Source organism: Streptomyces sp. NPDC111744 (genome assembly GCF_055634995.1).
This window is the reverse complement of the sequence record NZ_JBVKCG010000002.1, coordinates 235,446-293,116: the sequence shown is the minus strand read 5'-3', so window position 1 is coordinate 293,116 and position 57,671 is coordinate 235,446. Positions and strand designations below refer to the sequence as shown.

45 protein-coding genes and 2 pseudogenes (1 of these 47 only partly in view) are annotated in these 57,671 nt (G+C 71.9%); 20 read left to right on the top strand and 27 right to left on the bottom strand.

Going from position 1 to position 57,671, the window contains the following annotated elements; translation table 11 throughout:
* Positions 1-187 carry the 3' portion of an SDR family NAD(P)-dependent oxidoreductase gene (locus ACZ7OO_RS05345; RefSeq protein ID WP_471501703.1) on the top strand. The gene continues 632 nt to the left of window position 1, outside the view, so only the last 187 of its 819 coding nucleotides appear in the window; its start codon lies beyond the left edge, outside the window; it ends in the stop codon at positions 185-187.
* Here the strand turns inward: ACZ7OO_RS05345 and ACZ7OO_RS05340 are convergent.
* Positions 173-793: pseudogene (locus ACZ7OO_RS05340) on the bottom strand (aspartate aminotransferase family protein); the annotation flags it as partial. The gene ACZ7OO_RS05345 and the pseudogene ACZ7OO_RS05340 overlap by 15 nt on opposite strands.
* Before the next feature lie 150 nt (positions 794-943).
* Between ACZ7OO_RS05340 and ACZ7OO_RS05335 the strand changes: the two are divergent.
* Positions 944-1,639, top strand: coding sequence for a L,D-transpeptidase family protein (locus tag ACZ7OO_RS05335; RefSeq protein ID WP_471501701.1), 696 nt, complete (start codon positions 944-946; stop codon positions 1,637-1,639).
* Between the two features lie 27 nt (positions 1,640-1,666).
* Here ACZ7OO_RS05335 and ACZ7OO_RS05330 read toward each other — a convergent pair whose 3' ends face one another.
* Complete coding sequence (locus tag ACZ7OO_RS05330; RefSeq protein ID WP_471501699.1) at positions 1,667-2,869, bottom strand: Gfo/Idh/MocA family protein; 1,203 nt, start codon at positions 2,867-2,869, stop codon at positions 1,667-1,669.
* Between the two features lie 141 nt (positions 2,870-3,010).
* Between ACZ7OO_RS05330 and ACZ7OO_RS05325 the strand changes: the two genes are divergently transcribed.
* Positions 3,011-4,159, top strand: coding sequence for an ROK family protein (locus ACZ7OO_RS05325; protein WP_471501697.1), 1,149 nt, complete (start codon positions 3,011-3,013; stop codon positions 4,157-4,159).
* Positions 4,160-4,300: 141 nt separating this feature from the next.
* Positions 4,301-4,489 (top strand): hypothetical protein, encoded by a 189-nt coding sequence (locus ACZ7OO_RS05320; RefSeq protein WP_352219089.1) that lies wholly within the window; start codon positions 4,301-4,303, stop codon positions 4,487-4,489.
* An 80-nt stretch (positions 4,490-4,569) separates the two neighbouring features.
* Here ACZ7OO_RS05320 and ACZ7OO_RS05315 read toward each other — a convergent pair whose 3' ends face one another.
* Positions 4,570-5,943, bottom strand: a complete 1,374-nt coding sequence (locus tag ACZ7OO_RS05315) for a S1 family peptidase (protein ID WP_471501695.1) — start codon at positions 5,941-5,943, stop codon at positions 4,570-4,572.
* Positions 5,944-6,133: 190 nt separating this feature from the next.
* On the opposite strand from ACZ7OO_RS05315, the gene ACZ7OO_RS05310 reads away from it, so the two are divergent.
* Both ACZ7OO_RS05310 and ACZ7OO_RS05305 read left to right on the top strand, forming a co-directional pair.
* Positions 6,134-7,306, top strand: a complete 1,173-nt coding sequence (locus ACZ7OO_RS05310; RefSeq protein WP_471501693.1) for a MalY/PatB family protein — start codon at positions 6,134-6,136, stop codon at positions 7,304-7,306.
* A gap of 36 nt (positions 7,307-7,342) precedes the next feature.
* Positions 7,343-7,738: a PPOX class F420-dependent oxidoreductase gene (locus ACZ7OO_RS05305; RefSeq protein ID WP_471501691.1), complete on the top strand. Its 396-nt coding sequence runs from the start codon at positions 7,343-7,345 to the stop codon at positions 7,736-7,738.
* A 60-nt stretch (positions 7,739-7,798) separates the two neighbouring features.
* Here ACZ7OO_RS05305 and ACZ7OO_RS05300 read toward each other — a convergent pair whose 3' ends face one another.
* The 4 genes from ACZ7OO_RS05300 to ACZ7OO_RS05285 all read right to left on the bottom strand — a co-directional run bounded on the left by ACZ7OO_RS05300 (position 7,799) and on the right by ACZ7OO_RS05285 (position 12,573).
* Complete coding sequence (locus ACZ7OO_RS05300; protein WP_471501689.1) at positions 7,799-10,561, bottom strand: alpha/beta hydrolase; 2,763 nt, start codon at positions 10,559-10,561, stop codon at positions 7,799-7,801.
* Between the two features lie 212 nt (positions 10,562-10,773).
* Positions 10,774-11,160, bottom strand: coding sequence for a nuclear transport factor 2 family protein (locus ACZ7OO_RS05295; protein ID WP_471501687.1), 387 nt, complete (start codon positions 11,158-11,160; stop codon positions 10,774-10,776).
* Positions 11,161-11,211: 51 nt separating this feature from the next.
* On the bottom strand, positions 11,212-11,646 hold the full coding sequence (locus ACZ7OO_RS05290) for a Zn-ribbon domain-containing OB-fold protein (RefSeq protein ID WP_352219218.1): 435 nt from the start codon (positions 11,644-11,646) through the stop codon (positions 11,212-11,214).
* 183 nt (positions 11,647-11,829) lie between these two features.
* Positions 11,830-12,573, bottom strand: coding sequence for a TetR family transcriptional regulator (locus ACZ7OO_RS05285; protein WP_471501685.1), 744 nt, complete (start codon positions 12,571-12,573; stop codon positions 11,830-11,832).
* 175 nt (positions 12,574-12,748) lie between these two features.
* On the opposite strand from ACZ7OO_RS05285, the gene ACZ7OO_RS05280 reads away from it, so the two are divergent.
* Positions 12,749-13,495, top strand: coding sequence for a peptidoglycan-binding protein (locus ACZ7OO_RS05280; RefSeq protein ID WP_471501683.1), 747 nt, complete (start codon positions 12,749-12,751; stop codon positions 13,493-13,495).
* A gap of 135 nt (positions 13,496-13,630) precedes the next feature.
* Positions 13,631-13,774 (top strand): hypothetical protein, encoded by a 144-nt coding sequence (locus ACZ7OO_RS05275; protein ID WP_471501681.1) that lies wholly within the window; start codon positions 13,631-13,633, stop codon positions 13,772-13,774.
* A 9-nt stretch (positions 13,775-13,783) separates the two neighbouring features.
* On the opposite strand, the gene ACZ7OO_RS05270 is transcribed toward ACZ7OO_RS05275, so the two are convergent.
* The 6 genes from ACZ7OO_RS05270 to ACZ7OO_RS05245 all read right to left on the bottom strand — a co-directional run bounded on the left by ACZ7OO_RS05270 (position 13,784) and on the right by ACZ7OO_RS05245 (position 22,998).
* Entirely contained in the window at positions 13,784-16,150 is a 2,367-nt protein-coding gene (locus ACZ7OO_RS05270; protein ID WP_471501679.1) for a SpoIIE family protein phosphatase, read from the bottom strand.
* 83 nt (positions 16,151-16,233) lie between these two features.
* Positions 16,234-16,617 (bottom strand): hypothetical protein, encoded by a 384-nt coding sequence (locus ACZ7OO_RS05265; protein WP_471501677.1) that lies wholly within the window; start codon positions 16,615-16,617, stop codon positions 16,234-16,236.
* Between the two features lie 429 nt (positions 16,618-17,046).
* Positions 17,047-17,970, bottom strand: coding sequence for a MurR/RpiR family transcriptional regulator (locus ACZ7OO_RS05260; RefSeq protein ID WP_352219080.1), 924 nt, complete (start codon positions 17,968-17,970; stop codon positions 17,047-17,049).
* 133 nt (positions 17,971-18,103) lie between these two features.
* Positions 18,104-19,780 (bottom strand): ArnT family glycosyltransferase, encoded by a 1,677-nt coding sequence (locus tag ACZ7OO_RS05255; protein ID WP_471501675.1) that lies wholly within the window; start codon positions 19,778-19,780, stop codon positions 18,104-18,106.
* Between the two features lie 92 nt (positions 19,781-19,872).
* Complete coding sequence (locus ACZ7OO_RS05250; protein ID WP_471501673.1) at positions 19,873-21,801, bottom strand: phosphatase PAP2 family protein; 1,929 nt, start codon at positions 21,799-21,801, stop codon at positions 19,873-19,875.
* Between the two features lie 291 nt (positions 21,802-22,092).
* Entirely contained in the window at positions 22,093-22,998 is a 906-nt protein-coding gene (locus tag ACZ7OO_RS05245) for a BadF/BadG/BcrA/BcrD ATPase family protein (protein ID WP_471501671.1), read from the bottom strand.
* Positions 22,999-23,319: 321 nt separating this feature from the next.
* Here ACZ7OO_RS05245 and ACZ7OO_RS05240 point away from each other — a divergent pair, with 321 nt between their 5' ends.
* The 6 genes from ACZ7OO_RS05240 to ACZ7OO_RS05215 all read left to right on the top strand — a co-directional run bounded on the left by ACZ7OO_RS05240 (position 23,320) and on the right by ACZ7OO_RS05215 (position 31,585).
* Complete coding sequence (locus ACZ7OO_RS05240) at positions 23,320-24,453, top strand: ROK family transcriptional regulator (RefSeq protein WP_471501669.1); 1,134 nt, start codon at positions 23,320-23,322, stop codon at positions 24,451-24,453.
* A gap of 276 nt (positions 24,454-24,729) precedes the next feature.
* Entirely contained in the window at positions 24,730-26,058 is a 1,329-nt protein-coding gene (locus ACZ7OO_RS05235) for an ABC transporter substrate-binding protein (RefSeq protein WP_471501667.1), read from the top strand.
* A gap of 117 nt (positions 26,059-26,175) precedes the next feature.
* The gene (locus ACZ7OO_RS05230) at positions 26,176-27,087 is read left to right on the top strand and encodes a carbohydrate ABC transporter permease (RefSeq protein WP_471501665.1); all 912 of its coding nucleotides are present in this window, start codon (positions 26,176-26,178) and stop codon (positions 27,085-27,087) included.
* The gene (locus ACZ7OO_RS05225; RefSeq protein WP_471501663.1) at positions 27,084-27,986 is read left to right on the top strand and encodes a carbohydrate ABC transporter permease; all 903 of its coding nucleotides are present in this window, start codon (positions 27,084-27,086) and stop codon (positions 27,984-27,986) included. The genes ACZ7OO_RS05230 and ACZ7OO_RS05225 overlap by 4 nt, the downstream gene beginning before the upstream one ends.
* Before the next feature lie 2 nt (positions 27,987-27,988).
* Positions 27,989-29,707: a hypothetical protein gene (locus tag ACZ7OO_RS05220; protein WP_471501661.1), complete on the top strand. Its 1,719-nt coding sequence runs from the start codon at positions 27,989-27,991 to the stop codon at positions 29,705-29,707.
* Between the two features lie 51 nt (positions 29,708-29,758).
* Positions 29,759-31,585, top strand: coding sequence for a hypothetical protein (locus ACZ7OO_RS05215; protein WP_471501659.1), 1,827 nt, complete (start codon positions 29,759-29,761; stop codon positions 31,583-31,585).
* Between the two features lie 157 nt (positions 31,586-31,742).
* On the opposite strand, the pseudogene ACZ7OO_RS05210 reads toward ACZ7OO_RS05215, so the two are convergent.
* Positions 31,743-32,381: pseudogene (locus tag ACZ7OO_RS05210) on the bottom strand (nucleoside/nucleotide kinase family protein); the annotation flags it as partial.
* A 77-nt stretch (positions 32,382-32,458) separates the two neighbouring features.
* Between ACZ7OO_RS05210 and ACZ7OO_RS05205 the strand changes: the two are divergent.
* Entirely contained in the window at positions 32,459-33,193 is a 735-nt protein-coding gene (locus ACZ7OO_RS05205; RefSeq protein ID WP_471501657.1) for an HAD family hydrolase, read from the top strand.
* On the top strand, positions 33,190-35,535 hold the full coding sequence (locus ACZ7OO_RS05200) for a glycoside hydrolase family 65 protein (RefSeq protein WP_471501655.1): 2,346 nt from the start codon (positions 33,190-33,192) through the stop codon (positions 35,533-35,535). Before ACZ7OO_RS05205 ends, ACZ7OO_RS05200 begins: the two co-directional genes overlap by 4 nt.
* 172 nt (positions 35,536-35,707) lie before the next feature.
* On the opposite strand, the gene ACZ7OO_RS05195 is transcribed toward ACZ7OO_RS05200, so the two are convergent.
* Together ACZ7OO_RS05195 and ACZ7OO_RS05190 are read right to left on the bottom strand one after the other, a co-directional pair.
* The gene (locus ACZ7OO_RS05195) at positions 35,708-36,601 is read right to left on the bottom strand and encodes a M56 family metallopeptidase (protein WP_471501653.1); all 894 of its coding nucleotides are present in this window, start codon (positions 36,599-36,601) and stop codon (positions 35,708-35,710) included.
* Positions 36,598-36,981, bottom strand: a complete 384-nt coding sequence (locus ACZ7OO_RS05190; RefSeq protein WP_471501651.1) for a BlaI/MecI/CopY family transcriptional regulator — start codon at positions 36,979-36,981, stop codon at positions 36,598-36,600. The genes ACZ7OO_RS05195 and ACZ7OO_RS05190 overlap by 4 nt, the downstream gene beginning before the upstream one ends.
* 146 nt (positions 36,982-37,127) lie before the next feature.
* Between ACZ7OO_RS05190 and ACZ7OO_RS05185 the strand changes: the two genes are divergently transcribed.
* Both ACZ7OO_RS05185 and nicT read left to right on the top strand, forming a co-directional pair.
* Positions 37,128-38,075 carry a lysylphosphatidylglycerol synthase domain-containing protein gene (locus ACZ7OO_RS05185; protein WP_471501649.1) on the top strand — a complete coding sequence of 316 codons (948 nt, stop codon included), beginning with the start codon at positions 37,128-37,130 and terminating at the stop codon, positions 38,073-38,075.
* Between the two features lie 170 nt (positions 38,076-38,245).
* Entirely contained in the window at positions 38,246-39,406 is a 1,161-nt protein-coding gene (nicT, locus tag ACZ7OO_RS05180; RefSeq protein ID WP_471501647.1) for a Nickel transporter NicT, read from the top strand.
* Between the two features lie 10 nt (positions 39,407-39,416).
* Here the strand turns inward: nicT and ACZ7OO_RS05175 are convergent, their stop codons facing one another.
* From ACZ7OO_RS05175 to ACZ7OO_RS05155, 5 genes are all read right to left on the bottom strand, one after another.
* The gene (locus ACZ7OO_RS05175) at positions 39,417-40,376 is read right to left on the bottom strand and encodes a hypothetical protein (RefSeq protein ID WP_471501645.1); all 960 of its coding nucleotides are present in this window, start codon (positions 40,374-40,376) and stop codon (positions 39,417-39,419) included.
* Between the two features lie 12 nt (positions 40,377-40,388).
* Complete coding sequence (locus ACZ7OO_RS05170; protein ID WP_471501643.1) at positions 40,389-41,861, bottom strand: APC family permease; 1,473 nt, start codon at positions 41,859-41,861, stop codon at positions 40,389-40,391.
* A 295-nt stretch (positions 41,862-42,156) separates the two neighbouring features.
* A complete protein-coding gene (gene sthA / locus ACZ7OO_RS05165) occupies positions 42,157-43,560 on the bottom strand; it encodes a Si-specific NAD(P)(+) transhydrogenase (protein ID WP_471501641.1) in 1,404 nt (467 codons plus the stop codon).
* A 110-nt stretch (positions 43,561-43,670) separates the two neighbouring features.
* A complete protein-coding gene (locus ACZ7OO_RS05160; RefSeq protein WP_471501639.1) occupies positions 43,671-44,258 on the bottom strand; it encodes a nucleoside deaminase in 588 nt (195 codons plus the stop codon).
* A gap of 10 nt (positions 44,259-44,268) precedes the next feature.
* Positions 44,269-44,475, bottom strand: a complete 207-nt coding sequence (locus ACZ7OO_RS05155; RefSeq protein ID WP_365793916.1) for a hypothetical protein — start codon at positions 44,473-44,475, stop codon at positions 44,269-44,271.
* A gap of 170 nt (positions 44,476-44,645) precedes the next feature.
* Between ACZ7OO_RS05155 and ACZ7OO_RS05150 the strand changes: the two genes are divergently transcribed.
* On the top strand, positions 44,646-46,481 hold the full coding sequence (locus ACZ7OO_RS05150; protein ID WP_471501637.1) for a glycoside hydrolase family 15 protein: 1,836 nt from the start codon (positions 44,646-44,648) through the stop codon (positions 46,479-46,481).
* A 264-nt stretch (positions 46,482-46,745) separates the two neighbouring features.
* On the opposite strand, the gene ACZ7OO_RS05145 is transcribed toward ACZ7OO_RS05150, so the two are convergent.
* The 5 genes from ACZ7OO_RS05145 to ACZ7OO_RS05125 all read right to left on the bottom strand — a co-directional run bounded on the left by ACZ7OO_RS05145 (position 46,746) and on the right by ACZ7OO_RS05125 (position 55,299).
* Complete coding sequence (locus ACZ7OO_RS05145; RefSeq protein ID WP_471501635.1) at positions 46,746-49,484, bottom strand: SpoIIE family protein phosphatase; 2,739 nt, start codon at positions 49,482-49,484, stop codon at positions 46,746-46,748.
* 87 nt (positions 49,485-49,571) lie between these two features.
* Positions 49,572-52,067: a SpoIIE family protein phosphatase gene (locus tag ACZ7OO_RS05140; RefSeq protein ID WP_471501633.1), complete on the bottom strand. Its 2,496-nt coding sequence runs from the start codon at positions 52,065-52,067 to the stop codon at positions 49,572-49,574.
* Between the two features lie 98 nt (positions 52,068-52,165).
* Complete coding sequence (locus ACZ7OO_RS05135; protein WP_352219057.1) at positions 52,166-52,453, bottom strand: YkvA family protein; 288 nt, start codon at positions 52,451-52,453, stop codon at positions 52,166-52,168.
* 40 nt (positions 52,454-52,493) lie between these two features.
* Entirely contained in the window at positions 52,494-53,633 is a 1,140-nt protein-coding gene (locus tag ACZ7OO_RS05130; RefSeq protein ID WP_471501631.1) for a hypothetical protein, read from the bottom strand.
* Positions 53,634-53,934: 301 nt separating this feature from the next.
* A complete protein-coding gene (locus tag ACZ7OO_RS05125) occupies positions 53,935-55,299 on the bottom strand; it encodes an FAD-dependent oxidoreductase (protein ID WP_471501629.1) in 1,365 nt (454 codons plus the stop codon).
* A 247-nt stretch (positions 55,300-55,546) separates the two neighbouring features.
* On the opposite strand from ACZ7OO_RS05125, the gene ACZ7OO_RS05120 reads away from it, so the two are divergent.
* On the top strand, positions 55,547-56,605 hold the full coding sequence (locus ACZ7OO_RS05120) for an NAD-dependent epimerase/dehydratase family protein (RefSeq protein ID WP_471501627.1): 1,059 nt from the start codon (positions 55,547-55,549) through the stop codon (positions 56,603-56,605).
* 33 nt (positions 56,606-56,638) lie between these two features.
* On the opposite strand, the gene ACZ7OO_RS05115 is transcribed toward ACZ7OO_RS05120, so the two are convergent.
* Entirely contained in the window at positions 56,639-57,541 is a 903-nt protein-coding gene (locus tag ACZ7OO_RS05115; RefSeq protein ID WP_471502334.1) for a C40 family peptidase, read from the bottom strand.
* Between the last annotated feature and the right edge of the window lie 130 nt (positions 57,542-57,671).

The following is a 57,671-nucleotide window of genomic DNA, read 5'->3' as shown; positions in this document are numbered from 1 at the left end:
CCCCCTCTGCCGGGTCGGCGAGCCGGAAGACGTCGCCGCGGCCGTCGCCTTCCTCGCCTCCCGCGACGCCGCCTGGATCACCGGCACCACCCTCCGCGTCGACGGCGGTCTCACCGCCGTCCACAGCGGCTTCCACGCGGCGCTGCGGCCGCACCGCGAGGCCCGGCAGACGTCACAGGGCGGCTGACGCCGCCGTGACCGCCGCCAGCACCCGCCGGGTGTCGTCCTCGGTGGTCCGCCAGTTGCTGAACGCCGCCCGCAGCGCCGGCACCCCGCCGTACACCGTCGGGGTGAGGAACGTCTCCCCGGACGCGGCGAGGGCCCGGGCCAGGGCATTCACCTGCGCCTGGGTGGGGTTCTCGGCGAGGGTGAAGCAGACCACGTTGGGCCGGACCGGGGCCAGCAGCCGCAGGCCCGGGAGAGCATCGATGCCCGAGCCGAGGCACCGGGCCAGGGCGACGTTGCGCTCGACGATCGCCGGCCGCCCCTCCAGCGCGGCCAGGGCCACGTCGAGCGCGGTCACGTCCACAGCTTCCCGGTTACCGGGCAGCAGCGGCACCGGCCGCAGCCGGTCCCGCCCGGTGCCGAGTACCGACAGGGCCTTGCCGACGCTGGAGTGCGGGCTGCCGGAGACCACGTCGACCGGGCCGAGCGCGGCCGCTCCCGCCCGGGAGACGTCCACCCCGAGCCGCTCCGCGAGCCAATCCCGGGCGATCGCCGGACCGACCGTGTTGGACATCGTCGCCCCCGTCACGAACGCCCCGCTGTGCGCCTCTCCGAGCCCGGCGAGATCGTCGGCAAGGGTGCGGTGCATGGACGGCAGCCCGACCCCTTGCCGAAGTTAACCGTTTCGTCACAGCCTGGCCGGGGCTACAACCAATGCCCTCGATCGGCCGGTCTAGGACAACGAGACAGCAGTACATAGGAAGGAGACAGACTCCGCATGGGGGACATACGCAGACGAGGTGCCGTCGTACTCGGCGTCACCGGACTCGTGGCGCCGCTCACGCTCGCCCTCACCGCCGCCCCGGCGCAGGCCGCGAGTTGCACCACACAGGCGGGGCCGTACCAGAAGCAGGTGGAGAAGTTCCTCGGCCGGCCGGTGGACGGCAAGCAGTCCGCCGCCGACTGCAAGGCGATCAAGGCTTTTCAGGACAGACACGGCATCACGCCCGACATCGGCTACGCCGGGCCCGTCACCTGGGGCGTGATGGACCTGATGAACAAACAGAAGGCCGTCGGCGACAAGCCGAACAAGGACGGCAAGTGCCCCACCAACAAGGGGCGCATCGCCTGCGTCAACCTCACGCTCCAGCTGAGCTGGATCCAGGACGGCAGCAAGCTGGTCTACGGCCCGGTGCCGGTCCGTACCGGCCGTAACGGGTACGAGACCCGGACCGGTCTGAAGAAGATCTACTGGCGTGACATCGACCACGTCTCGTCCGTCTACAACGTGCCGATGCCCTACAGCCAGTTCTTCGACGGCGGCCAGGCCTTCCACTCGGTGGGTCTCAGCATGTGGAACCCGCCGGGCTCGCACGGCTGCGTCAACATGACCACGACGGAAGCCAAGAAGTACTGGTCCCTGCTGAAGAACGGCGACGACGTCTACGTGTACGGCCGCAAGCCGGGAACCTGACGGCACCCGGCCCGGCCGCGCCCCGGCTCAGCTCTCCGGGGCGTCCCCGAAGTCCGGGATCTCCAGCCTGGCCCCGCCCTGCCGCGCGGACTCGTGCGCGATGATGCCCGGCAGGGTGTAGCGGGCGGCGACCCATGCGTTGACCGAGGGCAGGGCACGCGTGTTGACGGCTGTCACGAAGTCGTCGACCAGGAAGTGGTGGCTGCCCTCGTGCCCGTTGTGCAGCGCGTCGAACTCCCGCGGCAGCCGCGCCCGGTCGTGCACCGGCGCCGACCCGGAGGTGAACGCCGCCCGCAGCTCCGGCGCGATGTGCTGGAGTGAGGGATCGTCGGGCGACATGGTGGGCTTGGGCTCGAGGAGCTCGCTGATGTCCTTCACGCCCTTTTTGTCCTGCCACAGCGCGACCGTCGCCAGCTGCTCCATGCTGGCCTCGGTCCCGAAGAACCGGAAGCGCGATTCACGGATGTGGGACGGATAGCCCACCCGCCGGAACTCGTTCGTACGGAACGACCCGCCGCCCGCGACCTCGAACAGCGCGGTGGCGTTGGACACGTCGTTGCCGAACTGGCTGACGTGCTTGTCGAAGACGCCGTCGCCTCGGTCGTCCACCACCCCGATCGCCGACACGCTCACCGCGTGCGTCTGCCAGGCGCCGAGCACCCCGCCCACCGCGTGCGTCGGGTAGAGCAGCGGGGGATAGCTGGCGGTCGCCTTCCAGTTCTCACCGCCGCTGTAGCGGTACGCGTCGTAGAAGCCCAGGTCCATGTCGTGGACGTAGTCGCCCTCGGCGTAGAACAGCCGCCCGAAGGCACCCTCGGCTATCTGGTTGCGGGCGTGCACCGTCGCCGGGTTGTACTGGCTGGTCTCGCCCATCATGTACGTCAGGCCGGTCGCCTTGACCGCGTCGATGATCGCCGCGATCTCCTCGGTGGTGATCGCCATGGGGACCGCCGAGTACACGTGCTTGCCGGCGTTCAGTCCCGCGAGGACCAGCGGGCCGTGCGTCCAGCGCTGGGTGAAGATCGCGACCGCGTCGACGTCCGCCGACTCCAGCATCGCCTCGTACGACGGGAAGGTCCCCGCCAGTTTCTGGGCGGCGGCGAGCTGCTCCGCCCGCTCGGGCAGCAGATCGGTGACGTACACGTCACCGACGCCGGGATGGGCCTGGAACAGTGTGGCGAACTGGCCGGAGAACTGGCCGGCGCCGACGATGCCGATGGAGAAAGTCATGGTGGTTACTTTTGCTTCGGAAGAATCTAGTCGTCAAGGGGTGGAAGGAAGCAGGAAAGACATCAGGAGGGCGCTTCTGCGGCGCGCCGGGCGCACAGTAGGGTGGACGCGTTACTTCAGCTACGGAAGAAAAGGGATGCCGTGTCCGACTGGCTGCCGCTGAGCCCCGCGGAGCGTTCCGTGGCGATCGAGGTGCTCGTCCACGGACCGCTGTCGCGCACCGAGCTGGCCCACCGGCTGAACCTCTCCCAGGGCAGCCTCACCCGCCTCACCAAGCCGCTCATCGAGTCCGGACTGCTCGTCGAGGCTCCCTGGGCGGGCGCCCTCGCGGAGGCGCGCCAGGGCCGCCCCTCGCAGCCGCTGGACGTGGTCGCCGAGTCCCGCTCCTTTCTCGGCTTCAAGGTCACCGACGAGGCGGTGTACGGCGTTGTCACCACCCTCCGCAGCGACATCGTCGCCCGCCTCGACCGGCCCCTCACCAGCCACGAACCCGAGCAGGTCGCCGACCTGCTGGCCATGATGACCGCGGAGCTCGCCGCCGGGCATCCCGCCGTCGCGGGCATCGGCATCGGTGTCGGCGGGTTCGTGCGCGAGCACGCGGTGGTCGGCGAGTCGCCGTACCTGCGATGGCGTGATGTCCCGCTGGCCGCGTTGGTACGGCGGCGCACCGGCCTGCCGGTCGTGGTGGAGAACGACGTGGCCGCCCTGGTCGAGGCCGAGACCTGGTTCGGTGCCGGCCGGGGACTCGACCGCTTCGTCGTCCTGACCATCGGCGCCGGGATCGGCTACGGGCTGGTGCTCGGCGGTAGGCGGGTGCCGTACGCCGAGGAGGACCGGGGCTTCGGCCGTCACTGGATCATCGACCCGCAGGGCCCGCTCACCCCGCAGGGCGAACGCGGCAGCGCCGTGTCGCTGCTCACCATCCCCAGCATCCGCTACCAGATCCGGGCCGCCACCGGCCGTGACGCGTCGTACGAGGAGATCCTCGCCCGCGCCGCGGAGGGGGAGCCGATGACCGCACGGGTGATCGGCGAGGCCGGCCGGGCGCTGGGCACCCTGCTCGCGCAGATCTCCAACTTCGTCACGCCGCAGAAGATCCTGCTCGCCGGGGAAGGGGTCGGCCTGATGGAGGTGGCCGGGGACACGGTGCGGGACACCGTCCGCGCCCACCGCCATCCGCTCGCGGCGCCGATCCGGCTGGAGACCAAGGTCTCCGACTTCCACGACTGGGCGCGCGGCGCGGCCGTGCTGGCGATCCAGGTGCTGGTGCTCGGTGGGGACGGGGCCTGAACTGCTGTTTCCGCCCGGCTGTCCGCCGTCGCCCGGCATCGAACTCCCGTTTCCCCTTGACTCATTGACGTGATGAGTAACACGGTCCGATATGTCCGTATTGATGGTCCTTACTCACGGCGCCTTCACGTCGACCGGCATATGCTTCACACCATGTCCACCACTGTTGAAGCCGTCACCGAGCGATCGGCCGACGAGGTCAACGAGGAGATCCGGGCCCTGTGGCTCCGGTCGGGCGGGACACTGAGCACCGAGCAGCGCGAGGAATACCGGCGGCTCGTCCTCGAATGGGCGGCCGCGTCCCCGCACCAGCCGGACCAGGCGGCCTGACCGCCCGTCCCGGGCACCCGTCGGGACGGGTGCCCCTTCTCGTAGGCCCGTGGGTCCTTCGGTAGCCCCGGTCCCCGCCGTCAGCCCCAAGTAGCCGAGTAATAGCGCTGGTAAGCCTTACGGTCCTGCTCCGCGCGGAAGTAGCGGGTCGCGACCAGGGCGACCAGGCTGCCCCCGATCACCAGCAGGCCCGGGCCGACATTGCGGGTGTCCGTGAGCCGGGCGACCAGACCGGTGTCGCCCGCGGTGCCGACCGGCGCCGACGAACCCGGCGACGCCGCACTCGGCGCGATCGCACTGTGCGTGGCAGGCGTCGAGGGCGCCGGCGAGGCGCTCTGCCCCCCGGTCGCGTTCTGCGTCGACGCGATCAACTGCACGTTCAGCGCCGCCATCGCCCGCGTCACCGGCTGGAAGAACGTCACCCCGCCCGTGGTGCAGTCACCGCTGCCGCCCGAGGTCACGCCCAGTGCGATGCCCTCCGAGAACAACGGACCGCCGCTGTCGCCCGGTTCGGCGCACACGTTCGTCTGGACGAGCCCGGTGACCGTGCCCTCCGGATAGTTGACGGTCGCGTTCAGCGCGGTCACCGTGCCGTCGTGCAGCCCACTGGTGCTGCCGCTGCGGAACACCCGCTGCCCCACCGTCGGATCGGCCGCCCCCGTGATCCGCACGCCCTGGCCGTTGCCGATGGCGACCACGTCGGCGTTGTCACCGGCCTTCCCGTTCGCGTACTGGATCAGTGAGAAGTCGCTGCCCGGGAACTGTGTGTTGATCGTGGTGCCCAGCTGCTGGTCGCCCTGGTTGTCGTCGAACCAGACGGTGTTGGCTGGACCGCAGTGACCGGCGGTGAGGATGAAGTCGGTCTGCCCGTTGGTGACGTTGAACCCCGCCGAACAGCGGCCGCCCGTCGACAGGATCGGCTGCGCACCGTTGAGCCGGGTGGTGAACTTGCCCTCCGAGCGCTGCATCTGCACAAAACTGCCGATGCCCGCGGCGACCCGGCTCAGATCCGACCAGTCGGAGGCGGAGACCGTGCTGTCGGCCTCCACCATCACCCGGTTGGTCCGGTAGTCCACCGCCCACGCGGTGCCGGCCACACGAGGCGCCGCACGCAGCGTGGAGGTGGCCGCCTTCAGCTCGTTCATGCTGTGCGACACCATCTTGGCCTCGGCGCCCGCCTGCTTCACCATCGCCTCGGCCTGCTCGTCGGTGACCGCGACCACCGGCTTGCCGTCGGCGCCGATCCAACTGCCCGCCGTACGGGCCGTACCGAGCTTGGCCACCAGCGCGGCGCCGGTGTCACCGGCCTTGGCGGCGGAGCTGAACGGGACGGCGGACGCGCCGGGAGTCTCGCTCGCCATGGCCGTCGTGACCATCGCGCCTCCCAGAAGGAGTCCGCCGACCGCCGCCAGCTGTGTCCCCCGCCGGACGACCCGTCGTCGTGCGTGCCTCATCCATGGCTCCCGAAACCCCGAACGCGCGGTGTCGACACCGCGGGGCCCTCCGGTCGTCGAGCGCCCTGCTCTCCATACGGGGCCGGGCGCGGAGGCGTTCAGCACCACGGTGATCTTTGCGAACCCATGGCGGTACGACGTGGCCGTCCGGCGCGTTCCCGGGCACCCCGAGGCCGCCTATCTTGACCCCATGACCAGCATCCCGCAGGAGTACCCGGACGAACCGAACCCGCTGCGCGCCCTCACCCTCGACCGGCTGCGACGCCGCACCAGCATGAAATGGCGCACCTACCCGCAGGACGTGCTCCCGGTGTGGGTGGCGGAAATGGACGTGCCGCTCGCCGTGCCGGTCGTGCGCGCGGTCACGGACGCGCTGGAACTCGGGGACACCGGCTATCCCGCGGGCACCGGCTACGCCGAGGCACTCGCCGCGTTCGCCGCCAAACGCTGGGGCTGGCACGGGCTGGACGTGGCTCGTACCGCGATCGTCCCCGACGTCATGCTCGGCGTGGTCGAGATGCTGAGACTGGTCACCGGGCCCGGTGACCCGGTGATCGTCAACTCGCCCGTGTATCCGCCGTTCTACCAGTTCATCGAGCACATGGACCGGCGGGTGGTGGAGGCCCCGCTCGGCGCCGACGGGCGCATCGACCTTGGCATCCTTGAGGAGGCCTTCCGCGGGCACGGCGGCGGGCGGGCCGCCCATCTGCTGTGCAGCCCCCACAACCCGACCGGCACCGTCCACACCGCCGGGGAACTCACTGTTGTCACGGAACTCGCCGAGCGGTACGGCGTCCGGGTCGTCGCCGACGAGATCCACGCCCCGCTCACCGCCCCGGGCGTCGACTTCGTGCCGTATCTGAGCGTGCCGGGCGCCGAGCGCGGGCTGTCCCTGATGTCGGCGTCCAAGGCCTGGAACCTGGCGGGCCTCAAGGCCGCGCTCGCCGTCGCCGGACCCGGGGCCGCCGCCGACCTCGCCCGGATGCCGGAGGAGGTGAGCCACGGCCCGAGTCATGTCGGCGTCATCGCCCACACCGCGGCCCTGACCGACGGCACCGCCTGGCTGGACGCCCTGCTGGCCGGCCTCGACGAGAACCGGCGCCTGCTCGCCGAACTCCTCGACCGCCACCTGCCCGCGATCCGGTACCGGCCCGCCGAGGCCACGTACCTCGCCTGGCTGGACTGCCGCGCCCTCGGACTCGGCGACGACCCGGCCGAGGTCTTCCTGACGCGCGGCCGGGTCGCCGTCAACTCCGGTATCCCCTTCGGGACGGGCGGCGCCGGGCACGTACGGCTCAACCTGGCCACCTCGCCCGAGGTGATCACGGAGGCGGTACGGCGGATGGCGGTGGCACTGGCCTGAGGCGCCGCCCGGCGGCGCGCCTCCTACACTTCCGGCATGGACGACACCACCGGGACCGACCTCGACCGGCTCGGCGCCGGCAAGTACCTGCTCGTCACCAGCTACCGCAAGGACGGCACCCCCGTCCCCACCCCGGTCTGGGTGGTGCGGGACGGAGACACCCTCGGCGTCTGGACGGCCGCCGACGCCTGGAAGGTCAAGCGGATCCGCCGCCGCGCCGATGTCCGGGTCGCCCCCTGCGACCTGCGCGGACGCCCGACCGGCGACCCGGTCCCGGCCACCGCCGAGATCGCCGACGAGGCCACCACCGCCCGCTATCGCGACCTCATCGCCCGCAAGTACGGCATCACCGGCCGCCTCACCCTGCTCGGCAGCAGGCTGCGGCGCGGCCGCGAGGGCACCGTCGGCATCCGGGTGACCCTCGCGCCCTGAGGAGGCCGTGTCTCCCAGGGCGCGAGGAGCGCTGCGAGGCGGCCGGCAGCGTGAGGAGCGCTAAGAGGCGTCCAGCACGGTGCCGTTCAGCACCAGACCGTCCGGCAGCGGCTCACCGTCGTCGCCGGTCTGCCGGAAACTGACCGACTCGGCCGGCTCACCGACCCGGTCCTCGACGGTGGGCACGGTCACGTCGAGGCTCGTCTGCCCGGCCGGGATGTCCAGCCACAGGTAGAAGCCGTCCACCTTGGACAGCGGCCGCTCCGGGTCGGGTTCCGCGCCGGAGGACTCGGCCAGCCAGCGCGGGTCGACGTCCTTGGTGGACAGCTCCGGACCGCCGCCGGGCGGAACCGGGACGAACGACGCACCGATGTCCGTGTCCGCGGCCTCGGACAGCGAGATCCGCCATTTCAGCGCCGAGCCCTCCGTCACCTTGTCCGCGAGCGGGGTCACGGTGACCGTGGGCGCAGGGTCGTCGTTGCGCACGGTCAGCCCGCCCCGGTAGGAGCCGACGACCGCCCCGTGCACGGCCTTGACCAGTACGTCGTACGGCAGGTCGGCCCCGAAGCGGGTGTTGCCCCGCACCTCGACCGGTACGTCGACGGCGTGGCCGCCGGGCCACGCGGTGACCAGGCGGTCCTTCGCGGTGCCGGTCGCCGGGTCGATGACGTACACCCGTACCTGGCCGCTGCCCCGGCCTGACACCCGCACGGGGACGTGGTAGGTGCGTACGCCCGAGTCGCCCTCGTCGACCGTGAGACGGCCGACGTCGACGCGCGGGAGCGCGGCCGCCCGTACCGCCGGGGTGCCCGGCCGCCAGCCCCAGGCGTCCATCAGCCAGGCCTGTCCCGAAGCCGAACGCGCGGTCAGTTCGAGGGACTTGACCGAACGCAGATCGACGCCGGCCCGACGGGCGGCGGTCAGTGGCACGCGCAGTTCACGCGCCCAGTAGGACGCGGTGCGCTCGCTGCCGGGCAGCCCGTCGACCCGGATCCGGCCCAGCGTCGCCCTACGGCCGTGTGCGTCGGTGACGGCCACGTCGAGTTCGGTGCCCTTGGAGTTCGGGGGCACGAAGACCCGGAGCGCGAGCGCGTCGGCGTCCCGGAGGGAGAGCGGCCGCGCCACTTGTACGCGGGTCGCCGCTCCCGCGGCCGTCCAGCGCAGCGCGACCGCGTTTCGCCCTGCCTCCCGGGCCGTCTCCCACTGTGCGAAGTGCGGCGAGGCACCCTTGGCGCCCTCGCCCAGGCAGGCCGCCGCCGGGTCGGGATCGGCCGCGGCGCACAGCCGGCCACCGGTCACGGTCACCTTGCCGTCCGGCAGGAACCCGGCGCCACGGTTCGCGCCGACCGCGTGGCTCAGCACGCGTGCCGGATCTGCCGACGGCGCCCGCCGCCCCGAACCGTCCAGCAGTGGACGCACCTTGTCGTCACCCGCGACGAACAGCCGGGCCGCCGCCGCGATGTACGTCGAGCCCGCCCGGTGCTGCTGGTCGGCGGTCAACCGCGTCGCGGTCCCCTTGGAGCACACCGGGTCCCGCTGGTCCGGGTCGTCGTAGAAGTCGTCCTCCGCCGGGGCCTGCGCCTGCCCCGGCGTCCACTCGGTGTTGAAGAAGTTGTGGTTGGCGCCGATCACATAGACCGCGCTGTGCAGGGCCTTGCCGGCGCTGACCGCGCGGGTGCCGTCGACGTACACCTCGCCCTGGAGGTCGGAGACATCGCCGTCACAGCCCGGCAGGACGGTGAGCGAGGGCACGTCCGGCACCGGGTTCTGGCCGAAGACGGTCGGGCCGATCAGCACGGTGCCGCTGATGTGCCAGCGCACCTTGCCGTGGTAGCCGTCCTGGTCGGCCGGCGGTGGGTAGAGACTGTCCAGCGCGGCCCGGTTGACGCCCTCGCCGCCCCGCGAGTGGCCCATCAGCAGCACCCGCGACAGGTCGGCGCGGGGCGCCTGGCGCACGATCCTCGGCGCGCGCGCCGGGTGCTGTGCCCAGTCGGCCCAGTGCGCCAGGTGCAGCCGGATCAGCGACGAACGGGCCTGTGCGCCGCCGTCCTCGGCCTGCCAGTCCTGGCCGTTGATCCCGTTCGCCGAGATCGACACGGTCACATAGCCGTGAGAGGCCAGCAGCCGCTGGTCGCGCAGGTAGCCCCGGTGGCTGGGTATCGGGAGGGTCCCGGCCGGACAGGGCCAGGCGCCGGAGGCCTCCCCGTTGTCGCCGTGCGGGGCGTAACAGGTGGCGTGGCGGCCGTGCAGGAACAGCGCGAGCGGGCGCGGGCCGGAGACCCCGGTGGGCGCGACCACCACGGCGCGCATCTCGACGGGGACGGAGAACCCGGGCAGACGCACCGACTTGAGCTGGTACTCGCCGGTGGTCGTGCGGTAGCGGCCGGGCTTGCCCGGATCCACCGGCCCGGCGGGCAGCGGGGCCGGCGGCCGGGCGGCCGGGCTCGGCGCCGTGGCGGCGCCGGCCCGGGTGTCCAACCGCCGTCCGCCCGACCAGACCTGAAGGCCCTTCAGCTCACCGGCCCGGGCTCCTTCGAGGCCGAGCCGGAAGGTGTGGCCGTCCCGCTCCGGCTTCGGCACTCCCAACAGCCGCCCGTCCGAACGGAATTCAACCCGCGCGTCACCCATCGGCACCCGTCTGCCGGACCGCCACACCAGTTGGGGCGCCGAGCGCCCGTCGTCGATGCGCCAGCCCGGGGGCAGCTTCCCGCCGGACTCGGTGGCCGCTGGGGCCGGTCGGGCGTGTGCGGTGGTGCCGGACACCCCGCCCGCAAGCGCGAGCACCGCGGCCGCGGTGACCCATATGCGCCGGGTACGGACCAATGTTCCCTCCTCAGAAGGCGAGTGCGGGCACCCGGCTGTCCCGAGGAGCCCCTCGCGCCCCGGAGGACGAGGAGGAATGTCTGTGGGTTGCCTGTGAAGGAAGAGGGATCGGTTGCCTACGGGAGGGGCGGCACCTGTCGGGCTCGGGGGCGGCCCGTTCCGCGGAGGCCTCCGCCGGGACCGGAGGGCCGTGGTCCTGGACGGCGCCGCTGCTACTCGATGCCGGGCGGTACGACCGTGGCGTGGTGGTAGTACATCCGCCAGCCGCTCTCCTCGTCGCGCCTGCGCCAGAGGGAACTGTGCCGGGAGCGGCGGTCGCCGAGCCTCGCCTCGAAGGTCACATGCACCAGGCCCGGAGCCAGTACGACACCGCTCATACCGGAGGGTTCGTACACGGGGCCGTCCTTCGACGCGCCCGCCCTGTCCGGGAGTTCGGCGAGTAGCTGCTCGTACGTGTACCGCCGGCCGGACGCGCCGACCTCCACGAACTCCGGGTCGAGCAGCTCGCCCGCCCGTTCCCGTGAGGCGCGCACCTCGGGGTCCATGAGCCGCAGCTCGCCCGCGATCGCCGTCTCCACCTGGGCCGATTCATCGTCCATGGACGCATCCTCGCCCAGGTCACCGGCCTTTGCGCAACTGGTTTCGGACCGTCAGGTCCAGGCCCGGTAGGGTTCGTCGAGCAGTTGGAAGACCGGCTCGCCCCGCACCGGGTCCTTCGCCGTGGAGAGCCTGACCCGGTCGCCGCTGTGGATGCCGATCAGCGGGCCCATGACCCGACCCCGCACGACGAACCCCTCGGCCATCTCGATCAGGGACACATTGCGCGCGGCAGGCGTGTTGCGGTGCACCACCGTGGCGTGGCGGACCGTGCCGGTGCCCTCGCTGCGCTCCGTGCGCAACTCGCTGCCCTGGCAGACCGGACACAGCAGCCGGTGGTACATGGCGGTGCCGCACCAGGTGCAGCGCTGGAAGACGATGGCGTCCTTGTGGTGGTCCGCGGGTCGGTGGTCCGCGGGCGCGGGGTCGAGAACGCTCGTCGCGAATCCGACCGCCGACTGCGCGGCGCTCGCTGAGTGGTGGTACACGCTGGTCAACTCCCTGCGCTCGCCCGAAATCCGGAATCCCGCGTGCCCGGACCCGGCCGCGCACGCCTGTGCCCGGTTCGCCGTGCCACCGTGCACGTCGACAGGGTATGGCACTCAGTGTCAGGCGTAAAGGCACTGCGTACCCTAAAATTGCGTCGATCTGGGCCCCGCGTACCGGCGCGGTCAGGCCCGGCCGAACGCGGTCTCGATCTCCTGCACCACCCGCCACAGCGGGGCGTCCCGCCGGGAGACGAGCACCACCACGTCGTCCGGGTGCTCCACCGGGCCGCCGAACAGGGCGGCCGACGCCCCACCCGGAGCGGGCCCGGCGGCCTCGGTGCCGAACGCGGCCTGCACATACCCGAGGGCGTGGTCGACCGGCGCCGCCGCGTCGCCCTCGCCGTCCGAACGCAGCCAGGAACGCAGGGCGTTGTTGTGCGCCGCGACGACGGCCGCCGCGATCACGTCCGCCCGCAGCGTCCCGTCCGGGCGGCCGGCGTACCGGCCCCGCAGATACTCGGCCAGCGCACGCTCGTAGCGCCACACCACCGACAGTTCGTACGCGCGCAGCCCCGGAACCTTCTTGGTCAGCCGGTAGCGCTGCACCGAGAACGTGGGGTTCTCCGCGTACATCCGCAGCACCAGCCGCGCCGCGTCGCACACCCGCCGCACCGGCTCGCACTCCGGGTCGCTCGCCGCCAGGAAGGCGGTCATGTCGGCCAGGCAGCCCTCGTGGTCGGGGAAGACCACGTCCTCCTTGGACGGGAAGTAACGGAAGAACGAGCGCCGCCCGACCCCGGCCAGGGCGACGATGTCGTCGACGGTCGTCTGCTCGTAGCCGCGCTCCAGGAAGAGCCGGAAGGCCGCCGCCACCAGGGCGTCCCGCATGGGCGGCTTCGCGGGCGGCGCCGTGCTGCTGGAGCTCATGGACGCGAACGTAGCATTCCGTCGGCCTCATGGCACTCAGTGCACGTCGCACGGGGAACTGAGTGCAGTGCTCTTCTGTCTCTTCCGCTCGGGCTGAACCGGTGGACCGGTCCTGCCGTATGTGTTCTCGGGGATCGCGGACACCCGTGCGTACGGGACGTAGAAGGAGAGCAGTGTGTCGACACCGCCCGACCCTGAGCAGCCGCACCGCGGGCCGATCCTGGAACCGATCCGGGTCCTGCGCCCCCGCCGACTCGACGCTCTCGCGGAGCTGATGCGCGAGATCCGGGAGGAGGCGGAGGCCGGCGAGCAGGGGAGGGAGACCGGGAAGCAGCCGGGCCCGGCGGCCTTCGAGGCCTTCGACCAGGACCGGTGGTCCGATGCCGGCACCGAGGACGAGACCCAGGAACTGCCGCCCGTCACCGACGGCCCGCGCACCGCGCAGGGCGGCCACGGGGCACGCCCGTCCCGCGCGTTGGGCTTCGGCCCGGGACTGCGCCCGGCCGCCGCCGTGGTGGCCGTCGGCGCGGCCGCCCTGGTCGGCTTCGGCTGCGCCCTCTTGCTGCCCGGCCGTGAGGGCACCGCCGCGGCCGCCCAGCCCGCCCCGTCCGCCACCACCGCACCGGCCACCACCGCACCGGCCACCACCCCACCGGCCTCGGACACCTCCACCGACCCCGACGGGGCCGGCACCCTCCGCCAGGGCGACACCGGCCCCGAGGTCGTCGACCTGGAGCAGCGCCTCCTGCGCATCCCGGACGTCTACCGTGACGGCTCCACCGGCGGAACGTACGACGCCGCCCTCACCGCGGCCGTGGAACGCTTCCAGATCTGGTACGGCATCAGCGGCGACGAGCGCGGCGTCTACGGCGACGACACCCGCCGCGCCCTGGAGTCGCGCACCAGCCCGACGGACGGCTGAGCGGCGACGAACGGCCCGATGAGCGGTACCGCCGGCCGCTCAGACGAGCACTTTCGAACGCCGGGCAATGGATCAGGAAAACGCCGGGAACATGTGAGGAGCGGGCGTCACCATGGGCAGCCACCCGGCGGCCCCGTGCTGCCGCGCTCCCTCCGTACGACCCGGAAGGCCATGCCGATGAACGGCTCCCGCATCCCGGGCCTGCTGGTGCCCGCCGTGTTCCTGCTGGCCCTGGTGGCGGGCCTGTTCTGGTACTGGCGGCACCGCGACGACGACTGACCGCTCCGGCTACTCCTCCTCCGCCACCGGCACCCGGATGTCCAGCACGCACACGTCGTCTCGGCGTTCGCCCTCCAGCATCGCGGCGAGCAGCGCCTCCAGTGACCCGGGCTCGGCGGTGCGGACGGCTTCCGCCAGGCGGGTCAGGCCCATGTCGATGTCCTCGCCGGGCCGCTCCACCAGTCCGTCGGTGTACAGCAGCAGCCGGTCGCCGGGCTCCAGCCGGAACTCGGCGGACTCGTAGACCGGGTCCGCCGAAGCCCCGAGCAGCATGCCGTCGGGGCGGTCGAGCCGGTGGACCTCGCCCGCGCGCACCAGCAGGGGCGGCAGGTGACCCGCCTGGGCCCAGACGAGACGGTGCTCGGCGGGCTGATAGCGGGCGAGGATCAGGGTCGCGGTGGACTGGCTGTCGCGCGAGTGCAGGAGCAGGAAGTTCAGCCGGGCGAGCGCACCGGTCAGCGAGGAGCCGGTGCTCACCATGCCCTTGGCGGTGAACCGGAGCTGGGCCATCGTCGCGACGGCGTCGACGCCGTGGCCGGCCACGTCGCCGACGACGAACAGCGCGGAGTCGTCGGGAAGTTGGATGGCGCTGAACCAGTCGCCGCCGACATGCACGTCCGCCTGCGCGGGCAGATAGGCGACCTCGACGCGCAGCCCGCACAGCCGCACCGGTCCGCTGGGCAGCGGGAGCAGCGCGTGCTGGAGCCGGGCGGCCAGCGCGCGCTCGGCCTCCAGGACGCCGCGCTGCATCAGGATCGCGCGCTCGCTGTCCACCAGGGCGAGTTCGGCGCTGCGCTGCGCGGTGAGGTCCTGGACGAAGCCGTGCACCTCGACGACCATGCCGTCCGCGGCGGTCACCCCCTCCGCGACGGCCCGCAGATGCCGTACGCCGTTCCCGGTCCTGATCCGGAACGGGACGTCGAACGATCCGCCGGTGCGGGCGAGTTCGGAGACGGCGCGGGCCAGCGCGTGGGCATCCTCGGGGAGGACCAGGTCCGGCAGCAGGTCCAGGGCGACCGCTCCGCGTCCCGGGTCCCGGCCCAGGATGGTGTACACCTGGGACGACCAGGTGATCTGATGGGTTATCAGGTTCCAGTTCGCCCAGCCGAGGTTGCCCAGCCGCTGCATGTCCGCCAGACGCTGTTCCTGCCGCGCCTCCATGTCGTGCTGGTGCCAGGTCACCAGCAGCCCGTCGCCGAGCCGCGTGGCCCGCACCGAGTAGACCGCCGTCACGGTCGTCCCCGCGACGACCTCCTCGTGCACGAACGGCTCACCCTCGTACGGCTCCCCGTCGAGCGCCTTCAGATACCCCTGCCACAGCGGCTCGCCGGCGACCGAGGGGTAGCTCTCCAGGATGTGCGAGCCCACCAGCGCGCGGCCGGTACGGCCGAGGATGTCGACGGCTTTCGGGGTGGCCGCGTCGATGCGGTAGTCCTCCACCTCCCCGATGGCGGTGCGCAGCGGGGTCAGCAGGACCGCCGCTCCCGGCAGCGCGTCCAGCACCCTCTGCACCGTCCGGGAGAAGCCCGAGGCCAGCGGTTCGGCCGGCGATCCGAGGGCGGTGAGCCGGCCTGCGCACAGCCGGGCGACGGCCCGCAGCAGCTCGCGGTCCGCGGGCCCGAAGACCGCGTCCGGCCGGCGCAGCACACCCAGGGTCACGCCGGTGGTGTCCCCGGTCGTCACCGGCAGCCAGGCCCGGGACAGCCAGCGCCCGTGCCGCTCGTCGATCAGCTGGTACTCCTGCCGGTCCTGGGCGAAGTGCTCCAGCCAGAGGGGCTCACCGGACCTGAGCGTCTCCAGCGGGGCGATCCCGCGCAGCGGCGGCAGCCGGTGCCACTGGGCGGCAAGCGTCGCGTCGACGCCGGCGTACCCCATGAGTTCGAGTCCCTGGCCGGGCAGCCGCCGGTACAGCAGCACCGCGTCGGCGCCGACCCCGGGGGCCAGGTGGTCGAGCAGCGAGTCGGCCAGCTCCTGTGGGGAGTCGACGTACACCAGGGCCTTGCCGAGGCGGCTGAGCGTCTCTGCGGTGCCGAGCCCGGCGAGCGACTTCCGTGGGGCTTCCGGGGCGGGGAGTTCGGTGAGGGTGTCGGCGGCCGGGGGCACGGTCGGCGTCAGGGCGCCGAGGGTGAGCCAGCACTCCTCGAGCAGCGTGCGGCTACCGGCAACGGCCCGCTGCTGAAGCGCCTCGTGCGCGGCGTCGGGGGAGCAGCCCGTGGTGGCCATCAGCGCGCCCTTGGCCCGCTCCACCACGGTGGAGGTCGCCACCTGGTCCCGCAGCCGGTCCAGCTCGGCGCGCTGCCGGGACACGACCTTGGCCAGAGCCGCCAGCTCGGTGGCGGTACCGGTTCCGACCGGCGGCGCTTGCTCGCTCGTCACGGATCGAGCATGTCACAGGAAGAAGCTTACGATCGCACCGTGCCGGATCGGTGAAGGATCGGGGTATCCGGGAACCGGGCCGGTCAACGGCCGGTACTGTGCCCGACGAGCGCCTCGGTGACCACGCGGACACTGCGGGCGATGTGCTGGAGCTGGAGGACCTCCGCCGCGTACAGCTTGATCGTGTGCTCGATGACCGACTCCGGCAGTCCCAGCAGAGGCAGTTCGGCCCGCGCGGTCTGCAGCGCGGTGCGCGCCACCCGGATCTCGTGCTGGACCTGGATCTGCGCGTGCCGGGCGAGCAGCACGGGGTGACGGATCAGCGCCGGGTAGCTGGCGTAGCGGGCCGGCACCAGCTCACGCAGCCACTTGGTGGCGGAGCGCTCCCAGTCGTAACTGCCCGGCGCCTTGACCTGGCAGGGCCAGTCGGGACTGATACGGGTGGTCGTCGTCAGGGTCATGATCATCGCTTCCGGTGCGGCGTCGGGAAGGGTGGTCGACGGATGTCTGGGCGGCTCCGGCCTAGGGGATGGCCGGAGCCGCCGCGGGCGAATCGCGCAGGCGATGCCCGTTCGAACACCCCCGGCGCCGACGCGGGTAGGAGACGGCGGCAGGGGGCGTCCGTGCAGGGACCCCGGGCGTCGGCCGCCGGCGCTGCGGGTGGTGCTGCGTGCGCATGGGCGGTCCGTCGGCTTTCTCGGGGCGGGTGCGAGCGGTGCGTCCTCGGTGCGGAACGTGCCCGGAGTGGGCCGGGGTGATCCGTGAGCAGTATTTATATATGCCGTCCTGTTTGCAAGACGTATGAAAACATTCATGCGCGAATTGCGGTGAATGGTCCGCCTACGGGTTCCTGCGACGGGGAAGGGGGAGGGACGGCCGGACCTCGGGCCCCGGGCTCAGTCCTTGAGGAAGAACTGGTGCTGCTCGGCGACGTGCTCGTACTCCTCCAGGCGCGCCTGGGTGCGCTCGGGGTCGGCGTCGGTCATGGCCTGGAGCAGCGCGGCGGCCATCAGGCCGGGCGCCGCGTAGGTGTCGAAGACCAGGCGGGACCCGATGCCGGTGCTGAAGGTGACGTCAGCCTCGTCGGCGAGCGCGCCGAGCGCGAGGTCGGTCACCAGGGCGACCCGCAGACCGGCGGTGCGCGCCACCCGGATCGCGGTCAGTGTCTCCTGCGCGTGCCGCGGCATACCGAACGCCAGCACCCAGGTGCCGCCGGCCTCGCGCGACTGCAGCAGCGCGTCGTAGGCCACGCTGCCGCCCCGGGTCACCAGCCGTACGTCGGGATGGATACGGCGAGCGGCGTAGGCGAAGTACTCCGCCAGCGAGACGGAGATACGCAGGCCGAGTACGGTCAGCGGGGCCGACTGGGACAGCTCACGGCCGATCCAGATCACCCGGTCCGGATCGGCGAAGTCCCGGCGCAGGTTCTCCAGGTTCTCGATCTCGGCGTCGACGGCCGCCTGGAGCTCGTTGCTGCGGTGCTCGGTGGCGGCACCCGTGCCGCCCGCCAGGGTGCGCAGCGCGATCGACTGGAGCCGCTCGCGAAGCGCGGGGTAGCCGCTGAAGCCGACCGCCCCCGCGAACCGGGTCACCGACGGCTGGCTGACCCCGACCCGCTCGGCGAGGTCGGTGATCGACAGAAAGGCCGCCTCGGTGATGTGGTCGATCAGGTACTGGGCGATGCGCCGCTGGCCGGGGGAGAGCCGGGGACCGTCGAAGAGCTCGCGGAGCTGGGAGGTGGGTGCGGCCTCCGCCTCCGGCACGGTCTTGCCCGAGGTGATCGCGGATGCCTGAGCGCGAGCCTGCTGCGGCGATGGCACCGAAGCGCCTCCTTTGTCTCCCACGAGGACTCAACATAGCTCACGGCCTGTGGTGACCAGGGGTTGTGCGCAGCGCCGGACCGCCCCGGGAGCCGAGGACAGAGCTTGCGCATCCGTCCCGGGGTCCCGGTGCTCAGCGCCGGTAGATGGTGATCGAATGACCGACGTCATCGATCGGACGGCTGCTGTGGATCAGTTCGGCCAGTCCGCCGCGGGCCTTGGCGACCCACGAGTCCGAGACGACCAGCAGCCCGTGCACCGTGCCGAGCGGCACCTTGCGGGGGTCGGCGGCATGGATGCCGTAGTACGACGGAACGCCACTTCCCTTGTAGACCAGCCAGATCCGCTCGCCCGGGTAGCGTTCCCTCAGCCGGTCGGCGAGCCGGCCCAGGTCCTGGCCCCAGTCCACGTTGGAGTCGTGCAACCGCAGATGCGTCTTCGCCGGGCCGCCGAACGCCTCGTTGGAGTACGGCAGATAGAACGGGAACGTCCGCAGCGAACTCACCGCGACGAACAGCACCAGCGCCCCGCTCACCGGCCGCGACCACCGCCACCGCAGCGCGAGCACCGAAGCCCCGCCCACCGCCAGGAACATCGGCACGAACACCGCGTACCGCGTCCCGAAGTCCCGCGACCCGGTCATCGCCGAGGCCAGCAGCACGGCCGGCGGCAGCAGTACATACGGCGCGGCCGGCCGCAGTCGGCGTACCGACGTCATCGCCACGGCGCCGGCCGCCCACAGCGCGAGCATGCCGAGCGGGGTCTTCACCAGCAGGGCGGCCGGCAGGTAGTACCAGCGGGAGCCGGTGTACAGATGCCCGAACAGAAAGCCCTGCCAGGGCAGGTCCTCGAAGGCGAACTGCACCCGCATGCCGTCCCGGTAGGCGCGCGGGAAGGGCATCAGGCCGGCCATCAGCCCGCGCAGCCCGTGGACGGCGGGCACGGGTTCGGCGGGCACGAAGCGCAGCCGCGGATCGACCGCGAGATACGAGAGCCAGACGACGGCGACGGCCGTCACCGCCATCACGGCTGCCGCGGCGAGCACGCGCCGCAGTCTCTGCGGGCGGTCGTGCCACACCGTGACCACCGCCAGTGCCATCAGCACCGGGATCGCGGGCAGCGCGCTCATCTTCGTCGCGACCGAGGCGCCCAGGGCGACCCCCGCGAGCGGGAGGTACAGCCGGGGGCGGCGGCGGGCCCGCCACACCAGCCAGGCCGATGTCAGGACGAACCCGGCCGCCGGGACGTCCAGCGTGGCCAGCGAGCCGTGCGCGATCACGTCGGGGGAGAAGGAGTACAGGGCGAGCGCCAGGAGCCCTGCGGCCGCACCGAGGATCTCGCGGGCGAAGGCGAGGACGACCAGACCGAACAGCAGTGTCAGGGCGATCATCGGCAGCCGGGCCCATAGCATCAGCCGCCAGGGGTCGTTGCCCGACGCGTACAGCAGATGCCGGCCCACCTGGCCCTGGCTGCCCTGGTACGACGGGTCGTAGTGCGGATCGGCGACCGCGATGCCGGCCATGACGACCAGCTTGCCGAGCGGCGGGTGCTCGGGGTTGTAGCGCAGCCGGTGTTCGTGCAGATAGTCGGTGGCCGTGGCGACGTACACCGGCTCGTCGACGGTGGGAGTCTGCTGGACGGCGGTGGTCACCATCGCCACCGCCATCTGGGCCAGCAGCAGCGTCGCCAGGAGCGGCACCAGCCACCGGCGGCGGGCGCGCAGGGCGGCCCGCAGCCGGGCCGTGGGGGCGGGTCCGGGGTCGTCGAGGTCGCCGGGATCGAGGACCGACTGCTGTTCGCTTGCCATCATCCGCCCCGCGGGGACACCGGGGCCGCGGTGACGGGAGCGATCAAGGGCCGCATCATGGCCCTACTGTCGCATCGCTCCCGCCACCGGGCGCGTCACCGCTTCACGAGTCGTACCGACAGACCGTCTGCCGTGTACACGGGTACGGCCCGCAGCTTGTCGGAGTTCAGCTCGGCGTGGTCGAACTGTCCGCGCAGCCGTGGTGCGTCGAGCACCGGGAGGGTGCAGCCCGCGGCCGGCGGGTGCTCGGTGTCGAGGTTCAGGGACAGCGTGCTGCCCTTGCCGAGCACCGCCAGGTGCTTCACCTGGAGCGGCGCCTTGCGGCCCTTTCCGAGCGTCACCTCCAGGGTGCCCGCGTCCTGCGTGTACGTCCCGCGCACGAACAGTTCCCCGGTCACCCGCAGGGTGCCGGCCGTGATCCGGACGTCGCCGCGGCCCAGCGCCTCGTTCGAGGCGGCGACCAGGGTGCCCCCGGCAACCACGGTGCCGCCGCGGTAGCCGTTGCTGCCGGTGAGCGTCAGCGTGCCGGTGCCCTTCTTGGTCAGCCCGCCGTGGCCGTCGATGTCGTGGCGCCAGCTGTCGGCCGCCGAGAAGCCGCCGGCCGCCGCGTCCAGGGTGACCGTGACGTCCGTGTCGAAGGCGCCGTAACCGTCGGCCGCGGCGAACAGGTTGAGGCGGCCCCACTGCTCAACGCCGTCAAGGAGCACATAGCCGGAGGGCAGCCCGGTGGTGCGCAGCACCTCGCGGCGCTGGTCGGCGGTGAGGTAGGGCTGGCGGGTCTCCAGGAGCACCTCGGCGCCCTTGGGCACGGTGAACGGCAGGTCGCCGCCCTGCCGCCGCAGGATGTACGTCAGCCGGGGGGTGGCCGCGCGCTCGTTGGCCTCGCGGTCGGCGTACGGGTCGGCGGCGGGGGCCGAGTGGGCGTAGGCGTACAGGGTGTCGGCGGTGCTGCCGGTCTGCGCCTCGAAGTAGGCGAGGGCCTGGGCGCGGGCGGCAGCCTTGAGGGTGGCGTTGGCCGGGTCGGCGAGGGTGGCGGCGGCCAGGGCGGTGGCCATGATGCGGCCGCCGATCACGTCGACCGTGTTGTGCATACCGGCGACGATGCGGGTGTCGCTGAGCTCCAGGGCGCGGGTGACCAGCTCCTGGAAGCGCTCCGGCACCGCGTAGGCGTAGGCCAGGGCCGCCAGGTGGAAGGCGTTGGTGTGGCCGGACGGGAAGCCGCCGTCGTCGGCCGGGGAGGTGCTGCGCTGGCGCAGCAGCTGCGGGGCGACGACCACGTCGGAGTCGTAGACGGGGAAGCCGTAGGCGTCGGTCCTGCCGGTGTCGACGACCTCGCTGTCCTCGTTCATGCGCCACGGACGCGGGTACTGGTAGGCGTACTTGGACGGGTTGCCGGACGCGTAGTTGCCCCGCACGGTGTCGACCAGTTCGGCCACCTTCCCGAGCGCGGAGCTGTGTGAGCCCGCGCCGAGCGCAGAGCCCGCCGGGGCGTCGGCCGGGACGGCGTCGTTGATGGTGGTCGCGGGCGTCCCGTCGGGGGCGCTGGTGATCGAGGTGACCGCGAGCGCACCTGCCTTGTACAGGTCGGCCAGCGGGCCGAGGCCGGCGATCATCGCGTAGCTCTGGTGCTGGCGGTCGTAGAGGAACGCCTTCTTCGCCTCGGCGACGGAGCGCCTGGCGGTGATCTTGGCGCAGTAGCGCATGTTGTCGCGCAGGATGTCGGCCCGCAGCACGGTGCCGGTGTTCCAGGCGGTACCGGTCTTCCATATCTGTGCGAAGCCGCCGAGGATGCGGACCACCGCGTTGGTGTCGGCGGTGAGGTTGGTGCTGATGTTCGTCTTGTAGTCGTCGACGAACGCGAGAGCGGTCGCGGCCTTGGCGTCCGCGGCGCCGAGCCAGCCGACGAACGTCGGGGCCGCCAGCACACCCGCCGACGCGCCGAGCGAGGTCTTCAGGAATCCCCGTCGGCCGACGGGGAGTCCATGGGCCGGTGAGGAGGTGGGATGCCCGGCAGGTGACGGCATGGGTGTGCCTCTCTTGAGGTCTACGGCGCGGCGGCCGGAGGGGAGTTCGCACGCACACCCGGTGCGCCCAATGTGCGTGAGCGTGTGGGTTCGCGTGGGAAAAGTGTTGAACGAGCGAAGTTCTAAGGCGGGCCCGTGTCCCGGCGGTCATGGTCCGACGACCGCCACATGACCCGGAGTTGAACGACAGCCCGGTGGTTCACCGGAAGAAGGGCCCGGACCTGCGCGTTCGCAGCGTCGAACAGCCCGTGGTCCACACGCGGGCGACCGAACGGGCCGAAAACAGGTTTCTCACATGATCGAACGCGCCAGCGCCACCGCCCCCTCGACCGGCGGGAGGCGCAGGCGCCTTGGCCGGGCGCCCGGCAGGGCCTGGGCGAGCGCGGCGGCGAAGGCGTCGTACAGGCGCGGCTGGGAGAGGATCGTGCCGCCCGCTACCACCACGTCGTCCACGGCGACACCGCGGGCGGCCAGTCGCAGCACGAGGCCGGCGAGGGCGCGACCGCCCTGGGCTATCACGTCCTCGGCGAGGACGGAGCCCGCCACGGCGGCGGCGAAGAGCACCGGAGCGTGCCGACCCCACTCCGCGGAGACGTCGGTGGCACCCTCCAACGCGGCGTTGAGCGAGGGTACTTCGGTCACGCCGAAGGCGGCGGTCAGCCCTGTCGCGAGCGCGTCGGGTGCCTCGCCGCGGTCGTGCGCGGCCCAGACGGCGCGGGCGGCCTCGCGCACGAGTCCGGCGGCGCCGCCTTCGTCACCGAGGACCGCACCCCAGCCGCCGACCTGCACGGGGCTCCCGTCGGGGTGCCCTCCTACGGCCACCGAACCGGTACCGGCGACCAGGCCGACGCCCTTGTCCAGGCCCGCGGCGGGGACAAGGAGTTCGGCGTCGCCGACGACGAGGACGGGTGTCTCGTGGAAGTCCCGCAGCGCGGCGGTGATCGCGGCGCACTGGCGGCGGGTCTCACAGGCGTGCCCGCCGACGGCGAGGGCGGCGGGGCGGGCGCCGGCCGGCAGGGCCTCGTGGACCAGCGCGGTCAGCCAGCGGGCGGCGGCGGCCGGGTCGTGCGGCCGCCAGCCACTGCTCGAACGGACGTGATCGGCGACCATGTCCGCGCCGGCGAGCGCACGGAGATGGGTCTTGGTGCCGCCCACGTCGACACCGACCACGAGCGGGGAAGAAGGAGCGTCCTGCACGGATCCTCTTTCGTCGTCCGGCGAAGAGCGCCGAACAGCCTGGCACTGTGCTGCGACGGCGGGCGAACCGGGCCTGGCCGAACAGGAGTTGAGCGAATCGGGAAGCCCCGGGACGGGCTTCTTTCGGGGCACGGCAGGCGAGTACCGTGTACTTCGTTAGGAAGTTAACTAACGAAGTACAGTGCGTCAAGAGTTGTCGCGCAGTCGATCAACGGGACGCCGCCGCAGGGCGGGGCCGCGCGGCACGAGGGCATCGCATCGCCGCATCCCGCCACACGGGGAGCGCGGCCCCTGACCCATGGGGGAACTGTGGAACACGTCGTGACTGAAGCCCCCCGCCTCACCGAGAGCGCCGGCGCGGTGTTCGCCGTGCTGGCCCGGGCCGGCAGCGCCACCCGGCCGCAGCTCGCAAGCCTCGCGGGCCTGTCCAAGCCGACGGTCTCCGCTGCCGTCGCGGAACTGGAGGGCGCACGGCTGGCGGCCTGCTCCGGTACCGCGTCCAGCGGCACCGGCCGCTCCGCCGTCGTCTACGGGCTCGGGCCCGCCTCCGGATCCGTCCTCGCCGTCGACCTCGGCCCGGCCCGCACCCGGGTGCACGGCTGCGCCCTGGACGGCACCCTGCTCGCCGAGGCGGCCACCCCGCGGGCCCGGGCCGCCGACGCGGTCCGCGAGGCGCTGGCCGCGCTGCCCGTCGGCGCCCCACTGCGGGCCATCGTGGTCGCCGTCGGTGATGTCACCGCCCCCGACCGCACCGGCGGCGGGATGCGCCCGGCGACCGCCAAGGCCGGACCGGTCTTCGACGCGGTGTCCGTCGCGCTGCCGCCGGGCGTCCCCGTCCACCTGGAGAACAACGTCAACTGCGCCGCCCTCGCCGAACTCCACGAGGGCGCCGCCCGGGGCCGCCGTAGCTTCGGCTATCTGCGGATCGGGGTCGGTATCGGTCTTGGCATCGTCATCGGCGGCCAGGTGCTGCGCGGGGCCAACGGGGCGGCCGGTGAGCTCGCCAGGCTGCCCTACCCCTGGGACGACGACCGGGAGCCGCGCCAGGAGGCACTGGAGGCCTACGTCGGCTCACAGGCCCTGCTGCGCCGGGCCGCCCAGGCCTGGCGGGCCGCCGACGGCCCGCGCCCCCGCACCGCCGACCGGCTCTTCGCGCTGGCCGCCGAGGGACTGGAGCCCGCCCGTGCCCTGGTCGCCCGGCACGCCGCCGACGTGGGCCGGCTGGCCGCCGCCGTGGCCGCCGTACTGGACCCGGGGCTGATCGTGCTCGGCGGCAGCACCGGCGCGGATCCCCAGCTCCTGCCCGGGGTGCGGGCCGAACTGGGGCGGCTGAGCTGGCCCACCGAGGTGGTCAGCAGCCAGATCGGCGATCTCGGTACCGTCGTGGGCGCGGCCCGGCTCGCGGTGGCCAAGGGAGTCCAAAACGTGACCGAAGGCGCGCAGGCGAAGGATTGACGGCCTCCAAGTCGGTCTGCCAATGTCCGGACAAGCGCTTTCTAAGTCGGCCGGGACGCCGGCTTGGGGTGAGCCTCCCAGCCCGTACACGACGTACGGCAACCGCACGAGGGCGTGCCCGTGCGGTGACGGCCAGGACGGCCGGGGATCTCGCCCCGCGTGGACGATGCGGCCGGGCGAGGCCGCGCCCCCGGAAAGCGACTTTTCCTTCAAAATGCACCCGTGCCGCCTCGGTCGGCGCCGTGCTCCGTCCCTACGAACGAAATGGGATCGAAGATGACCACTGTGGGTGTGCGGCGCTCCCGCCGACTCGGCCGCGGCGGTATGCGCCGCCTGGTTCCCCTCGCTGCCGTGGCCACGGCAGGTGCCCTGCTGCTCTCCGCCTGCGGGTCGGGGTCCGGCTCGGGCGGGACCTCCAAGTCGCTGACGTTCTGGATCTCCACGGTTCCGGGGCAGGACGCTGGCTGGAAGAAGCTCGTGGCGCAGTACAAGAAGGAAACGGGCGTCGACGTCAAACTCGTCAACATCCCCTACGACGGCTACCCGACGAAGCTGCACAACGCCGCGCAGGCGAACTCGCTGCCCGACGTCGCCGACGTGCCGGCCCTTGACCCGATCTGGTCGAACAAGCTGATCGACCTCAGCTCCATCGCCAACGACAAGAGCTACAACATCAACGCCAACTTCCTCGCCAAGGACTCGTCCGGGAAGGTGCTGTCCATCCCCTCGGACGTCACCGCGTCCGGCCTGTTCATCAACGAGACGCTGTTCAAGAAGGCCGGAGTCTCCGTCCCGACCTCGCCCTCGAAGACCTGGACCTGGACCGAGTTCATCGCGGCGGCGAACAAGGTGCGGGAGAAGACCGGCGCCAAGTACTCCCTGACGTTCGACCAGTCGCCGTCCCGGCTCCGCGCCATGGTGTACGAGATGGGCGGGAAGTACGTCCACGCGGACTCCTCCGGCAAGTTCTCGGTGGACGCCGCGACCAAGAAGGCCGTGAACTACTTCGTCGGACTGAACGACGACAAGACCATGCCGAAGTCGGTGTGGACCAGCGGCGCCGACCCGTCGGCCATGTTCCAGAGCGGTGACGTGGTCGCCTACTGGTCCGGTGTCTGGCAGGTCGCCGCCTTCGCGGACAGCATCAAGAAGTTCGACTGGGCGAGCGTCCCGACTCCCGCCCAGCCGGTGCAGGCCAGTGACGTCAACAGCGGCGGCATGATGGTGGGCTTCAACAACAACGGCGCCGCGGCCACCGCCGCGAAGAAGTTCATGTCCTGGGTGTACGACCCGAAGCAGTACACGGAGCTGGTCGAGACCTCCGGGTTCCTCCCGGTCGAGAGCGGTCTGACCCCGAAGTACCCCTTCACCTCCGACGCGGCGCAGGCGGCGTTCAAGCTGTACAACCAGGAGATCCCGCTCTACGCCCCGATCTCGGGTTACTTCAACGGCGCGCAGACGAACTGGGTGCTGAAGGGCAAGAGCCTCACCACCGACCCGACCAAGACGGAGCTCGGCAAGGCGATCAACGGCCAGCAGTCGGCCGACAAGGCTCTGCAGAACATCGTGGACGGCTACAACCAGCAGGTCGGCGGCGGATCGTAGGCCACAGGGCCGGGCGGCGGTGTCGAGACACCGCCGCCCGGCCCTGGACGCCCACCTGATGCCGGGCTCATGGCGTGAGCCCACAGCAATCCATTCCACCAGCACGGAGTCAGGAAGATGACAAAAAGCGCCTCGGACGTGTCCGGGAGCCCGCCCAGGCGACGCAGCACCTACACCATCGCGCCGCTCGTCCTCATTGCGGCCAATGTGGTGCTCTTCGCGCTGTTCTTCGCCTGGCCTGCGGTGATCGGGCTCGTCTACTCCTTCACGAACTACACGGGCGTGGGGGCGTTCCAGTTCACCGGGCTGGACAACTACCGCAACCTGTTCGGGGACTCCACCTTCTACGACGCGCTGGCCCGGACGCTGCTGTACACCGTCCTCTTCGTTCCGCTGAACTTCGCGCTCTCGCTGCTCATCGCCAACGTGGTGGTGAGCAAGCACGCCAAGGGCGCGCCGGTCGCCCGCGTCGTGTTCTTCATCCCGTGGCTCCTGTCGCCCATTGTCGTGGGTGTCCTGTGGCGTTGGCTGTTCGGTGAGAACTTCGGACTGGTCAACTACGTCATCGAGAAGCTCGGCGGGCACGCGGTTCCGTGGCAGTCGAACGCGGACCTGTCGCTGCTGGTGGTGGTGATGGCGGCATCCTGGGCCTGGACGGGCTTCTCGATGCTGTTGTTCATCGCGGCGATCAAGAACGTGCCGGTGTCGTACTACGAGGCGGCCTCGCTCGACGGCGCCGGCCCCTGGCGCCAGTTCATCAGCATCACGCTGCCGAGCATCGCGCCCACCTCGTTCATCGTCATCCTGCTCAACACGATCAACGCGATGAAGGAATATCCGCTGTTCGTCTCCCTCAACAACGGCGGACCCGGAACGTCGAACAACCTGCTTGTCCAGTACATCTATCAGACCGGCTTCCAACGGGGCCAGATCGGCTACGCGAGCGCCGCGTCGTTCGTGCTCATGCTCATCCTGATGGCCGTCGCGATCATCCAGCTGATCGTCAACCGACGGGTGGAGAACCGATGACAACCACAGACATGCCCCGTCCGGTCGACTCCGGTCCGGGACGAGCCGTCTCCAAGAAGCGGCCGCGCAGCGCGGGCAGCGGTGGGCTCCGGCGGGCGGTGTCCGCGACGACACTGCTGTGGATCCTGGCGTGCCTCTACGGGTTGCCCGTGCTGTGGTTCATCGTCAGCTCCCTCAAACCGGCCGGGGATCTGTTCTCCTATCCGCTGACCCTGGTTCCGCACAACCCGACCCTGTCGGGTTACCTGACGGCGTGGCGCAGTGCCAACTTCTCCCAGTACTTCATCAACACGACCATCGTGTGCGTGATCACGACGATCCTCACGGTGGGAGCCAGCTGCTGCACCGGGTACGCGCTGGCCAAGTACGACAACAGGTGGCTCAAGGCGTTCTTCATCTGCATCCTGGCCACCACGATGCTGCCGTCCGAGGTCATGCTCGCCCCGGAGTTCCTGGTGGTCCGCAACCTCGGCCTCTACAACTCGTTCGCCGGCATCATCCTCCCGGCCGTGCTCACCGCGACCGGATGCTTCATGTTCCGCCAGTTCTTCCTGACGGTTCCCGACGAGCTCGTGGAAGCGGCACGCATCGACGGCGCCCGCGAACTGTCGATCTTCCTGCGGATCATGGTGCCGCTCTCCCGGCCCATCATGCTGACCCTCGCCATCCTGTCCTTCCAGTGGCGGTGGAACGACTACATCTGGCCGCTGCTGATGCTGAACGACCCCAACAAGTTCACCGTGCAGATCGGCATCCAGAGCATCGTCGGCGCGCAGAACATCAACTGGTCGGTCCTGCTCGGCGCATCGGTCATCTCCATGATCCCGCTGATCGTCGTCTTCCTGGTCTTCCAGCGCTACGTCATGAGCGCCGACATCAACGCCGGACTGAAGGACTGACGGTGCCCATCCCGCTCGACCACGAGTTCGTCCGCGCGGTGGCCCGTGCCGCCGACCGGCTGGCCGCCCCGCTGGCGGCCGGCCCCGACGAGGAACCCGCCGGCGTGCCGCACCGTGGTCTGGCGCGGCGGGTGAAGACTCTGGTCGCGGCATACCGTTCCCCCGACTCGGAACTGCACGGCAGCAGGCAGGCCATCGCCGCCACGATGACCCACCTCCGCGCCCTGCGGGCCGCGCAGACCAGCACCGGCTTCTTCACCGGCGGCGACAACGTGCAGTCACCGCCGGACTCCGCCTTCACCGTCAACGACGTGTGCGACGCGCACGTCCTCGCCGCCGGCGCGGGGCCCGAACTGCGCGACGTCACGTCCGCGCTCGCCGAGATCGCCGGCGCCGCCTCCGGCAGTCTCCTGACCGGTGGGGTGCACACCCCGAACCACCGCTGGGAGCTGTGCGCGGCGCTGGCCCGGCTGCACCGGTCGTTCCCCGACGACCGGCTGCTCGACCGTGTCGAGGAGTGGCTCGCCGAGGGCGTCGACATCGACGCGGAGGGCCTGTACTCGGAACGGAGCGCCAACTACGCGGCCCACGTGTCCAACCCGTCGCTGCTGCTGCTGGCCGACGTGCTCGGCCGCACCGACCTGCTGCACGCCGTCGAACACAATCTCGCCACCACCCTGGACCTCATCAGGCCGGACGGCACGGTGGAGACCGTCCACTCGCGACGGCAGGACCAGAACCACCCGTTCCCACTGGCGCCCTATCTGCCGCACTACCGGCTGCTCGCGATCCGCACCGGCCGGGGCGACTTCAGCCGGGCGGCGCGGCTGGCGGCGGCCGGCGGCATCGACGACCCCGACCTGCTCGCCGAGACCCTCCTCACCCCGGACCTGTGCCGCGCCCTGCCGGCCCCGGCCGCGGAGCCACTTCCGCGCGACCGGTACATCACCACCGCGTGCCTCGCCGCACGCGCCTCGGCCATCGCGCACACGGTGGTGTACGGCGGCTCCGACGTGCCCGAGCACCGGCGCATCCGCTCGGGCCTCGCCTGCAATCCCACCTTCATGCGCCTGTTCGCCGGCGACGCCGTCCTCGACGCGGTCCGTCTCTCGCGGGGTTTCTTCGACCTGGGCCCGTTCCGCGCCGCCGGCATGCAACAGCTCGCCGGCAACCGCTACCGGCTCACCGAAACCCTCACGGCCGCCTACTACCAGCCGCTCCCGCCGGACCGGAGGCGGGACGACGGCGCCTACCGGATGGCGGACGAGGGGCGCTTCTCGGCCGCGATGGCCTTCCCGGACCGGCCTGTGGACGAGGTCTCACACACGACCCGCGTCGAGGTGGACCTGCGGGAGGACGGCGCCGACCTGCGGATCGACATCAGCGGACCGAGGGTGCCCTGGGCCCTCGAACTGACCTTCCGGCCGGGTGGCGTGCCAGAGGGCGCAGTACCGATCGGCGACGGACGCTGGTGCCTGACGAGGGGGTCGACGACCTACCGGGCCGGTGACGACGAGATCCGGGTCGAGGTCGGCGTCGAGGCAGGCGAACCGCTTGCCGGGCCGGACCGGAGCGACGTACTGCGGTACGACCCGGGGCAGGACCACACCGTGGTGGGCGGCACAGACGCGACGACCGGGAACCGCGTCTACATCGGTGGGCACGGCCCTCACACACTGAGCGTCACACTGCGCGCCCGCCACCCCGCACCTGTCCTCTGACCCCGACGACCCACGCCATGGCCACCTCCGGCATGAAGGGCTGATCCACCCGTGCACCTCCTCCGCCAGCTCGGCCCGCTGCACGACCTGCCGTCCACCCCCGAGGCGTACGACGCGGTCCTCGCCGACGTCGTGGAGCAGGCCCTGGCCCGCCTCACGCCCGAGGGCAGCCTCGAACATCCCGACACCGACGACGACATCGGCGACACCTCCCTCGGCGTCACCTCCCTGCTGGCCCTCGCCTGGCAGCGCGCCAAGGACCCGCGGCTGCCGGAGGCCGTGCACCGCAGCCTCGCCTTCCATCTGCGCGAGCGCGTCTACACCGAGGACAACCCCGGCTACCCGAACCTGACGGTCCGTGACTCCGGTCTCCCGTACGCCCGTTACGTCCTGGCGCCGGGCGCGCACCCGATCGGGGACTGGCCCAGCACGGTGTGGGCGCTGCTCCAGGCCGTCGACATCCTCGACCTCGCGGACGGCCTGGTCGACGGCGAACAGCGCATGGCGTTGGTGGAGTTGGGACGCGGGTACTGGCGCTGGCTGACCGAGGCCACCTTCTTCAACCCGCAGGAAGCCGGCAACCAGGCGATCGGGTGCGTGGTCGGCGGGCTGATGCTGGCCCGCCATCTTCCCGCCGGGGAAGGCGAGCAGGTCCGCGGGCGGGCGCTGGCCCTGTACGCCGACGAGATCCGCGCCCACCGCGTCCTGGACCGGGGTGCCCTGCTGCCCCCCGAGCACGGCGGCGCCTACGACAACAACTACGGCCCGATCTCGCTGTCCTTCCTCGCCCAGGCCCACCGGATCAGCGACGAGGCCATGTTCGCGGAGGACGGCGACGCGCTCGCCCGCTACCTCGACGCCCGCCTGCCGAACGGCGGCTTCGACAACGGCGGCCCCCGCTACAGCGAACAGCACTCCGGCTTCGAAGCCGTCCTTGGGCTGCGCTACTTCGGCGCCCGGATCGGCGCCGACCTGGGCCGCTACCGGGGCGACACCAACTGGGGCCGGCACGCGGTCAAGGCGAACGGCGGTGTCGACGGGCACTTCGCCTGGATGCTGGTCTGGCAGATCCAGGACACCACCCCCTGGCACCGCACCCCCTCGGCGGTCCCGGCCCGCCACCAGCTCCGCGCGGGCACGGTCTCGGTGGCCTTCGACCACCGGATGACCCCGTCACTGATCGAGGCGGCCGGCACCTACCACCTCCCGGCGGCGGTGAACCGGCAGCACGGCTTCGGCCCGGTCCTGGACGGCTTCCTGTACTGCCGGCCGATGGGCGTGGTCCGGGTCCGGGACGTCCGCGCCGACGGCCTGGCCGCCAAGCTGGTCAGCAAGCCGGTCGTGGGCCGCGACCACGTGCTGCGCCAGGTGCGCTCCCTGTATGTCACGGACGGCACCCGCCTGTGGGTGACGGTGGCCGTCGAGCGCCTCGACGGGAGGCCGTACCTGCTGGCCGGGCTGCCGTACGCGGCGGACGACGGCGACCGGGTGCGCCGCGTCGCCGAGGCCGAGATCGCCGCCGCGGGCGCGCTGCGCCTCACCCACCCCGCACAGCAGGGCGCCGACCACTTCGACGCCCGCGCCGAACTCACCCAGGAGCAGGCCGCCTTCGCCCTCGCCGCCGACCCGCGCGGCTACGGCAACCCCGACGAGGGCTGGCGCCACCTGGTCACCTCCACCGCGTACGAGGCCGAACCGGCGCCGGGCGCACCGCAGCACCTGCATGTGTTCGCCGTACGGTACGGACCCGGCGGAGACTTCACGCCGTCGTTCGAAGGCGACCTGACCGTGCACACCGAGGCTTTCACCGCCGTCATCGAAACCGAGGACCCCCACGGCGATCCCGGCCTCGCCCTCACCAGTTGCCAGGTGTATTGACTCGCAGCGTTGTTCACACGGCTGAGTTGTCGTCGGTCGCCGACGCTCCCCCTTCGGCCGGGTTCTCGGCTCGGCCAAGAAGCGCAGTCCCTCCCGGCCGACCCGATCCGCCGGACACCCCCCAGCCGGGGCCACGGCTGTCCGCGTCATACGGCCCGGGCAGCGCCGTCTCCGGCACCACCAGGTCCGCCCGGTCCCGGGTCGCCGCGACCAGGTCGGCGTTGCGCTGGTCGGTGCCCGCCACCCAGGCCACCGCCTGCTCGTGCCCCTTGCCGAACTCCTCGTGCCGGGCGACCAGCCGCCGTATCCGCTCGGCCTCGTCGATCTCGCAGAACCACACCTCGTCCAGGGCCGGCCGCACCCGCGCCCACGGGCCGTCCGTCAGCAGCAGGTAGTTGCCCTCCGTCACCACCAGCCGGGCCGTCGGCGGCACCGGGATCGCGCCCGCCAGCGGCTGCTCAAGGACCCGCTCGAAGCCCGGCGCGTACACCACCTCGTCGGTGTCCTCGCGCAGCCGCCGCAGCAGCGCCGCGTACCCGGCGGCGTCGAAGGTCGCGGGCGCACCCTTGCGGTCCCGCAGGCCCAGCCGGTCCAGTTCGACGTCGGCCAGATGGAAGCCGTCCATGGGTACCTGCGCCACCCACGGCTCGCCGGAGCCGTTCAACTCGCGCACCAGACGCTCGGCGAGCGCGGTCTTGCCGGCACCGGGGCCGCCCGCGATGCCCAGGATCGCGCGCGGACCGCGTCCGGTGAGTGAACGGGCCCGGTCGAGGAGGTCGTCGAAAGTCAGCGGCACGCAAAAAGTGTGACATCGCACCCGGGATGTGGTGTGTGCCACCCCCTTGAAGCCTCCGGATGGGGAAGATGCCGGACATGACAGCACTCGGTCTGCCCGACACCATCCAGGCCTGCCTCTTCGATCTCGACGGGGTCGTCACCAAGACGGCCGTCGTGCACGCGGCGGCCTGGAAGGAGACCTTCGACGCCTTCCTGCGCGGCTACGACGGGCAGCGGCCCTTCGACGCGGTCGCCGACTACGACGAATACGTCGACGGGCGCCCCCGCGCCGACGGGGTCCGCGCCTTCCTCGACTCCCGCGGCATCCACCTGCCCGAGGGCACCCCGGACGACCCGCCGGACGCCGCCACCGTGCACGGCCTCGGCAACCGCAAGAACGAACTGCTCCTGGAGAAGATCCACACCGACGGCGTCGAGGCCTACGACGGCACCCTGCGCTACCTGGAGGCGGTCCGCGCGCGGGGACTGCGCACCGCGATCGTCTCCTCCAGCGCCAACTGCCGTGACGTGCTGCGCTCGATCGGCGCCGAGCACTTCTTCGACGTCCGCATCGACGGGGTGGTGGCCACCGAGCGCCATCTGCCCGGCAAACCGCACCCCGACACCTTCCTTGCCGCCGCCCACGACCTCGGCGTCGAGCCCGCCCACGCCGCCGTCTTCGAGGACGCCCTCGCCGGCATGGACGCGGGTCGAGCCGGCCGTTTCGGGTACGTCGTCGGCGTGGACCGCGTCGGGCAGACGGACGCCCTGTACGCCCACGGCGCGGACACCGTCGTGAAGGACCTCGCCGAACTGGGAGGCAAGGAGTGATCACCCACCGGTCGTACGCCGTGGAGTCATGGGCGGTCCGCGAGACCGAGCTCAACCTCGATGTGCTCGCGCAGAGCGAGTCGGTGTTCGCGCTGTCCAACGGGCATGTCGGCTGGCGCGGCAACCTCGACGAGGGCGAGCCGCACGGTCTGCCGGGCAGTTACCTCAACGGCGTGCACGAGGTGCATCCGCTGCCGTATGCCGAGGCCGGCTACGGCTATCCGGAGTCCGGGCAGACCGTCATCAACATCACCAACGGCAAGATCCTGCGGCTGCTGGTCGACGACGAGCCCTTCGACCTGCGCTACGGCCGCCTCGTCACCCATGAGCGGGTGCTGGACCTGCGCCGGGGCGTTCTGGAGCGGACCTGTGAGTGGACCTCGCCGGCCGGGTCCACCGTGCGGGTGCGCTCGACCCGGCTGGTGTCGCTGACCCAGCGCGCGGTGGCCGCCGTCGCCTACGAGGTGGAGGCCGTCGACCGGCGCTGCCGGATCGTCATCCAGTCCGAGCTGGTCGCCAACGAGCAGCTGCCCGGGGCGAACGGCGACCCGCGTGCCGCCGCGGCCCTGGAGTCACCGCTGGAGCAGGAGGACGGCTTCGCCGCCGGGCGCCGGCTGCGCCTGGTGCACCGCACCCGGCGCAGCGGCCTGCGGGTCGCGGTCGCCGCCGACCACACGGTCGCGGGTCCCGGGCGGACCACCACGCACGCCGAGAGCGACATCGATGTGGCCCGGCTGACCGTCACCTCCGTGCTGGAGCCGGGGGAGCGGCTGCGGGTGGAGAAGTTCGTCGCCCACGGCTGGTCCGGGGTGCGTTCGCTGCCCGCCATGGCCGACCAGGTGGATGCGGCGCTCGCGGCCGCCGCGCACGAGGGCTGGCCGGGCCTCGCCGACGAACAGCGCGGCTACCTGGACGACTACTGGTCCCGCGCCGACGTGGAGGTGGACGGTGACGAGGAGGTCCAGCAGGCCGTCCGGTTCGCCCTCTTCCATGTGCTGCAGGCCGGGGCCCGCGCCGAACAGCGCGCGATACCCGCCAAGGGGCTGACCGGCTCCGGATACGACGGGCACGCCTTCTGGGACACGGAGATGTTCGTGCTGCCCGTGCTCACCCACACCGCCCCCGACGCCGTCGCCGAGGCGCTGCGCTGGCGCTACAACACCCTGCCCGCCGCGCGTGAGCGGGCCACCCAGCTGGGACTGGACGGCGCCGCGTTCCCCTGGCGGACCATCGCGGGCTCGGAGGGCTCGGCGTACTGGCCGGCCGGCACCGCGGCCTTCCACGTCAACGCCGACGTCGCTGACGCGGTGGTCCGCTATGTCGCCGCCACCGGCGATGTGGACTTCGAACGGGACACCGGTGTCGAACTGCTCGTGGAGACCGCCCGCCTGTGGCGTTCGCTGGGGCACCACGACAGCCGCGGCGCCTTCCACATCGACGGCGTCACCGGCCCCGACGAGTACAGCGCGGTCGCCGACGACAACACGTACACCAACCTGATGGCGAGGGCGAACCTGCTGGCCGCCGCCGACGCCGTCGAACGCCACCCGCGCCAGGCGGCGGCGCTCGGCGTCGACGCGGAGGAGAGCGCCGCCTGGCGGGACGCCGCCGACTCCGTGCACGTCCCCTACAACCACGAACTGGGCGTCCACGAACAGCACGCCGGGTTCACCCGCTACCAGCGGTGGGACTTCGCGAACACCAGTCCCGAGCAGTACCCGCTGCTGCTGAACTTCCCCTACTTCGACCTCTACCGCAAACAGGTCGTCAAACAGGCCGACCTGGTGCTGGCGATGTACACCTGCGGGGCGTTCTTCGACGAGGAGCACATCGCCCGCAACTTCGCCTACTACGAGCCGCTGACCGTACGCGACTCCTCCCTGTCCGCCTGCTGCCAGGCCGTCGTCGCCGCCCAGGCCGGGCACCTCACCCTTGCCCACGCCTACACGGCCGAGGCCGCGCTGATGGACCTCGACGACCTGGAGCACAACACCCGCGACGGACTGCACATCGCCTCCCTCGCCGGTACCTGGATGGCACTGGTCGCGGGCTTCGGCGGGTTGCGCCACTACGACGACGGCGCCCGCTTCGCGCCCCGGCTGCCCGAGCGGCTGCGCCGCCTCGCCTTCACCCTGCAACTGCGCGGCAGCAGACTGCGTGTGGAGATCGGCGCCGACAAGGCGACGTACTCGCTCCTCGACGGCCCGCCGCTCACCCTCCACCACCACGGGGAGCCGCTGACGGTCAGCACGGACGGTCCTGCGGTGCGCGCGGTACCCCCGGTGCGCCCGGGACCGACACCGCAACAACCGCCACATCGGGCGCCGACCCGACCGGCGTGAGCTGCAGCGCCCCGCAAGGGGCGCGGGGAACTGCGCGACCGGCCACAACCCACCGGCACTCTGCAACGCATCCGCAGCCCTGCGGCGCAGTCCGAGAAGATGCGAGATCGTTCGTCCGCGGTGCCGTCGTGGCTGGTCGCGCAGATCCCCGGTCCCGTAGAAACGTGGCACTTCACGTGAGCGCGTTGAAGAGCAGACCGATCAGATCGCCTGTCGCGTCCACCGCGAACAGCGCCGCCAGAGCGCCCAGCGCGAGAACGGCCGCCGCGGCGAGCCACAGGTGCGGGGGAGGAGTGGTCTGCAGGGCGGCGATCCGGCGGGTGACCGCGCGGTCCGTGAAGTTCAGGGCGCAGGACGGGCGGCCCCGGCCCGCGCTGAGCGCCGCCCGGGCCAGCGCCCGGGCGGTGGTCCCACGGTCCCCGACCTCGGTCGCCGCCTCCTCGTCCGCCCACCGCTCCACCAGGAAGGTCACGGCCGCACGGACCGGGCCGAGCAGCGGGTTGGCGGCCGCGGCGAGGGTCGCCGCCGTCACCATACGGCCGTGCCGGTGTGTCAGATGGGCCCGCTCATGGGCCAGCAGCACCCGCCGCTCGGCCGGTGCCAGCGCGCTCAGCATCGCCGAGGTGACCAGGATCCGGCCGGGCCGGCCCGGGATCGCGAACGCCTGCGGCACCTCGCAGGCGGCCACCACCAGCTCGGTGTCTCCGGGATGCCCCTCGCACAGCCGGCGCAGCGCCCGCCGGGTCCGGCGCTCGGCCCGCACCGCCCGCTGCACCCGCCACACCACGACGGCCAGCGTGAGGCAGGCGGCGACGCCGATCACCTCGGGCACCGGGTCGGTCAGCGGGCGGCCGTCCTCGCGGGCCTCCCGGATCACCGGCGGCGCGTCACCGAGCAGGGCGGCGGTCAGCAGCACCAGGGACCAGGTGGTCGCAGCGGCGGTCAGTGCGGCGGCGGAGGTCAGCACACGCGCGGCCAGCGCCGGGGCCACCCGGCGGCCGATCAGCCCACTGACCGACGGCAGCAGCAGGGAGACCAGCAGCGGGGTGTAGACGTCGAACCTCATGTCCCGCCCCCGGCGAACAGATTGCGCAGCGCCCGCTCCTCCTCCGCACTCAGGCCGGACACGAACTGCTGAAGGGCGGCGATCGGGTCAGGCCCCCGGTCCAGGGCCTCGTGCATGGCCTCGGCGGTCAGCTCGGCGGCGTTCTTCGCCGGCCGGTAGGCACCGCGTCGCCCGTCGGCGTCCCGCAGCACCAGCCCTTTGTCATAGAGCCGCTTGAGGATGGTGTGGACCGTGTTGTACGCGAGTCCCCCGCCGATCTCGGACTGGATCTCGGCGGGGGTCAACGGGCGTTCGGTCGCCCACAGGGCTGCCAGCACTTCGCTCTCCAGCTCTCCGGCGCTGCGCCGCTCCGCCCTGCCGCGGGACCCTGTGCCAGCCATGGCACAACCTTACAGCGCGTAGTGCTGCCGTTCGTATGGACGTACCTGCGCGGCCTCCACCAGTAATTCTGTTTAGTTTGTCAGTGTTTGTCCCTGAGCTCAAGGACGGTCCTGCGAGCTGTAAGGGAACAGGGGTGGGTGCCTCGATGGTCCCGAACGTGAACGCCACGCCCATCACGGGCCGCCGAGGCGTCTACTGGCAGACCGGTCTCTGCCTCGCCCTGCTGACCGGTGCGGGCTGGCTGCTCCGGCGGCACTGGCCGACCGTGGAACACGGGGCGCTCCGGCTCGCCGTCGCCGACCAGGGCTGGCTGCTCGTGGCGGCCCTGGCGGCGGCCGGGACCTGGGTGGCCTCGGCCCTCGCCCAGCAGGGCGCGGTCGCCCAAGGGCTGCCCGGCGGGCGCCTGGTCGCCGCGCAGTTCGCGGCCTCGGCCGCCAACCACCTGCTGCCCGCGGGGCTCGGTGCGGGCGCGGTGAACCTGCGCTTCCTGATGCGCTGCGGACTCCCGGCGGGCCGTGGTGCGTCGGCCCTGGCGGTCAAGGCCGCCGCCGGTGCCGTGGTCCGCCTGGTCCTGATCGCCGTCCTCGCCCCGGCCTGTCCGGGGCTGCTGCGGATCCCGCATGTGTCCGTGGCCGTGCTGCTCGCCGTGACCGCCGCGGCCGCACTGCTCGTCGTCCTCCTCCGGGTCCGGGTGTGGGCCCGCTGCCGGGGTGCGGTGACCGCCGTGGCCGCCGACATCCGGGCCCTGCACGCCCGCCCCGTCCGCGCGGCCGCGCTGTGGGGCGGCTCCGTCACCTTCGCCGGGCTGCACGCCCTGGTCCTCATCGCCGTGACCCAGGCCGTCGAACTCCCGCTGTCCCCGGCCCGGGTGGCGCTGCTCTACCTCGCCGCCAGCGGCGCCGCCGCCCTGCTGCCCACCCCGGGCGGCCTCGGCTCGCTCGACGCGGCCCTCGCCTTCGCCCTGACCGCCTCCGGAACCCCGGCCGCCGCGGCCGCCTCAGCCGTGCTCGGCTACCGGTTGCTGACCATGTGGCTGCCGCTGCTGCCCGGCCTGCTGGTGCTCGGGGTGCTGGTCCGGCGCCGGGCGCTGTGACCCGCCTGACGGCCGAGTGATCACCCCAACCGTCCCTTTACCATCCCATGGGGTTCTCATGGGAAAGGTCTGTCGCCGGCTTTAATGCGAACGAATTGCAAGTACGGGATGATGGCACAAGGCTGCCGACGGCAGCTGCTCGAAGCTCGACCGAAGGATGCCACCTCCCGATGACGGCCGCCCCTGGTTCCGCTCCGTCCCTCCCCGCCCAGGCCGAGACCAAGCGCTCGGCCTGGCACCGTGTCCGGGGCTCCATGACACGGCAGGAGTGGATCAGGGTCGGCGGGATGGCCTCCTTCGTGCTCGCTCTGCACGTCATCGGCTGGGGCACCCTGGTCGGGATCGTCGCGCCGCAGCACTTCAGCGTCGGCAAGGAGTCCTTCGGCATCGGGATCGGCGTCACCGCGTACACCCTGGGCATGCGGCACGCCTTCGACGCCGACCACATCGCGGCGATCGACAACACCACCCGCAAGCTGATGGGCGAGGGGCAGCGCCCGCTGTCGGTCGGCTTCTGGTTCTCCCTCGGCCACTCCAGCATCGTCTTCGGCCTCGCCCTCCTGCTCTCGCTCGGCATGAAGACCCTGGCCGGACCCGTCCAGGACGACGACTCGCACCTCCACGACGTCACCGGCCTCATCGGTACGACAGTCTCCGGGACCTTCCTCTACCTCATCGCCGGCATCAACCTCGTCATCCTGGCCGACATCTGGAAGGTCTTCCGGCAGATGCGCTCCGGCGCCTACGACGAGGCCGCCCTGGAGACACAGCTGAACAGCCGCGGCTTCATGAACCGCTTCCTCGGCCGGGTCACCGGCTCGGTCAGCAAGCCCTGGCAGATGTACCCGCTGGGCCTGCTGTTCGGCCTCGGCTTCGACACCGCCACGGAGATCGCCCTGCTGGTCCTGGCCGGCTCCGGCGCCGCCTCCGGTCTGCCCTGGTACGCCATCCTGACCCTGCCGGTACTGTTCGCGGCCGGTATGTCGCTGCTCGACACCATCGACGGATCGTTCATGAACTTCGCCTACGAGTGGGCGTTCTCCAAGCCGGTTCGCAAGGTCTACTACAACCTCACCATCACCGGTCTGTCCGTCGCCGTCGCCCTCATCATCGGCACGGTGGAGCTCCTCGGCCTCCTCGCCGACAAGCTGGACCTGCACGGCGCCTTCTGGGACTGGGTCTCGGGCCTCGACCTCAACACCGTGGGCTTCGTCATCGTCGGCCTGTTCTTCGCCACCTGGGTGATCGCCCTGCTGATCTGGAAGGCGGGCCGCATCGAGGAGAAGTGGACGACGGGCCTCGCCCGGCCCGCCGAGCAGATCGAGGCGTAGGCCGCCCCCCTCAGCCGCGGATCTTCAGATCCGCCCGCCACTTGAGGATCTGCTTCTCCGCGTCGCCGGTGTACGACCACGGGGTGCGGGTCGCCCGCCGCCCCTGGAGCCGCAGCAGGGCCGAGGCGATGTCCGTGACCCCCGCCTGACAGGCCGCGTGCGTCAGGTAGTTGAGGTCACGCAGTTCGCCGGGAGCGACGGGCTCCTCGCCGCGCTGGGCGATCCAGCGCTCCCAGGTGCGCCGTACGTCGCTGACCGCGCCGTCGTGCTTCCAGTGCTGGCCGTGACCCACCGAGGTCTGCTGTCCCTTCGCCCCGTCCAGGGCGAAACGGAACTCCTCGACGCGGGCGTACTGCACCAGGACCGGCAGCGGGCAGCCGGGCGGGGCGACCCCGGCCGCGTCCCGGGCGAAGTCGTACATCAGGCCATGCGTGCCGTGCCAGCGTGCGGAGTAGTAGTGGAGCACCTGGAGATGGCCCTCCACGTTGTACGGGTCGCGCCGGTGCAACTCGTCCCACCAGCGGGCGAGTTCCTGCCGGCGCACCCCGGCCGGATACAGGCGCGCCACCGAGATCAGGGAGACCCAGGGGGTCGGATCCTGCGGGTAGGCCTCCGCGGCCGCCAGGCAGGCCAGCACGGCGGCGTCGATCCTGGACCGGTCCATCGGGGCACCCCGGCCCGCCGAGATGGCCAGGGTGAACGCCCGGGCCGTCTCGGTCGCCGCCCGCAGTACCAGCGCGTCGGCGCCGTGCGGCTCGGTGGCCAGCCAGGACTCCGCCGTCGAACTGCGCGCGCAGGCCTGCGCAAGCAGCCGCACCCGGTGCCCGCGGACGAGCCAGTCCGGGCCGGTGGCCCGCAGCAGGTCCCTCAGGCCCTGCCAGCGGCCGATGACGATGTCCTGACGGGCCGAGGTGAGGGCGGCGTCCCCGCAGTCCGGGTCGAAGTCGGGGGCGAATCGGTCTCGCGCCATCGGGCTCGTACCTCAGAAATCCGTGGGGAGGCCTTCGTAAGCCTGGGCCTGTGCGGGGGTGTGGTCGTCGAGCACGTAGTCGGCCTCGACCGTGCGGGTGGCGTCCAGCGTGGCAGGCCGGTAGTAGTCGCTGCCCTGCTTCCAGTACCAGAGCATCGGGATCAGGCCGACGGCCAGACCGCCGATACCGATCGCGATCGCCGCGGTGCTCAGCTGACCGAGCGACTCGACGAAGATCCAGAACATGAAGACCGCGCCGAGCAGCGGCCACACCCCGCCGAGCAGGAAGTTGCCCGCGGACCTGAACAGCATCTTGCGGTAGGCGACGACCACGGCGAGGCCCGCGAGACCGTAGTAGACGGCGATCTGGAGGCCGATCGCCGAGATGGCGTCGGAGAGGATCTCGCCCACCGAGCCCAGCGCGTTGGAGGCGATGAACATCACCAGCGCCACTCCGCCGACCACGGCGATCGCCACGTACGGGGTGTTCCAGGTGCGGTGCACCCTGCCCAGCGCGGCCGGCATCGTGCGGTCGCGGCCCATGGCGAACAGCGAGCGGGTGACCTGGATGAGGGTCGTCTCCAGGGTGGCGATGGTGGACAGCATCACGGCGACGATCAGCAGCTTGCCGCCCCAGCCCGGCCAGATCTCCTCACCGAGGACGGCCAGCACGTTGGCGTCGTTCTTCGCGATCTGGTCCGAGGACAGGATGACGTTCACGGCGATGGTGAACACCTCGAAAAGGGCGAAGACGATGCCGACGCCGATCAGGCCCGCCAGTCCGGTCGTGCGGCGGGAGTTGCGGGTCTCCTCGCTGAGGTTGCTGGTGACGTCCCAGCCCCAGTAGTAGAACGCGGCGATCAGCGCGCCCGAGGCGAAGCCCGAGACGCCGTCGAAGTGGCTGAAGCCGAGCCACGACCAGTCGAAGGCGCGGGCGTTACCGGTGTGGAAGAGGGCCAGCACCGCGAACAGCAGCAGGATCGCCAGCTCGATGCCCGACATCAGCAGCTGGGCGCGGACCGTGAGCCGGGCGCCGCCGAGCACCACCGCCAGCATGACCAGGAACCAGACGGCCCCGACCACCGTCGACAGCGCCACGTTGTCGGCGAGGCCCGCGTCGAACAGGGACAGCGTCATCGAGCCGGCGGGCAGTGAACCGGCCACCATGAAGATGGTCGCCGACACCACCAGCGCCCAGCCGCTGACGAAGCCGAGGAAGGGGTGCAGGGTGCGGCCCACCCAGGAGTAGCTCGCGCCCGCATTCACGTCGATCCGGCCCAGGTAGCTGAAGGCCAGCGCGATGCCCAGCATCGGTATCGCGCACCACAGCAGCGCGGCCGGACTGGCCAACCCCACCGCCCCCACCAGGACCGCGGTGGTCGCGGCCAGCGAGTACGCCGGTGCGCTGCCCGCTACGGCCATCACCACGGTGTCGAACGTTCCGAGGGCGTTGGCCTGAAGCCCTCTGCCCCTGATGTTGCTCATGGTTGTGCTGCTTTCCGGTCGTGCACGGCGCACGGGAGTGCGACCCGCGGCGGTACGGGTGGGGGGTGCGCGACCGTCCTCGAACCCGGAGAGGGATGGCCTCGGGTCAGGGGCCGGCCAGAAGAAAGAAAGAGGTGGTGAGGGCCGCATGCCGAGAGTCGGCAGACGGTCACACCGCGTGTGTGGGTGTGATGATAGCGGCCCTCTTTGACCTTTCAAGCTGACCGACCGGTAATCACATATGCCACTTGAAGAGGCCAACTCTCACACCGGCAGCAGCCGTTCCTGAACGCCCTCAGTCCTCCAGCCGGTCGAGCTGCCGCAGCTTGTTGGTGGCGTCCAGGGCCGCGACCTTGTAAGACTCCGCGAGCGTCGGGTAGTTGAACACGGCATCCACCAGGTAGTCGACCGTGCCGCCGCAGCCCATCACCGACTGACCGATATGGATCAGTTCTGTCGCCCCGGTACCGAAGCAGTGCACACCGAGCAGCCGCCGGTCGCCGGGGGAGACCAGGAGCTTGAGCATCCCGTGCGAGTCGCCGATGATCTGGCCCCGGGCCAGCTCCCGGTAGCGGGCCACCCCGACCTCGAACGGCACGCACTCCTCGGTGAGTTGGTCCTCGGTCCGGCCGACGAAGCTGATCTCCGGGATGGTGTAGATCCCGATCGGCTGCAGGTTGTCCATCTGCCCAACCGGTTCCCCGTAGGCGTGGTACGCGGCGACCCGGCCCTGTTCCATGGAGGTCGCGGCGAGCGCCGGGAAGCCGATGACATCGCCGACGGCGTAGATGTGCGGCACCTCGGTGCGGTAATGCTCGTCCACCGTGATCCGCCCACGCCGGTCCGCGGACAGGCCCGCCTTGTCCAGGTCGAGTCCGTCGGTCAGGCCCTGCCGGCCCGCCGAGTACATCACCGTGTCCGCCGGTATCTTCTTGCCGCTCTCCAGCACGGTCAGCGTGCCCCGGGGGTGCCGCTCGACGGCGGCTACGGTCTCGCCGAACCGAAAGGTGACGGCCAGGTCCCTGAGGTGGTACTTGAGCGACTCGACGACTTCGACGTCGCACATGTCGAGCATGCCCGCGCGCTTCTCCACCACGGTGACCTTGCTGCCGAGCGCCGCGAACATCGAGGCGTACTCCATGCCGATCACACCGGCACCCACGATCACCATGGAGCGCGGCACCCGCTCCAGCGACAGCACGTTGTCCGAATCCATGATGGTGCGGCCGTCGAACGCGACGCTGTCCGGGCGGGCCGGCCGGGTGCCGGTGGCGATGACGATGTGCTCCGCGCTCAACAGCCGTTCGTCGCCGTTCGGTTCGCGCAGGGCGACGGTGTGCGGGTCGACGAACCGGCCGGTGCCGGAGCAGAGGGTGACGTGGTTGCGGGAGAGCTGGTTGCGGATGACGTCCACCTCGCGGCTGACCACGTGCTGGGTGCGTGCGGTCAGGTCGGCGACGGTGATGTCCTCCTTGAGCCGGTAGCTCTGGCCGTAGAGATCGCGCTGGGTGAGACCGGTCAGGTAGAGGACCGCCTCGCGCAGGGTCTTGGAGGGGATGGTGCCGGTGTGGATGGACACACCGCCGACCATCTCGGGGCTGTCGACCACGGCGACCCGGCGGCCCAGCTTGGCCGCGGCGATGGCGGCCTTCTGGCCGCCGGGTCCGGATCCGATGACGAGCATGTCGAAGTCGGGCACCCTGCGAAGTCTGTCAGCACGCGGCCCCGCTTCGAAAGGGTGAACGGGCAACCTTCGTATGAAATCGGGTACGGACCCGGGCCGTTGGGCATCCGCGCACCTCGGCCGGCTCAGGGCGCCCCGCCCGCCCGGTTCCCGCGCAGGATCTGGGCCCGCCGGAACAGCGCGTCCGTCGTCCCGGCCAGCACGCCCGCGCGCAGCCGCGGGGCGTAGAAGGACCTGGCCGCGGCGGCCACTTCCCGCGCCGGGATGGCGATCTGGACCAGTCCGGTGCGGCCGAGCCCCTCGATCGAGGTGCCCCAGACGACCTGGCCCACCCCGGCCCAGGCGCAGGCGCTCATGCACATGGCACACGGCTCCCCGGTCGAGTACAGGCTGGTCGCGGCCCACCCGTGGTTGCCGACCCGGCGCACATAGTCCGCCATGGCGACCATCTCCCCGTGGTCCGTCGGGTTCTCGGCCGAGGTGTTGACCCCCCGTCCCAGGACCCGGCCCGAGCCCACGAGCACCGCGCCGAAGGGGTAGCGAGGGTTCCGGCGCGCCTGGTCGACCGCAGCTCTCATGAACCGCTCGTGATCCTCGCCGTCGCCGCCCGTGGACGTGACGACGACGGCGGGAGCGGGCCGCGCCGTGTGTACGGCGGGCACCACGCCCGCCGATCCGAGCAGTCCGAGGAGGCGGCGCCTGTCCAGCGTCAACCGTCTCTCCTCAGGGCAGGAGCCTCTCGACGCAGTTCGGCCCCTCGCGCTCCATCTTCTTCCTGGCCCATTCCAGCGTGGCCGGGGTGACGTCCCGGCCCGACGCCATCACCAGGTCTTCGGGCGCCACCCCGGTGCCGGGGGCGCTGTGCAGCAGGGAGTCCGGGGTGGCGCGGTCGTCGGACGACCGGGACGCTTCGGGTTCTGTGGTCGACATGGTCCCTCCTTCGCGGAGCGGGATGCACACTCTCACAATTGCCCGCCCGGCCGCACCCCGCATCCCGAGCGGCCAGGGGCCCCTTCCCGGCCCGGTGCCCGGCACGGGAAGGGAATTATCCTTTTTAAGATGTACTGTGCCCTTACATCCGTTCCGGGGAGGCCGCAGCGATGATCGAACAGCGGTTCTGTCACAATGCGTCCGGTAGCCCTCGCTACCTGCCGATCGCCGAGCACGGTCTGATCGGCGATCTGCGCACTGTGGCCCTGGTCGGCAGCGACGGCACCATCGACTGGTACTGCTGTCCGTCGTTCGACGCCCCCAGCGTCTTCGCGGCCGTGCTGGACGCCGAGCGCGGCGGTCGCTTCGCGCTGGCCCCGGCCGTCCCGGCCCGGACCAAGCAGTTCTACTTCCCGGACACCAACGTACTGATCACCCGGTTCTTCACCCAGGAGGGCGTCGGCGAGGTCCAGGACTTCATGCCCGTCACCGGCGAGTCCGGGGACTGCGAGCGGCACCGGCTCATCCGCCGGGTGATCTGTGTGCGCGGCACCGTCCCCTTCCGGGTCCTGGTGGCACCCCGCTTCAACTACGGCGCCGACCCGCACACCCTGCGCCTGCTCGACGGCACCGCCCTCTTCGAGTCCGAGGTGATCTCCCTGGCGCTCACCTCCACGGTGGTCATGGAGAGCGACGGCCCGGACGCCCACGCCGACTTCAAACTCGCCGAGGGCGAGTCCGCGGTCTTCGCCCTCGACCAGGTCGGCGACCACATCGCCCCGCGTGGCTGCGCCCACGCCGAGGCCGAGCGCCAGTTCGAGGCCACGGTCCGCTACTGGCGGCGCTGGCTGTCCCGGTCCCGCTACCGGGGCCGCTGGCGTGAGATGGTGCACCGCTCCGCGCTCACCCTGAAGCTGCTCACCTACGCGCCCACCGGTGCGATCGTGGCCGCTCCCACCACCAGCCTCCCGGAGCAGTTCGGCGGCGAACGCAACTGGGACTACCGCTACGTCTGGATCCGCGACGCCGCGTTCGCCGTCTACGCCCTGCTACGGCTCGGCTTCTCCGGCGAGGCCGAGGCCTTCATGAAGTTCCTGACCACCTACATCAGCCACGGCGACGGCGCCGCCTCGGGACCGCTGCAGATCATGTACGGCATCGACGGCCGCACCGACCTGCCCGAACGCGTGCTCCCGCATCTGGAGGGCCACTGCGGATCCGCCCCGGTACGTGTCGGCAACGCCGCGGCAGACCAGCTCCAGCTGGACATCTACGGCGCCCTCATCGACTCGATCTACCTCTACGACAAGTGGGCCCAGCCCATTTCCAGCGCCCAGTGGGACGACGTCACCCGTCTCGTCGACTGGGTCTGCGACAACTGGGACCAGCCCGACGAGGGCGTCTGGGAGACCCGTGGCGGCCGCAAGAACTTCCTCTACTCGCGGGTGATGTGCTGGGTCGCCGTCGAGCGGGCGATCCGCCTCGCGAACCGGCGCGGCCTGCCCGCCGACCTGGTCCGCTGGCAGGGCGCCAGGGACACCATCTACCGGCGGATCATGGACCGCGGCTGGTCGGAGCGGCGCGGCGCCTTCGTCCAGTACGAGGGCGGGGACGTCTTGGACGCCTCGCTCCTCATGATGCCCCTGGCCAAGTTCATCGCGCCGACCGATCCCAAGTGGCTCTCCACCCTGGACGCGCTGGGCGAGGACCTGGTCTCCGACTCCCTCGTCTACCGCTACGACCCGCAGGCCAGCCCCGACGGGCTGCGCGGCGACGAGGGCACCTTCTCCATCTGCTCCTTCTGGTACGTGGAGGCCCTGGTGCGCGCCGGACGTGTGGACGAGGCCAGGCTCGCCTTCGAGAAGATGCTCACCTACGCCAACCATCTCGGCCTGTATGCCGAGGAGATCGGCCGCACCGGCGAGCAACAGGGCAACTTCCCGCAGGCGTTCACCCATCTCTCCCTGATCAGCGCGGCCTTCAACCTGGACCGGGCGCTCGGCTGAGTTCACACGAAACGTGAACTGCGCACCGGGCCGGCCGAGTTGACGCGCGCCCGGTCGCGGTGAGCCCGGCGACCGACACGTCCTCCCCGGCGGCCCGCAACTGCCGTACCGCCGCGGGAAGATCCCCGGAGTCCAGGCACTCCCAGGCCTTGACGAGTTCGGCGGACTTCGGGCGGCGACTGCGGCGCGAGAACACAACGGAGACCATCACCCGCGGGGTGACGTGTCCTCGACACAATTGTGCGAGGGGGTGTGTCTTGTGGATCAGGGCAGCGGCTGCTCCGCCCAGATGACCTTGCCGGCGGGCGTGTACCGGGTGCCCCAGCGCTCGGCCATCTGCGCGACCAGGAACAGCCCCCGGCCGCCCTCGTCGGTGCTGGCCGCGTACCGCAGATGCGGCGAGGTGGTGCTGGCGTCGGAGACCTCGCAGATCAGCGTCCGGTCGCGGAGCAGTCGTACCCCGATGGGCGCGCGGCCATAGCGGATGGCGTTGGTGACCAGCTCGCTGAGGATCAGTTCGGTGGTGAACGACAGCTCGTCCAGGTCCCAGTCCGCGAGCTGACGGGTCACCTTGGACCGCACCTCGGAGACGGCCGCCGGGTCTGCCGGCACCTGCCACTCGGCGATCTGGTCCGCGCCGAGTGCCCGGGTGCGGGCGACGATCAGCGCCACGTCGTCGCTGGGGCGGGCCGGCAACCGCTCCAGGACGGCAGCACAGGTCTCCTCGGGGGTCCTGCCGGCCGCCGTCTCCAGGGCACCGGCGAGCAGTTCGAGCCCCTCGTCGATGTCCCGCTGCCGGTCCTCGACCAGCCCGTCGGTGTACAGGACCAGGCTGCTGCCCTCGGGCAGCTCCAGGTCGGCCGTCTCGAAGGGCAGTCCGCCCACTCCCAGCGGCGGACCGGTCGGCACGTCCGGGAACTCCACAGTGCCGTCCGGCCTGAGCAGCGCCGGCGGCGGATGACCGGCCCGGGCCACCGTGCAGCGCCGGGAGACCGGGTCGTAGATCGCGTACAGACAGGTCGCGCCCGTGACCGGGGCCGTGCTGTCCGTGGGGGTCTCGTCCTGGTCGATACGGCCCACCAGCTCGTCCAGCAGGCTCAGCAGTTCGTCGGGTGTCATGTCCAGCGCCGCGAAGTTGTGCACGGCCGTGCGCAGCCGCCCCATGGTCGCCGCCGCGTGCAACCCGTGCCCCACGACGTCCCCGACCACCAGCGCCACCCGGGCCCCGGACAGCGGCAGCACGTCGAACCAGTCGCCGCCCACGCCCGCCTGCGCCGGCAGATAGCGGTAGGCGATCTCCAGGGCGCTCTGCTCGGGCAGGCTGCGCGGCAGCAGACTGCGCTGGAGGGCCACCGCCATGCTGTGCTCGCGGGTGTAGCGGCGAGCGTTGTCGATGGAGACGGCAGCCCGGGCCACCAGTTCCTCCGCGAGGGCCAGTTCCTCCGTGTCGAACGGCGTGAGCTTCTCCGAACGGCAGAAGTTGGCCACCCCCAGGACCAGGTTCCCGGCCCGCAGCGGCACCGTGATCAGCGAATGGATGCCGAACTCCAGGATCCGGCCGGCGAGTTCCACGTCCTGGGCCTGCCAGCCGGGCGCGTCCCGGAGCCGCGGCTCCACGACGGACTCACCGGTCGCCAGACAGCGGGCCTGCGGCGAGGACGGCACGAAACGGATCCGCTCGCCGACCTGGTACAGGGGGGTGTCCTTGCGCAGCCCGGCGAACGCCACCCGGCGCACCGTGTCCCCGGGCTTGGGCTCCTCGCCCTTGAGGACCGCGTCGTACAGGTCGATGGCGGCGTAGTCCGCGAACCGGGGCACGGCCAGCTCCGCCAGTTCCTCGGCGGTGCGGGTGACATCCAGGCTGGTACCGATGCCCACTCCGGCGTCGTACAGCATGTTCAGGCGCTCGCGGGCCACCTCGGCGCGCCCGGAGAGGGCGCGCAGCTCGGTGGAGTCCCGCAGGGTGATGACACTGCTGGGCGGCCCGCCGCGCACCTCGATGGGGCGCTGGTTGACGGCCAGCAGCCGGTCCTTGACCAGGTGCACCTCGTCGGTGGCCATCCGCCCCGAGGCGATCAGCTCCGCGGCGTCGCTGTCCAGGCCGAGGTCCCGGACCCGGCGGCGTTCGGCGTCCGCGGGCAGGTCCAGCAGACGCTGTGCCTCGTCGTTGGCGAGGATCAGCCGGCCGTCGCCGCCGACGATCAGCACCCCCTCCCGCACGGAGTGCAGCACCGCGTCGTGGTGCTCGTACATGCGGGTCATCTCATCCGGACCGAGACCGTGGGTCTGACGTCTGAGGCGGCGGCTGACCAGCGCAGTGCCCCCGGTCGCCAGGGCCAGTGCGGCAGCGGCCGAGGCCAGCAGCAGCGGCAGCTGCTGGTCGGCGGTGCCGCCCACGTGCGCGGTGGTGATGCCGGCCGCCACCAGCCCCACCACCTTGCCGCCGGTGTCCTTGACCGGGACCACGGCCTGCACCAGCTCCCCGAGGGTGCCCTTCACCTCCTCGGTGACGGTGCCGCCGGCCAGCGCGGGCCCGATGTCCCCGACGAACTTCTTCCCGATGCGGTCCGGCTTCGGGTGCGTGTAGCGGATCCCCTCGGTGTTCATGACGACGATGAAGTCCACACCGGTCGCCTCGCGGGCCGCCTCGGCCTTCGGCTGGAGCGCGGCCGTCGGGTCCGGCAGCAGCAGCGCGGCGGCGGTACCGGGCGCGTTGGCGAAGGACTCGGCGACGGCCACGGACCGGTTGCGGGCCTCCGTACTGCTGTCGTGCCGTACCTGGAGGACCTGTGCCACCACCGCCGACACGACGAGCAGCAGCACGATCACCACCTGCAGCATGAACACCTGTCCGGCCACGCTGCGGCCGCTGCGCGCCGACCACCGCCGCCCGGACCGCATATGCCCGGGCCGGGTCGCCGTCTGCTCCCGCTCTGCGAGCGGCGCGCGCGGAATCCCGGAAGGGGGCGGCCGAGTGTCGGACCGGCCGGGCAGACGGACCATGAGCCCATGTCTACACTGCCCGGCCCTGCGAGGCGAGAGGGTCTCCAGAGGTAACCGGCTTCATACCCCGTTGTGCCCTAACCGGCGCTACCCGGAGGCCGGGCGGCGGGTGGCGAGCAGCAGCGCCACGTCGTCGGGGCGGTCGGTGGCGTGCCGGGCCGTGGCGGTGAGCCGGTCGGCCACCCCGGCCAGCCAGCGGCCGCTGCGCCGGCCCGGCGCCGACCCGGCCTCGGCCAGGGCCAGCCGCAGCACCGCGATGCCGTCGTCGATGTCCTCGCCCGGCCGCTCCACCAGCCCGTCCGTGTACAGGGCGAGGATCGCGTCCGGCTCCAGCACCAGCTCGGTCACCGGGTACCGGGCGCGCGGATCCACACCCAGCACGACTCCGCCGGCGATCTCCAGGACGTGGGTGCGGCCGTCCGGGGCGCGCAGCAGAGGCTGCGGATGACCGGCCCGGGCGACCCGGGCCAGCCCGGTGGCGGGGTCCAGGCGCAGATAGCAGCAACTGGCGAACTGGCCCGGGTCGAGGTCGATGAGCAGACGGTTCGTGCCGCTCAGCACCTCGTCGGGCGGCCGGTCACCGAGCGCGAACGCCCTTACGGCACTGCGCAGTTGACCCATGGTGGCGGCCGCCTGCACCCCGTGTCCCTGGACGTCCCCGATGACCAGGGCCAGTCCGTCGCCGGCCTCGACGACGTCGTACCAGTCGCCGCCCACGTCCATACCCTGGGTGCCCGGCAGATACCGGCCGGCGGTCTCCACCTGCGGGTGGGCCGACAGGCGGCGGGGCAGCAGCGCCTGCTGGAGCCCGCGGGCGAGGGCGGACTCGGTGTCATACCGCTGGGCCCTGTCCATCGCGTGTGCGATCAGGCCCGCGAGCGCCGTGAGGACCGTGCGTTCCTCGGTGGTGAAGCCGCGCTCGACGTCGAAGCCGAGGATGCAGAAGCCGACCGGGCGGCCGGAGGCGATCAGCGGCAGGAAGGCGCGGGCGCCCTCGGCGGCGTCCAGGGCGAGGCCCGGGTAGGTGTCCGCCAGTCGCCGCATCGACTCGAAGAACAGCGGTCTGCCGGTGGTGAGGGTCTCCACGCCGGGCAGATGGGCGTCGAGTCCCACGCCCTCGAAGGGGGCGAGGAAGCCCGGCGGGAAGCCGTACTCCCACGCCAGGTAGAGATGCCGTTCCTGGAGAAGGTAGATGGCCAGCCGGCGGCCGCCGAAGGCCGGGAGCAGTTCCTGCATCACCACCGCCGACACCTGCCGTGCGGTCACCGCGTCGGTCAGCGCGATGGCCAGGGCGATCGGCCGGTACAGCGGAGCCGTCGGGGCACCCCCGGCGGGTGTCGGACCGGCCGCCGCGCCCGGCTCCGGCGGACTGGGCAGGTGTACGGCCGGGTCGATCCGGTGGGCGGGGACGACCGTGCCGGTGATGAGGTCGGGGCCGGGGTGCAGGGACAGAGCGAGCCAGTCGCCTTCGCCGGTGTCCCCGTGGCGGACCTGGAAGTGCACCGGGTCGGGGGCGAGCAGCGCACCGCGCCAGTGGTCGTCGTACGGCGGCCCGCTCAGCCACGGCATGGCCTCCCACACGGGTCGCCCGAGCAGTTCGGCGGCCGGCCGGCCCGTCAGGCGGGCGGCGGCCGGGTTGACGTAGCGGAGCAGGCCCGAGCGGTCCAGGCAGAACACGCCCAGGGGGAGCAGATCGACCACCTTGTCGGCGGACGCGGCGGGGCCCGGGTCGAGGACGATCCCGGAGACCAGGGTCGGGTCCGCGGCACCCGGCGGCGGCCACAGTTCCAGCAGGCGCGCGGCGCCGTCGGCGGCCCACACCCGAAGCGGGGAATCCGGCGGCCGGCCCGCCGCGGTCTCGCGCAGCGCGGTCAGCACCTGGTGGGCGTCGGCCGGCGTGACGGCCGCCGCCAGTTCGGCGCCGGTGACGGGGAAGTCCTCCGGGGCGACGCCGAGCAAGGCATGCAGCCGGTCGTCCGCGTGCACCGCCGAGGTGGCCGGATCCCAGGTGAAACGGCCGGCCCGGGCTGTCCCGGGGTGTGTCGCGGGCGGCCGTACGCACACCGGCTCGCCCTCCCAGGCGACCGCCGCGTCACCCTCCTCGGCCACCAGCTTGCGCAGCCCGGCCCCCAGGTCCTCGGCCAGCCGTTCCAGATGGTCCAGGCCGGGCAGCTCGTCCTCCGTGTCCGGGGCCGCCGGACGCAGCACCGTGAGCACCCCGAAAGCCGGCGCCGCCCCGGGCACGGGCATGTACACCGACCCGAACTGGAACGGCAGACCGGCCGCGAACTGGGGGTAGCGGCGCACCATCTCGGTGGCGTTGGGCAGCACCACCCGCACTCCGAGCCGGTAGGCGTCCGCGACCGGGTACGGGCGGTCCATGTGCAGCCGCCACCAGGGTCGGAACAGCGGGCCGGGCAGCCCCACCAGCGTGGCGAGCCGCAGCAGGCCCGGGGGGTTGGAGCGCAGGTACACCCCGGCGGCATGGCCGCCCGCCGCGCCCAGGGCACTGGTCGAGGCGTCGACCAGCAGCGCGGTCAGCCGTTCACGCGCCCGGCCCAGGTGCTCGCCGCTCCCAGTCATCCGGTCCTACCTCGTCCTTGCACCGCCGGTGGGGACACAGCAAGAATGCGCCACGACGCCCACGGAACGCACCCGGGCGACCGTCCTGCCCGGGCGGCTCAGAGTTCCGGATCCTCCGTCGGCAGCACCCGGGCCGCGCGCATCGTGCGCAGGGCCAGCAGGAGGACGCCGATGTCGTCCAGGTAGATCGGGTCGGGGAGCAGGTCGGTCGGCAGCACCAGATACAGGACGGCGCCCCAGAACACCCAGCGCGGTCCGGTCGGCAGCCCGGCCCGGCGCAGGGTGCTCCGGGTGCGGACCAGCCGTACGAGTACGGTGACCGCCCCGGCGAGCAGGGCCGCCGCGACGATCGCGCAGATCACGAGCACGGTCGTGGTGGTGTCCATGGCTGTCCTGTCGTCCGGCCCCGGTCCGGCCCGGGGTTCCTCACTGGTCCGTCTTCCCGGTTTGGTCCTCCGCCATGGCCGCCGGCTCGGCATTCTCCTTCGGCGGCCGCAGCCCCTTGAACACGCGGGTCAACTGCTGGAAGGGGGACGCGGGTTGGGGCGCGAGCGCGGCGGGGGCGGGTGTGTCGCGGAGCGCGGCGAGTGCCTCGTCGGCCCGCTCGGCGGCCTCCCGGTACAGGTCGCGGGACCTGGTCATGGCCTCCAGGGCCTCGGCGTACTGGGCGACCCGCTCGCGTTCGCGTGCCAGTTCCTCCTCCAGCGTCATCAGGGTCCAGTTGTCGCGCAGATCGGCCAGCGCCTCCTCGGCGCCCTGCGGCGCGGGCTTGGGCAGCGCGGCGAACCGGATCAGGGCGGCGACCAGCTCGGCGGGCTCCGAGCCGTCCAGGAAGACGCTGCGCACCGCGTACTCCCGCGGGTCGTAGCCGGACGGAGCCGGGTCCGGGGGCAGCAGGACGGCACCGCCGCGCGGCACCTCGACGCCGAGGTCCCGTACCGCCCAGTTGACGGCACGGAACTGCTGGGGTGTGGCCCGGTGCTCCACGACACGGTGGGCGAGGCCGGGCGGCAGCTGCCGGACCAGCGGCAGCCGGCCGAGCGCGTCGGGCGTCATCGCCTCGTGCACCACGAGGTTGACGCACCAGGCGTCCTTCGCGGCGTCGCGCAGCACTCGGCGCATCTCCTTGTCGTCGGCGGGCAGCGGATTGACCGTGCGCAGCCGCAGGCCCGCGACGGCCGGATGGTAGTCCCAGGCGGCCTCGCCGCCGTCACCGGCCTCGTCGCCGTCGGGCCAGAACATCGTCGCCGGGGAGGGCCAGGCCTCGTCCCAGGGCCGCTCGGCCTCGGCGACCAGCTGCCACTCCAGCCCGGCCTGCCGTGATACGAGGGTCAGCCGGGCGCGCGCCGTCACCGTGCCGTCGCCGACGCGCCAGCGGGCCTCGAAGACCCGCCGGTCGGAGTCCTCGGGCACGGCGGGTTCGACGAAGTCGTCGAGGGCGCCGGTCTCCTTGCGGCGGCGCAGGATCCGGCGGATCACCTTCTCGGAGTCAGGGCCCGTGTGGCGGCCGCGGGCGGCCCAGACGGTCGGCGGAAGGACGGCACGGTCGGTGGCGGAGTTCGACATGGGCCAATCTGCTGATGGGAGCGGGTGTGCCTTCCAGTATCACCGCCCGGGAACCTGTCCCGGCGGGCGGGGGCCGCCCGCGCACGGGGAACGCGTCCCGCACCCGGGGTGTGCGCCGTGTGCGTCGTACGACGCCGGTTCACCCGTGCCCCCGATCAGGCATACCCCGGACAATGGTGCGGTGAACGGGGCCCGCCCGCCCATCCGCTCAGGGGCGGGCCCCGTTCGCCAGGCTGACGGTGAACACGAGAGGGGGCCGACGGCGTCCGTCGGCCCCTTCTTCGAGCAGGTCGGTGTCGCGTCAGGCGCCGCTCTCCCGGAGCATGTCCTCGCGCTCGACGAGCTTCACGCGCTCACGGCCGTGCGGCTCGCCCAGCGCCCGCTCGGCGGCGTCCAGCCTGTACCAGCCCTCCCAGGTGGTGAAGCGGACGTTGCGCTCGGCGAGGAAGGCGTCCACGGCCTCCGGCGCAGGCGACGCGGGGGTGTGCAGCCTGCCGTTGGCGTGGTCGTCCAGCAGGTTCGACACCGTCTCGTTGGCGTCGCCCTTGGTGTGGCCGATCAGGCCGACCGGGCCGCGCCGGATCCAGCCGGTGACGTAGGTCGACTGGAGGTGTTTGCCGGTCTCCTCGATGACCCGGCCGCCCTCGTCCGGGACGGTGCCCGAGTCGATGTCCCAGGGCAGCTTGGGCAGCTTGTCGGAGAGGTAGCCGACGGCGCGGTAGACCGCACCGAGGTCCCAGTCCTTGAACTCGCCGGTGCCCTTGACGTTGCCGGTGCCGTCCAGGGCGGTGCGCTCGGTGCGCAGACCGATGACCTTGCCGTCCTCGCCGAGGATCTCCGACGGGGACTCGAAGAAGTGCAGGAAGAGCTTGTGCGGGCGGTTGCCGACATCGCGGATCGCCCAGTTCTCCAGCGTCTTGGCGACCATGTCGGCCTGCTTGTTGCCGCGCCGGGTCTCGATCGAGCCCTCGTCGTAGTCGATGTCCTCGGGGTCGACGATGACCTCGATGTTGGGAGAGTGGTCCAGCTCCCGCAGCTCCATCGGGGAGAACTTCGCCTGCGCCGGGCCGCGACGGCCGAAGACGTGCACCTCGAGCGCCTTGTTGGCCTTCAGGCCCTCGTACACGTTCGGCGGGATCTCGGTCGGCAGCAGCTCGTCGGCGGTCTTGGCGAGGATGCGGGCCACGTCCAGGGCCACGTTGCCGACACCGAGGACGGCGACCTTCTCGGCGTGAAGCGGCCAGGTGCGCGGCACGTCGGGGTGGCCGTCGTACCAGGAGACGAAGTCGGCGGCGCCGTAGGATCCGTCCAGCTCGATGCCGGGTATGCGCAGCTCCCGGTCGGCCGTCGCGCCGGTGGAGAAGATCACGGCGTCGTAGAAGGTGCGCAGGTCGTCGAGGCTGATGTCGGTCGGGTAGTCCACATTGCCGAAGAGCCTGATCTGCGGCTTGTCGAGCACCTGGTGCAGGGCCGTGATGATGCCCTTGATGCGCGGGTGGTCGGGGGCGACGCCGTAACGGATCAGGCCGAAGGGGGCGGGCATCCGCTCGAAGAGGTCGATGGACACGCCGGGCTCGGCGGCCACCGCGGACTTGAGCAGGGCGTCGGCGGCATAGATCCCGGCGGGGCCGGCTCCGACGATGGCTACCCGCAGGGGGCGCGGCATGATCAGGTTCCCTTCGAGTGAGGACATTCGATCTCGAACGGGAAGCCTAAACTAAGGCAGTCCTAAGTTAGTACACGGGTCCGGTCTATGACCTCATAAGGCGACCTTATGACCTGTGTCGGAGCCGGCTTATGCCCCGGAGACGGTACAGCCCTCCCCCTCGTGCTTGGCGGGCGCCCCGGGCATGCACCACCCTGTCCTCTGCGGCGTACCGAGGCGCGGTGGCCGGACGGCGAGGGGTGACAGCGTGGACGCACGCGGGGAGACGACCGTCGCGGTGACCGGCGGCAGCGGATTCGTCGGCAGCCATCTGGTGCGCAGGCTGCTGGAGCGGGGCTACCGGGTCCACGCGACCGTCCGCAGTGCCTCCGACGTCGCCAAGGTCCGGCCGCTGTGGGAACTCCAGGAGACCTTCCCCGGCCGACTCGCCCTGTTCGAGGCCGACTTGCTCAAGGACGGCTCCTTCGACGAGGCGTTCCGCGGCTGTGCGACCGTCTTCCACGTGGCCTCGCCGTTCCTGATGCCGGAGCGGATCAAGGACGGCCAACGGGACGTCGTGGACCCGGCGTTGCTCGGCACCCGCAACGTGCTCGCGAGCGTGGAGCGCATCCCGGAGGTGGCGACCCTGGTCTTCACCTCCACCGTGGGCGCGATCTTCGGCGACTACTGCGACGTCCGCGGGATGGCCGGCGAGATCCTCACGGAGCAGTACTTCAACACCACCAGCACGGTGGCCGGCAACCCCTACCACTACGCCAAGACGGTCGCCGAACGCGCCGCCTGGGACGCCGAGGCCGCCCAGGACCGCTGGCGCATGGTCTCCGTCAACCCCGGCCTGATCCTGGGCCCTTCGCTCACGCCCGCCTCCGAGTCCGGCAGCCTGTTCCTGCTGGACGAGCTGTTCAAGGGCTACTTCTGCTACGGCGCCCCGGACTTCAGTTTCACCACCGCGGACGTCCGCGACGTGGCCGACGCGCACATCGCGGCGGCCGAGAACCCGGCGGCCAGGGGCCGTTACATCGTGGCCAACGAGACCATGACGTCCTTCCACGAGATGTCCCGGATCATCCGCACGCGGCGCCCCTGGGATCCGCGCCTGCCGCGCACCGCGCTTCCGCACTGGCCGGTACGCATCCTGGGCCCGTACTTCGGCCTCACCCAGGACTACATACGCAAGCACCTCGGCATCCGCTTCCGCGTCGACAACAGCCGCAGCGTCCACGAGCTGGGCCTCACCTACCGGCCCGTCGAGGAGACCCTCCTGGACCACCACGAGAGCTGGCGCACGCGGCGGCGGAGGGTCTGACCCCGACGACCCGACGACCTCGACGGCCGGGGATCAGGCCGGGCGGACCACCCGGTGGATCGCCGGCTCCCCGGCGTTGTAGATCGACTCCTCGCGGATGGACGCCCCCGGGCTCGGCGCGTGGATCATCATGCCGTTGCCCGCGTAGACCCCGACGTGGCTGGCGTTGTCGAAGAAGAAGACCAGGTCACCCGGTTCGATGGCGGACAGGGGCACCGGGGTGCCGGCGAAGGTCTGCTCCTGCGCGCTGCGCGGCAGCGACACCCCGGCGGCACGCCAGGCGGCCTGGGTCAGGCTGGAGCAGTCGTACGACTCCGGTCCGGTCGCCCCCCAGACACAGGGCCGTCCGATCTGTGCCCGGGCGAACGCCACCGCCTTCATGGCCTTCCCGGGCTCGGCGGCGGAGCCGGGCACGAGGAGGGAACCGGTGTCGGCGACGGCTCCGGGGGCGAAGGTGGCTGCGGTGGTGACTGGGGGCGTGGTGGGGAGCGGGGCGGTGATCATCGGGGGTGCGGTCGGGATGGGCGCGGTGACTACCGGGGCTGCCGGGGGGAGCGGAGCCGGAGCGGCCGGGGCGGCGGTGGCCATGGTCACGGGGGGCGCGGTCGTCGCTGCGGAGGACGCCATCATCGCCCAGGGAGGATCCGTCACCGCCGTGGGCAGCACTGCCGTGGGCGTCGCCGCAGGGGCGGTGGTGTAGGCGGCGGCCGCGGGCTGCGATCCGGCGGCGTAGGCGCCCATGTCGGCGGCGGGCGCCGCGGGGAAGGCGCCGGTGCCCCAGTCGCCCGACGGCATGGCGTACGCGGCGGCGGGATAAGCGGGATGAACGGTCTCCGCGGCGGCCGGGGGCGCGCTGACGTAGGCGGCGGTCGCGGCCGGCATCGTGCCCTGGAAGGGGCCGGTGTCCATCGGAGCCGAAGCGGCCGCCGCCGGCATGGCGGGCGCTGCGGTCGGGAAGGCGCCGGTGTTCGTGGGGGCCGCGGTCGGGAAGGCGCCCGTGTCGTCCGGCATCGGGAACGTACCCGTGGCGCCGGGCGTCATGACCCGGAAGGAGCCGGTGTCGCCC

Bases quoted from the DNA above. Each gene is read 5' to 3' on its own strand.
- ACZ7OO_RS05230 (WP_471501665.1), top strand. From the start codon at position 26,176: ATGACAAAAAGCGCCTCGGACGTGTCCGGGAGCCCGCCCAGGCGACGC.
- ACZ7OO_RS05225 (WP_471501663.1), top strand. From the start codon at position 27,084: ATGACAACCACAGACATGCCCCGTCCGGTCGACTCCGGTCCGGGACGA.
- ACZ7OO_RS05235 (WP_471501667.1), top strand. From the start codon at position 24,730: ATGACCACTGTGGGTGTGCGGCGCTCCCGCCGACTCGGCCGCGGCGGT.
- ACZ7OO_RS05190 (WP_471501651.1), bottom strand. From the start codon at position 36,981: ATGGCTGGCACAGGGTCCCGCGGCAGGGCGGAGCGGCGCAGCGCCGGA.
- ACZ7OO_RS05195 (WP_471501653.1), bottom strand. From the start codon at position 36,601: ATGAGGTTCGACGTCTACACCCCGCTGCTGGTCTCCCTGCTGCTGCCG.
- ACZ7OO_RS05255 (WP_471501675.1), bottom strand. From the start codon at position 19,780: ATGATGGCAAGCGAACAGCAGTCGGTCCTCGATCCCGGCGACCTCGAC.
- ACZ7OO_RS05150 (WP_471501637.1), top strand. From the start codon at position 44,646: ATGATCGAACAGCGGTTCTGTCACAATGCGTCCGGTAGCCCTCGCTAC.
- ACZ7OO_RS05185 (WP_471501649.1), top strand. From the start codon at position 37,128: ATGGTCCCGAACGTGAACGCCACGCCCATCACGGGCCGCCGAGGCGTC.
- ACZ7OO_RS05335 (WP_471501701.1), top strand. From the start codon at position 944: ATGGGGGACATACGCAGACGAGGTGCCGTCGTACTCGGCGTCACCGGA.
- ACZ7OO_RS05205 (WP_471501657.1), top strand. From the start codon at position 32,459: ATGACAGCACTCGGTCTGCCCGACACCATCCAGGCCTGCCTCTTCGAT.
- ACZ7OO_RS05315 (WP_471501695.1), bottom strand. From the start codon at position 5,943: ATGAGGCACGCACGACGACGGGTCGTCCGGCGGGGGACACAGCTGGCG.
- ACZ7OO_RS05145 (WP_471501635.1), bottom strand. From the start codon at position 49,484: ATGGTCCGTCTGCCCGGCCGGTCCGACACTCGGCCGCCCCCTTCCGGG.
- nicT (WP_471501647.1), top strand. From the start codon at position 38,246: ATGACGGCCGCCCCTGGTTCCGCTCCGTCCCTCCCCGCCCAGGCCGAG.
- ACZ7OO_RS05320 (WP_352219089.1), top strand. From the start codon at position 4,301: ATGCTTCACACCATGTCCACCACTGTTGAAGCCGTCACCGAGCGATCG.
- ACZ7OO_RS05285 (WP_471501685.1), bottom strand. From the start codon at position 12,573: ATGAGCTCCAGCAGCACGGCGCCGCCCGCGAAGCCGCCCATGCGGGAC.
- ACZ7OO_RS05250 (WP_471501673.1), bottom strand. From the start codon at position 21,801: ATGCCGTCACCTGCCGGGCATCCCACCTCCTCACCGGCCCATGGACTC.
- ACZ7OO_RS05330 (WP_471501699.1), bottom strand. From the start codon at position 2,869: ATGACTTTCTCCATCGGCATCGTCGGCGCCGGCCAGTTCTCCGGCCAG.
- ACZ7OO_RS05125 (WP_471501629.1), bottom strand. From the start codon at position 55,299: ATGCCGCGCCCCCTGCGGGTAGCCATCGTCGGAGCCGGCCCCGCCGGG.
- ACZ7OO_RS05305 (WP_471501691.1), top strand. From the start codon at position 7,343: ATGGACGACACCACCGGGACCGACCTCGACCGGCTCGGCGCCGGCAAG.
- ACZ7OO_RS05175 (WP_471501645.1), bottom strand. From the start codon at position 40,376: ATGGCGCGAGACCGATTCGCCCCCGACTTCGACCCGGACTGCGGGGAC.
- ACZ7OO_RS05140 (WP_471501633.1), bottom strand. From the start codon at position 52,067: ATGACTGGGAGCGGCGAGCACCTGGGCCGGGCGCGTGAACGGCTGACC.
- ACZ7OO_RS05310 (WP_471501693.1), top strand. From the start codon at position 6,134: ATGACCAGCATCCCGCAGGAGTACCCGGACGAACCGAACCCGCTGCGC.
- ACZ7OO_RS05155 (WP_365793916.1), bottom strand. From the start codon at position 44,475: ATGTCGACCACAGAACCCGAAGCGTCCCGGTCGTCCGACGACCGCGCC.
- ACZ7OO_RS05130 (WP_471501631.1), bottom strand. From the start codon at position 53,633: ATGTCGAACTCCGCCACCGACCGTGCCGTCCTTCCGCCGACCGTCTGG.
- ACZ7OO_RS05135 (WP_352219057.1), bottom strand. From the start codon at position 52,453: ATGGACACCACCACGACCGTGCTCGTGATCTGCGCGATCGTCGCGGCG.
- ACZ7OO_RS05295 (WP_471501687.1), bottom strand. From the start codon at position 11,160: ATGGACGATGAATCGGCCCAGGTGGAGACGGCGATCGCGGGCGAGCTG.
- ACZ7OO_RS05265 (WP_471501677.1), bottom strand. From the start codon at position 16,617: ATGATCATGACCCTGACGACGACCACCCGTATCAGTCCCGACTGGCCC.
- ACZ7OO_RS05115 (WP_471502334.1), bottom strand. From the start codon at position 57,541: ATGCCGGCGGCGGCCGCTTCGGCTCCGATGGACACCGGCCCCTTCCAG.
- ACZ7OO_RS05170 (WP_471501643.1), bottom strand. From the start codon at position 41,861: ATGAGCAACATCAGGGGCAGAGGGCTTCAGGCCAACGCCCTCGGAACG.